54 protein-coding genes and 1 other RNA gene (2 of these 55 running past the window's edge) are annotated in these 56,347 nt (G+C 60.1%); 34 read left to right on the top strand and 21 right to left on the bottom strand.

Annotation, left to right across the window (positions count from 1 at the left end; all coding sequences use genetic code 11):
- From D7I37_RS01415 to D7I37_RS01395, 5 genes are all read right to left on the bottom strand, one after another.
- Positions 1-489: the 5' portion of an efflux RND transporter permease subunit gene (locus tag D7I37_RS01415; protein ID WP_129543191.1), read on the bottom strand. 2,622 nt of this gene lie to the left of the window's left edge; 489 of the gene's 3,111 nt are visible here — the first part of the coding sequence; it begins with the start codon at positions 487-489; its stop codon lies beyond the left edge, outside the window.
- A gap of 13 nt (positions 490-502) precedes the next feature.
- Positions 503-1,675: an efflux RND transporter periplasmic adaptor subunit gene (locus tag D7I37_RS01410; RefSeq protein WP_129543190.1), complete on the bottom strand. Its 1,173-nt coding sequence runs from the start codon at positions 1,673-1,675 to the stop codon at positions 503-505.
- A gap of 238 nt (positions 1,676-1,913) precedes the next feature.
- On the bottom strand, positions 1,914-2,594 hold the full coding sequence (locus tag D7I37_RS01405; RefSeq protein ID WP_061800216.1) for a helix-turn-helix domain-containing protein: 681 nt from the start codon (positions 2,592-2,594) through the stop codon (positions 1,914-1,916).
- Positions 2,595-2,734: 140 nt separating this feature from the next.
- Positions 2,735-3,118: a Spy/CpxP family protein refolding chaperone gene (locus D7I37_RS01400; protein ID WP_231922091.1), complete on the bottom strand. Its 384-nt coding sequence runs from the start codon at positions 3,116-3,118 to the stop codon at positions 2,735-2,737.
- A gap of 208 nt (positions 3,119-3,326) precedes the next feature.
- A complete protein-coding gene (locus tag D7I37_RS01395; RefSeq protein WP_061800218.1) occupies positions 3,327-4,190 on the bottom strand; it encodes an aldo/keto reductase family oxidoreductase in 864 nt (287 codons plus the stop codon).
- A 114-nt stretch (positions 4,191-4,304) separates the two neighbouring features.
- On the opposite strand from D7I37_RS01395, the gene D7I37_RS01390 reads away from it, so the two are divergent.
- Complete coding sequence (locus D7I37_RS01390) at positions 4,305-5,216, top strand: LysR family transcriptional regulator (RefSeq protein WP_061800220.1); 912 nt, start codon at positions 4,305-4,307, stop codon at positions 5,214-5,216.
- On the opposite strand, the gene D7I37_RS01385 is transcribed toward D7I37_RS01390, so the two are convergent.
- Entirely contained in the window at positions 5,213-6,148 is a 936-nt protein-coding gene (locus tag D7I37_RS01385) for a LysR family transcriptional regulator (RefSeq protein WP_129543189.1), read from the bottom strand. The two genes, D7I37_RS01390 and D7I37_RS01385, sit on opposite strands and share 4 nt — an antisense overlap.
- A gap of 138 nt (positions 6,149-6,286) precedes the next feature.
- Between D7I37_RS01385 and D7I37_RS01380 the strand changes: the two genes are divergently transcribed.
- From D7I37_RS01380 to D7I37_RS01370, 3 genes are read left to right on the top strand one after another with little or no spacing between them, the layout of a single operon-like run.
- Positions 6,287-6,946, top strand: a complete 660-nt coding sequence (locus D7I37_RS01380; protein ID WP_061800222.1) for a DUF3313 domain-containing protein — start codon at positions 6,287-6,289, stop codon at positions 6,944-6,946.
- Positions 6,947-6,980: 34 nt separating this feature from the next.
- Positions 6,981-7,319 carry a DUF3302 domain-containing protein gene (locus D7I37_RS01375; protein ID WP_061800224.1) on the top strand — a complete coding sequence of 113 codons (339 nt, stop codon included), beginning with the start codon at positions 6,981-6,983 and terminating at the stop codon, positions 7,317-7,319.
- Between the two features lie 9 nt (positions 7,320-7,328).
- Positions 7,329-8,465: an HlyD family secretion protein gene (locus tag D7I37_RS01370; protein ID WP_095098901.1), complete on the top strand. Its 1,137-nt coding sequence runs from the start codon at positions 7,329-7,331 to the stop codon at positions 8,463-8,465.
- 118 nt (positions 8,466-8,583) lie between these two features.
- Here D7I37_RS01370 and ssrA read toward each other — a convergent pair.
- Both ssrA and smpB read right to left on the bottom strand, forming a co-directional pair.
- Positions 8,584-8,946, bottom strand: a transfer-messenger RNA (tmRNA) gene (gene ssrA, locus D7I37_RS01365).
- A 49-nt stretch (positions 8,947-8,995) separates the two neighbouring features.
- A complete protein-coding gene (gene smpB, locus D7I37_RS01360) occupies positions 8,996-9,478 on the bottom strand; it encodes an SsrA-binding protein SmpB (protein WP_061796396.1) in 483 nt (160 codons plus the stop codon).
- A gap of 161 nt (positions 9,479-9,639) precedes the next feature.
- Between smpB and D7I37_RS01355 the strand changes: the two genes are divergently transcribed.
- Positions 9,640-10,074 (top strand): type II toxin-antitoxin system RatA family toxin, encoded by a 435-nt coding sequence (locus D7I37_RS01355; RefSeq protein ID WP_061796397.1) that lies wholly within the window; start codon positions 9,640-9,642, stop codon positions 10,072-10,074.
- Positions 10,067-10,351 (top strand): RnfH family protein, encoded by a 285-nt coding sequence (locus D7I37_RS01350; RefSeq protein WP_061796398.1) that lies wholly within the window; start codon positions 10,067-10,069, stop codon positions 10,349-10,351. Before D7I37_RS01355 ends, D7I37_RS01350 begins: the two co-directional genes overlap by 8 nt.
- A gap of 114 nt (positions 10,352-10,465) precedes the next feature.
- On the opposite strand, the gene bamE is transcribed toward D7I37_RS01350, so the two are convergent.
- The 3 genes from bamE to nadK all read right to left on the bottom strand — a co-directional run bounded on the left by bamE (position 10,466) and on the right by nadK (position 13,747).
- Positions 10,466-10,804, bottom strand: coding sequence for an outer membrane protein assembly factor BamE (gene bamE / locus D7I37_RS01345; protein WP_004929101.1), 339 nt, complete (start codon positions 10,802-10,804; stop codon positions 10,466-10,468).
- Between the two features lie 316 nt (positions 10,805-11,120).
- On the bottom strand, positions 11,121-12,782 hold the full coding sequence (recN, locus tag D7I37_RS01340; protein ID WP_165283075.1) for a DNA repair protein RecN: 1,662 nt from the start codon (positions 12,780-12,782) through the stop codon (positions 11,121-11,123).
- 86 nt (positions 12,783-12,868) lie between these two features.
- Positions 12,869-13,747, bottom strand: a complete 879-nt coding sequence (gene nadK, locus D7I37_RS01335) for an NAD(+) kinase (RefSeq protein ID WP_061796401.1) — start codon at positions 13,745-13,747, stop codon at positions 12,869-12,871.
- A 124-nt stretch (positions 13,748-13,871) separates the two neighbouring features.
- Between nadK and grpE the strand changes: the two genes are divergently transcribed.
- Positions 13,872-14,456, top strand: coding sequence for a nucleotide exchange factor GrpE (gene grpE / locus D7I37_RS01330; protein ID WP_061796402.1), 585 nt, complete (start codon positions 13,872-13,874; stop codon positions 14,454-14,456).
- 56 nt (positions 14,457-14,512) lie between these two features.
- Here the strand turns inward: grpE and ung are convergent, their stop codons facing one another.
- A complete protein-coding gene (gene ung / locus D7I37_RS01325; RefSeq protein ID WP_129543187.1) occupies positions 14,513-15,196 on the bottom strand; it encodes a uracil-DNA glycosylase in 684 nt (227 codons plus the stop codon).
- 345 nt (positions 15,197-15,541) lie between these two features.
- Between ung and grcA the strand changes: the two genes are divergently transcribed.
- The 3 genes from grcA to D7I37_RS01310 all read left to right on the top strand — a co-directional run bounded on the left by grcA (position 15,542) and on the right by D7I37_RS01310 (position 17,819).
- Positions 15,542-15,925, top strand: coding sequence for an autonomous glycyl radical cofactor GrcA (gene grcA / locus D7I37_RS01320; RefSeq protein WP_095098890.1), 384 nt, complete (start codon positions 15,542-15,544; stop codon positions 15,923-15,925).
- A 186-nt stretch (positions 15,926-16,111) separates the two neighbouring features.
- A complete protein-coding gene (locus tag D7I37_RS01315; RefSeq protein WP_061796407.1) occupies positions 16,112-17,074 on the top strand; it encodes a DUF2974 domain-containing protein in 963 nt (320 codons plus the stop codon).
- Positions 17,067-17,819, top strand: coding sequence for an ankyrin repeat domain-containing protein (locus D7I37_RS01310; protein WP_129543186.1), 753 nt, complete (start codon positions 17,067-17,069; stop codon positions 17,817-17,819). The genes D7I37_RS01315 and D7I37_RS01310 overlap by 8 nt, the downstream gene beginning before the upstream one ends.
- A 57-nt stretch (positions 17,820-17,876) precedes the next feature.
- On the opposite strand, the gene D7I37_RS01305 is transcribed toward D7I37_RS01310, so the two are convergent.
- Together D7I37_RS01305 and srmB are read right to left on the bottom strand one after the other, a co-directional pair.
- Positions 17,877-19,234, bottom strand: a protein-coding gene (locus D7I37_RS01305; RefSeq protein WP_129543185.1) for an IS3 family transposase whose coding sequence is annotated in 2 segments (ribosomal slippage) — positions 17,877-18,772 and positions 18,772-19,234 — 1,359 coding nt in all. Because the reading frame shifts where the segments join, the coding sequence is not laid out codon by codon here.
- An 82-nt stretch (positions 19,235-19,316) separates the two neighbouring features.
- A complete protein-coding gene (gene srmB, locus D7I37_RS01300; protein ID WP_061796409.1) occupies positions 19,317-20,642 on the bottom strand; it encodes an ATP-dependent RNA helicase SrmB in 1,326 nt (441 codons plus the stop codon).
- Positions 20,643-20,741: 99 nt separating this feature from the next.
- Between srmB and D7I37_RS01295 the strand changes: the two genes are divergently transcribed.
- Entirely contained in the window at positions 20,742-21,521 is a 780-nt protein-coding gene (locus D7I37_RS01295; protein WP_095098885.1) for a tRNA1(Val) (adenine(37)-N6)-methyltransferase, read from the top strand.
- A 39-nt stretch (positions 21,522-21,560) separates the two neighbouring features.
- Here D7I37_RS01295 and nadB read toward each other — a convergent pair whose 3' ends face one another.
- Positions 21,561-23,162 carry an L-aspartate oxidase gene (nadB, locus tag D7I37_RS01290; protein WP_174524348.1) on the bottom strand — a complete coding sequence of 534 codons (1,602 nt, stop codon included), beginning with the start codon at positions 23,160-23,162 and terminating at the stop codon, positions 21,561-21,563.
- A gap of 214 nt (positions 23,163-23,376) precedes the next feature.
- Between nadB and rpoE the strand changes: the two genes are divergently transcribed.
- The 4 genes from rpoE to rseC are packed head-to-tail and all read left to right on the top strand — an operon-like array spanning position 23,377 to position 26,068.
- Positions 23,377-23,952 (top strand): RNA polymerase sigma factor RpoE, encoded by a 576-nt coding sequence (gene rpoE / locus D7I37_RS01285; protein ID WP_004929136.1) that lies wholly within the window; start codon positions 23,377-23,379, stop codon positions 23,950-23,952.
- A gap of 30 nt (positions 23,953-23,982) precedes the next feature.
- On the top strand, positions 23,983-24,636 hold the full coding sequence (rseA, locus tag D7I37_RS01280; protein ID WP_061796413.1) for an anti-sigma-E factor RseA: 654 nt from the start codon (positions 23,983-23,985) through the stop codon (positions 24,634-24,636).
- Positions 24,636-25,592: a sigma-E factor regulatory protein RseB gene (gene rseB, locus D7I37_RS01275; protein WP_129543184.1), complete on the top strand. Its 957-nt coding sequence runs from the start codon at positions 24,636-24,638 to the stop codon at positions 25,590-25,592. Before rseA ends, rseB begins: the two co-directional genes overlap by 1 nt.
- Positions 25,592-26,068, top strand: coding sequence for a SoxR-reducing system protein RseC (gene rseC / locus D7I37_RS01270; RefSeq protein WP_061796416.1), 477 nt, complete (start codon positions 25,592-25,594; stop codon positions 26,066-26,068). Before rseB ends, rseC begins: the two co-directional genes overlap by 1 nt.
- On the opposite strand, the gene D7I37_RS01265 is transcribed toward rseC, so the two are convergent.
- On the bottom strand, positions 26,065-26,904 hold the full coding sequence (locus D7I37_RS01265; protein WP_061796417.1) for a hypothetical protein: 840 nt from the start codon (positions 26,902-26,904) through the stop codon (positions 26,065-26,067). The two genes, rseC and D7I37_RS01265, sit on opposite strands and share 4 nt — an antisense overlap.
- A 540-nt stretch (positions 26,905-27,444) precedes the next feature.
- Between D7I37_RS01265 and lepA the strand changes: the two genes are divergently transcribed.
- The 7 genes from lepA to acpS all read left to right on the top strand — a co-directional run bounded on the left by lepA (position 27,445) and on the right by acpS (position 34,072).
- The gene (lepA, locus tag D7I37_RS01260) at positions 27,445-29,244 is read left to right on the top strand and encodes a translation elongation factor 4 (RefSeq protein WP_061796419.1); all 1,800 of its coding nucleotides are present in this window, start codon (positions 27,445-27,447) and stop codon (positions 29,242-29,244) included.
- A 32-nt stretch (positions 29,245-29,276) separates the two neighbouring features.
- Positions 29,277-30,254 carry a signal peptidase I gene (lepB, locus tag D7I37_RS01255; protein ID WP_061796420.1) on the top strand — a complete coding sequence of 326 codons (978 nt, stop codon included), beginning with the start codon at positions 29,277-29,279 and terminating at the stop codon, positions 30,252-30,254.
- Between the two features lie 309 nt (positions 30,255-30,563).
- Entirely contained in the window at positions 30,564-31,244 is a 681-nt protein-coding gene (gene rnc, locus D7I37_RS01250; RefSeq protein WP_061796421.1) for a ribonuclease III, read from the top strand.
- Complete coding sequence (era, locus tag D7I37_RS01245; RefSeq protein ID WP_061796422.1) at positions 31,241-32,149, top strand: GTPase Era; 909 nt, start codon at positions 31,241-31,243, stop codon at positions 32,147-32,149. Before rnc ends, era begins: the two co-directional genes overlap by 4 nt.
- A gap of 8 nt (positions 32,150-32,157) precedes the next feature.
- Entirely contained in the window at positions 32,158-32,889 is a 732-nt protein-coding gene (recO, locus tag D7I37_RS01240; RefSeq protein ID WP_061796424.1) for a DNA repair protein RecO, read from the top strand.
- Positions 32,890-32,960: 71 nt separating this feature from the next.
- Positions 32,961-33,692 (top strand): pyridoxine 5'-phosphate synthase, encoded by a 732-nt coding sequence (pdxJ, locus tag D7I37_RS01235; RefSeq protein ID WP_061796425.1) that lies wholly within the window; start codon positions 32,961-32,963, stop codon positions 33,690-33,692.
- Complete coding sequence (gene acpS, locus D7I37_RS01230; protein WP_061796426.1) at positions 33,692-34,072, top strand: holo-ACP synthase; 381 nt, start codon at positions 33,692-33,694, stop codon at positions 34,070-34,072. Before pdxJ ends, acpS begins: the two co-directional genes overlap by 1 nt.
- A gap of 45 nt (positions 34,073-34,117) precedes the next feature.
- On the opposite strand, the gene D7I37_RS01225 is transcribed toward acpS, so the two are convergent.
- From D7I37_RS01225 to D7I37_RS01215, 3 genes are all read right to left on the bottom strand, one after another.
- Positions 34,118-34,378 (bottom strand): YfhL family 4Fe-4S dicluster ferredoxin, encoded by a 261-nt coding sequence (locus tag D7I37_RS01225; RefSeq protein WP_061796521.1) that lies wholly within the window; start codon positions 34,376-34,378, stop codon positions 34,118-34,120.
- A 739-nt stretch (positions 34,379-35,117) separates the two neighbouring features.
- The gene (locus D7I37_RS01220) at positions 35,118-35,360 is read right to left on the bottom strand and encodes a DinI family protein (protein ID WP_061796427.1); all 243 of its coding nucleotides are present in this window, start codon (positions 35,358-35,360) and stop codon (positions 35,118-35,120) included.
- 172 nt (positions 35,361-35,532) lie between these two features.
- Positions 35,533-36,381 carry a MurR/RpiR family transcriptional regulator gene (locus D7I37_RS01215; RefSeq protein ID WP_095098882.1) on the bottom strand — a complete coding sequence of 283 codons (849 nt, stop codon included), beginning with the start codon at positions 36,379-36,381 and terminating at the stop codon, positions 35,533-35,535.
- Positions 36,382-36,548: 167 nt separating this feature from the next.
- On the opposite strand from D7I37_RS01215, the gene murQ reads away from it, so the two are divergent.
- The 3 genes from murQ to yfhb are packed head-to-tail and all read left to right on the top strand — an operon-like array spanning position 36,549 to position 39,486.
- Positions 36,549-37,442: an N-acetylmuramic acid 6-phosphate etherase gene (murQ, locus tag D7I37_RS01210; RefSeq protein ID WP_061796430.1), complete on the top strand. Its 894-nt coding sequence runs from the start codon at positions 36,549-36,551 to the stop codon at positions 37,440-37,442.
- A 19-nt stretch (positions 37,443-37,461) separates the two neighbouring features.
- Positions 37,462-38,826 (top strand): PTS transporter subunit EIIC, encoded by a 1,365-nt coding sequence (locus D7I37_RS01205; RefSeq protein WP_061796431.1) that lies wholly within the window; start codon positions 37,462-37,464, stop codon positions 38,824-38,826.
- A 3-nt stretch (positions 38,827-38,829) separates the two neighbouring features.
- Positions 38,830-39,486, top strand: coding sequence for a phosphatidylglycerophosphatase C (gene yfhb / locus D7I37_RS01200; RefSeq protein WP_061796432.1), 657 nt, complete (start codon positions 38,830-38,832; stop codon positions 39,484-39,486).
- A gap of 31 nt (positions 39,487-39,517) precedes the next feature.
- Here the strand turns inward: yfhb and D7I37_RS01195 are convergent, their stop codons facing one another.
- Positions 39,518-40,570: a DUF2157 domain-containing protein gene (locus D7I37_RS01195; RefSeq protein WP_129543183.1), complete on the bottom strand. Its 1,053-nt coding sequence runs from the start codon at positions 40,568-40,570 to the stop codon at positions 39,518-39,520.
- Between the two features lie 110 nt (positions 40,571-40,680).
- Here D7I37_RS01195 and tadA point away from each other — a divergent pair, with 110 nt between their 5' ends.
- Positions 40,681-41,187, top strand: coding sequence for a tRNA adenosine(34) deaminase TadA (gene tadA, locus D7I37_RS01190; protein WP_061796434.1), 507 nt, complete (start codon positions 40,681-40,683; stop codon positions 41,185-41,187).
- Here tadA and mltF read toward each other — a convergent pair whose 3' ends face one another.
- Positions 41,188-42,648 carry a membrane-bound lytic murein transglycosylase MltF gene (gene mltF / locus D7I37_RS01185; RefSeq protein ID WP_129543182.1) on the bottom strand — a complete coding sequence of 487 codons (1,461 nt, stop codon included), beginning with the start codon at positions 42,646-42,648 and terminating at the stop codon, positions 41,188-41,190. It lies immediately after the preceding gene.
- Positions 42,649-42,926: 278 nt separating this feature from the next.
- On the opposite strand from mltF, the gene purL reads away from it, so the two are divergent.
- The 8 genes from purL to D7I37_RS01145 form a co-directional block, all read left to right on the top strand.
- On the top strand, positions 42,927-46,817 hold the full coding sequence (purL, locus tag D7I37_RS01180; protein ID WP_129543181.1) for a phosphoribosylformylglycinamidine synthase: 3,891 nt from the start codon (positions 42,927-42,929) through the stop codon (positions 46,815-46,817).
- A gap of 925 nt (positions 46,818-47,742) precedes the next feature.
- Positions 47,743-49,179, top strand: a complete 1,437-nt coding sequence (locus D7I37_RS01175) for a HAMP domain-containing sensor histidine kinase (RefSeq protein ID WP_129543180.1) — start codon at positions 47,743-47,745, stop codon at positions 49,177-49,179.
- 3 nt (positions 49,180-49,182) lie between these two features.
- Positions 49,183-50,055, top strand: coding sequence for a two-component system QseEF-associated lipoprotein QseG (qseG, locus tag D7I37_RS01170; protein WP_073970266.1), 873 nt, complete (start codon positions 49,183-49,185; stop codon positions 50,053-50,055).
- Positions 50,052-51,389, top strand: a complete 1,338-nt coding sequence (gene glrR / locus D7I37_RS01165) for a two-component system response regulator GlrR (protein WP_129543179.1) — start codon at positions 50,052-50,054, stop codon at positions 51,387-51,389. The genes qseG and glrR overlap by 4 nt, the downstream gene beginning before the upstream one ends.
- Positions 51,390-51,519: 130 nt before the next feature.
- Complete coding sequence (locus D7I37_RS01160; RefSeq protein ID WP_061796443.1) at positions 51,520-53,142, top strand: NAD+ synthase; 1,623 nt, start codon at positions 51,520-51,522, stop codon at positions 53,140-53,142.
- Positions 53,143-53,152: 10 nt separating this feature from the next.
- The gene (gene glnB / locus D7I37_RS01155) at positions 53,153-53,491 is read left to right on the top strand and encodes a nitrogen regulatory protein P-II (RefSeq protein WP_004847623.1); all 339 of its coding nucleotides are present in this window, start codon (positions 53,153-53,155) and stop codon (positions 53,489-53,491) included.
- Positions 53,492-53,782: 291 nt separating this feature from the next.
- Positions 53,783-55,693: an FAD/NAD(P)-binding protein gene (locus tag D7I37_RS01150; RefSeq protein WP_061796455.1), complete on the top strand. Its 1,911-nt coding sequence runs from the start codon at positions 53,783-53,785 to the stop codon at positions 55,691-55,693.
- On the top strand, positions 55,690-56,347 hold the 5' portion of the coding sequence (locus tag D7I37_RS01145) for a cytochrome c (protein WP_129543178.1). It continues 524 nt past the right edge of the window; 658 of the gene's 1,182 nt are visible here — the first part of the coding sequence; the start codon lies at positions 55,690-55,692; its stop codon lies beyond the right edge, outside the window. The genes D7I37_RS01150 and D7I37_RS01145 overlap by 4 nt, the downstream gene beginning before the upstream one ends.

Below are 56,347 nucleotides of genomic sequence, written 5' to 3'. Positions count from 1 at the left end.
CTTGATATTGGCGACCGTATAGTCCGCCAAATCCGCCTGCGTCATGGCGCCGCTGTCGGAGGTGAAGGCGGCCACCATCAGGAAGCTGCTGGAGGCCTTCTGCACGTTGATGCCCTGGTTCTGCACCGCCTGCGGCAGCAGCGGCATCGCCAGCTGCAGTTTGTTTTGCACCTGCACCTGGGCGATGTCCGGATCGGTGCCGGTCGCGAAGGTGAGGGTGACGGTGGCGTTGCCGGCGGCGTCGCTGTTGGATGACATGTACATCAGGCCGTCCAGGCCGTTCATGTTCTGTTCAATCACCTGGGTGACCGTGTCCTGTACCGTCCTGGCGTCGGCCCCCGGATAGCTGGCGCTGATGCTGACCGCCGGCGGCGCGATGGTGGGGTACTGGGCGATCGGCAGTTTGATGATGGCCAAGGCGCCGGCCATCATGACGATGATGGCGACCACCCAGGCGAATATCGGCCGATTGATAAAGAAATCAGACATGCTTCAGCGCCCCTTAACCGTGATAGACGTCGGACAGGGCTTCGGCGGTGGCCGGAGTCTCTTCCGTCGGCCGTACCTTCATCCCCGGTTTCAGGCGCATCAGGCCGCTGACGATCACCCGGTCGCCGGCCTTCAGCCCCGAGGTTACCCGCCATTTGTCGCCAATCGCCTGAGCGGCGGTCACCCGGCGCAGCTGCGCCCGATCGTGGGCGTCGGCGATCAGCGCCGTCGCTTCGCCGCGCGGGTTGCGGGTGATGCCTTGCTGCGGCACCAGCAGCGCGTTTTGCTGCACGCCCTGATCAATCTCGGCGCGAACATACATGCCGGGCAGCAGGATGTGCTGCGGATTGGGGATGATGGCGCGCAGGGTGATGGAGCCGGTGGTTTGATCGACGGTGACATCGGAGAATTCCAGCGTGCCGACCGGCCGATAGGGTTGGCCGTTGCCCAGGATCAGGCTGACCGGTACGTTACCGGCGCGATGGGTGATGGCGCCGGAGGCGATGGCCTGCTTCAGCTTGAGAAAGTCGTCGCTCGACTGGGTGACGTCGACATACATCGGATCCAGCTGCTGCACCGTGGCCAGCGCGCTGCCCTGGCCGGCGTCGACCAGCGCCCCTTCGGTAACGCTCGACTTGCCGATGCGCCCGGCAATCGGCGCCAGCACCCGGGTGTAGCGCAGGTTGATGCGGGCGCTTTCCAGCGCGGCGCGGGCGGCGGCAACCTCGGCCTCGGCCTGCCTGGCCTTGGCCACGCGGGTATCGAACTCTTGCGGACTGACGTAATTTTTCGCCCGCAGCGGCCGTTCGCGCTGCACCGTCAGGCGAGCGATGTCGCTGTTGGCCAGCGCCTTCTGCAGCTCGCCCTGCGCGCTGTCGCAGGCAGCCTGATAGGTGGTGGGGTCAATCTGGTACAGCGACTGCCCGGCCTGAACGTCGCTGCCTTCGACAAACTGACGTTTGAGGATGATGCCGCTCACCTGCGGTCGCACTTCCGCGGTACGGTAGGCGCTGGTGCGCCCCGGCAGCTCGGTTTTGACCGCCAGCGGCTGCGGCCGCAGGGTCACCACGCCAACCGGGTGCGGCCGAACCTGCGCGCTGGAGGTGGATGGGTCCTTGCAGCCGGTAAGCAACAGACCGCCGCACAGCAGCAGGCTGCCGGTTAAGCATAGTGGTTTTCTTTTCATGGTTATCCCGTTGGCCAAACAATATCGCAAGGCAGTCTGGCGGCTGATTAATTGCAGAAAGGTATTGCGGTGTATTTTACGGAATAATCAGCGCGGGAAGAGTCCGAATTCGGACCGAATAACGGTAGGTTTTAAATTCAATGCATTTATTATGGTCGGCGTGTGTGTGAACACGAATAAAGCAAGAAAGACCATATCAGTAGTGTCCGTTGCCGCTGGCGAAACCAGCGGCATTTTTTTAATATCTTTGCGGCAGGTTGAATACTTGCGTGAGATGTCCTTTCTCCATGGCGATATAACCGCCGGTCTTCAAGTCGCTAAGGCATTTTAATATGGTGCTGCGTGCCAGCGTGGTGCGCTCCTGAATATAACGCAGCGCCGAATATTGGCTGCGGGTGCTGGCCGGCGCATTCATCAACTCCAACAGCTTGCCGCGGATGGCGTCATAGGCATGGTTATTCAACAGGTGCAGGTCGCGCAGGCTGGCGAAATGCAGCTGATAGGCCAAAATGCGCGCGACGTCGGCCCACAGCCTCGGCTGCTCGTTGAGCTTTTGCAGCACTTTGGCGCCGGCCACGGCGTGGATCTCGCAGTCTTTGTCCAGATGCAGGTAGGTTTTCCCCACCGGATGCAGCAGCTCGGCCAGGCCGATGATGTGCGGCGCGTAGATGGTGGTCATCAGCAGATCGTCCGACTGGCGATGCAGATGAACCGCGCCGCGCAACAGCAGGTAAACCTGCGGATTTTTGCCGCTGAACTGGCGTGAGCGCCGGGCGGTGATCGCGCTGGCCTCCGGCTGCAGCGCCGCCATCAAGTCGGCGATGATGTCGTGGGGCTTGTGCGGCAGAATTTTTTGCAACGCGTCGTTGAAGTGGTCGTTAGCCTGGCCATTGCCGGTTGCTTGCGGATTGTCTGTCACCTCGATTCCCCATTAATCAGCGCGTTAGCCCGCCAGTTTATGCGTATTGCACCGGCTGAGTATAGAGGATTGGCGACGGATTGCGTGGAGCGGCCGCGCCGCCGAGGGTGCGGCGGCGCGGCCGGGCGGCGGGGATGGGGTTATTTGATTATTTTCTGCAGTTTGCCTTTTTGATCTGGCGTCAGGGTTTGCATCACGTCAAACAAGTAGCGGTAGCGGATATAGTCGGCCTGCTGCTGGTAAATGCCCATTTCTGCAATGCGCTTTTTTACCGTCGGTTCATCCCACTGCCCCGACTTCAGCACTTTCAGGATCGCGCCGCGGTCGTCTTTATCGGTTTTGATGCTGTCCAGCTGCAGCTGGGCCTTGTCGCGAATAACGTGAATTTCCTGGCGCTGCGTTTGGCTCAAATCAAGAACGCCGGCCAGGCGACTGGCGCTCTGCAGACCTTCGGCGGCGAAAACCGAGCTGGCGGAAAATAAACACATGCCGGCGATCAGCACTTTTATTCTATTTCTCATCATGCACTCCTTATATTTGTCTCAAGCCAATATTACGCATGGTTTAAAGCCGAGTGCACGGATGAAAATGTCCAAAATTGGACGGCTGGCCGCTTTGCATTGCCTTTTTATGGTGCTAGGAGACGGAGAAAATAAGTTTTTCACCGGCCGGCGGTCATTCGCCGAATATTAACGGCGAGCAATGTTCCGCTGCAGTTTCCTATATGCGTAATCAGACAAGGGCGTCCAGCGCCCGGCCGATATCTTCCGTCCAGGGGAGCGTCGGCACCGCCAGATTTTCCCGCAAATGAGCCACGGAAGAGGTGCCGGGGATCAGCAAAATATTCGGCGAGCGGTGATACAGCCAGGCCAATGCGGTTTGCAGCGGCGTGGCGCCCAGGCGCAGGGCGATCGCGGACAGCGCCTGGGATTGAATCGGGCTGAAGCCGCCGAGCGGGAAGAACGGCACGTAGGCGATCCCGGCGCGGGCCAGATCGTCGATCAGATCGTCGTCGCCGCGATTGATCAGGTTGTAGTGGTTCTGCACGCAAACGATGCGGCACATTGCACGCGCCTCGGCGACCTGGGCCGGGGTCGCATTGCTCAGGCCGATATGCCGCACCCATCCTTGTCGCTGCAATTCCACGAGCGGCGCCAGCAGAGCCTCTATCGAGCCTTCCGCCGGGCGGTGCGTATCAAACATGATCCTGAGGTTTACCACGTCCAGCCTTTCGAGGCCGAGATTGCGCAGGTTGTCATGCACCGCGCCGGTCAGCTCCGCGGCGGAGAACGCCGGCAGCCATGAGGCGTCGCTTCCCCGACGGGCGCCGATTTTGGTGACCAGGGTCAGATCTTCGGGGTAAGGCGCCAGCGCCTGACGGATCAGCCGGTTGGTGATGTGCGGGCCATAGAAGTCGCTGGTGTCGATATGGTTGACGCCGGAGGCGACGGCCTCCCGCAGCACCGTCAGCGCCGCCTGCCGATCCTTTGGCGGCCCGAATACGCCCGGCCCGGCCAGCTGCATGGCGCCGTAGCCGAGCCGCTTGACGTTTCGGCCGCCGAGGTTGAATGTGGGATGCGTAGAGTGATTGGACATAGCCTGTTTCCTTTGAAGGTCGTGAACGGGTCAACTGCACGGGCCTATGATAGGCGCGGCTTTCGGTGGCGATAAGCCGCGTGACGCTGGACGGGTTGTACGGGGTGACGGACAATGAATACTGATTTAGAGGATCTGCACGCCTTTCTGGCCGTGGCGCGCGCAGGGGGATTCCGCGAAGGCGCCAGAACCCTGGGGCGCAGCGCTTCCGGCGTGAGCGATGCCATCCGGCGCCTGGAGAAACAGCTTGGCGTTCGGCTGTTTAACCGCACTACGCGCAGCGTGACGCCGACCGCCGCCGGCTATAGCCTGCTGGAGCGGCTGGGGCCGGCGCTGGATGAGGTGCGAAGCGCGCTCGACGTGGTGAACGGTTTTCGCGACAAGCCCGCCGGCACGCTGAGGCTGAACGTGCCGGTGAGCGTCGCGCGCCTGGCGCTGCCCGCGCTGATACCGGCATTTCTCGCCGCCTACCCGGATATCAAACTGGAAATACAGACCGAAGAAAGCTTCGTCGACGTATTGGCAGCCGGCTGCGACGCCGGCATTCGTTATGAAGAACGCCTGGAAAAGGACATGATTGCGGTGCCCATCGGGCCCAGAGTGCAGCGCTTTGCCGCGGCGGCATCGCCGGCTTATCTCGCCCGGTGCGGGCGACCCGCCCATCCCCAGGAGCTGCTTACCCACGCCTGCCTGCTGGGCCGTTTCCCCAGCGGAAAAATTTATCCCTGGGAATTCGAAAGGCGGGGCGAGACGCTGGAAATATATCCCGATGGGCCGTTAATGGTGCAGGCCGGCGGCGCGACCGATCTGGCCGTTGCGGCGGCGATAGCCGGCGTCGGCATTATCTATTTGTTCGAAGACTGGTTAGCGCCCAGCCTGGCCAGCGGCGAACTGGAGCCGGTGCTCGAAGCCTGGTGGCCGCAATTTTCCGGCCCGTTTCTCTACTATTCCGATCGACGCTTTATCCCCTCGCCGCTGCGGGCGTTCATCGATTTCATCCGGCAGGCGCCGAAGGCCACGGCTTAAACCAGCCGATGCGCATGCAATTTGATGTTGGCCATGATGCTGTCCATCATCACCTGGACCCGATGAGGCAGCACGCCGCGCTGAGGATAAATGAGGTAGGCCTGCATATCGATGCAGCGTTCGCGCTCAATGCATGGCAGCAGCGAGCCGGACTCCAGCGCTGACGCGACCGAATAATAGGGCGCGTAGACAATCCCCAGCCCCTGCTTGGCCAGCTCGATGGCCGGCAATATATTGTCGCAGATGCTGGTTCCGGTGACCGCCATTTGCATCTGCTGCCCCTGCCGATCGTAGCAACTCCAGGTGTTGCGGCTGCCCCCCAGCATGCGCAGGGTAATGCAGCGATGCCGGTGCAGCTCCTCCGGTTCCGCCAGCGGGGTGCGGGCGATGTAATCCGGTGAGGCGAACAGCCCGACGCGAAAGCGGGTAAAGGGTCTGGCGATCAGGCTTTCGTTTTGCGGCTGGAAGAAGCTGATCAGCAGATCGCAGTCAGTGTCGAAAACCGCGCCATATTTTTTCTCTCGTTCGTCCGGATTGCGGGTAAGCAAATCGACGGTCAGCTCGGGCGCCTGATGCAGCAGCGGCGGCAGCAGATAACGCGCCAGGAATGAGTGGATGCCGATTGGCGCGCCGAGGGTGACCATGCCGTTCAGGCTGCGCTTGTAGGTGCCCGACATGTCCAGCAGGTCGCTATGCTCATCCAACAGCAGGGCGGCGCGGCGCAAAAACTGCGTGCCAAATTCGGTCAATGCCAACGCGCGCGGGCTGCGGATGAAGAGCTCCAGCCCGAGTCGCCGCTCCAGCGCGGTGAGGGCGCGCGACACGTTCGACTGCGGCATATCCAGCAGCTGCGCCGCCTTACTGACGCTGGCCGTTTCGGCGATCGCGCGCACTATCCTGAGCTCTTCGATGCGGAAGTCTTTTGGTTTCATCACGGCAGACAATATGGTTTTACATATCAAAAATGATATACCTGTTTGATATAATTGTCATATGACTTATCCCTGCCTGATGGGTATTATTTCGGCTGATTATTTGATATCAACTGCAAAATAAAGAGAAATAATTCAATGAAAGTGACAAGGGCAGCCGTTTTACCTGCGATGTTGCTGCTGGCGTCGTGCTCGTCTGCGGTAACCGAAAAAGAAAAATACGCCAAATTTCTTAATAACTACCAGGATATTACCAAAGGCGAATCCGCATCAGGCAGAGACGTATTGTATTGGAAAGATCCGAAGGCGGATTTTACGCGTTATCAATATCTGGTCTACCAGCCGATGATCTATTTCCCGCGGCCACAACCGAGCGAAATGGTGAGCCAGCGCGCACTTGATAATATCCTCAGCTATACCAATCGGCAGTTCAAACAGGCGATGGGCTCCCATTTCACCCTGGTGGATATGCCGCGCGAGAACACGCTGATTTTCCGCGGGGCGATCACGGCGATCGATACGCATAAAAAGGGGCTGCAGGTTTACGAAGTGCTGCCGATTACCCTGCTGATCGCCGCAACCCAGAGCGTGACCGGGCACCGCACCATGGAAAGCGCGGTGTATATGGAAGGGGAGTTTATCGATGCTTCAACCCATCAGCCGGTGATCAAGGTGGTGAGAAAGGCGTCCGGCGAAAACCTCAATAATGAGAAAACGCAGCTGACAGTGGGCGATGTGAAAAACGCCATCGATATTATTGCCAGCGATATAAAGCAATATAATACGCACCAGGCATAATGCAGCTGCCTGCGACTAATAACCAGGGTTTTACATGTTTCTTAATTACTTCGCCTTAGGCGTGTTGATTGCCGTATTTTTGATTTTATTTTACGGCGTTATCATTATCCACGATATTCCTTACCTGTTAGCCAAAAAACGCCGGCATCCTCATCAGGATGCCATTCATGTCGCCGGCTGGGTCAGCCTGTTTACGCTGCATGCCATTTGGCCGCTGCTGTGGATCTGGGCCACGTTATACCGGCCCGATCGCGGGTGGGGCATGGCGGAGCAAGCCGCCGAACCCGCCGCGCTGCAGGCGCGTATCGAGCAACTCGAAGCCGAACTGCAGCGGAAATCTGCAACCGCCGCCATGACGCCAAATATAGGTTGAGAAAAGGGTATGGATTTATTAATTATTCTCAGCTACGTTGCGCTGACCTACGGCATATTCAAACTGTTTCGCATCCCGGTTAATAAATGGACGGTGCCCACCGCGGTGCTGGGGGGGATTTTTATTGTCGGGGCTCTGATTCTGGCAATGAATTACAACCATCCTTATACCGATCGGGCGCAGAAGATTGCGATTTCCGTCCCCATCGTGCCCCAGGTATCGGGAGTGATTGTCGAGGTAACGGATAAAACCAATGTGTTACTGCGCCAGGGGGAGCTGCTGTTTCGTCTCGACGATACTCGCTACCGAGCCAGGCTGAATAAACTGCAGGCGGATCTTGCCGGCGCAGAGGCGGACGTACGCGCGCGGCAGGCGACGCTGGATGAGTCCGCGGCTAATGTGCAGCGGGTGAACGCCGAATATCAACGCGCGAGCAAAGATTACCAGCGCTATGCGAAAGGTGCGGCGATGGCGGTGAATCCTTTCTCGGAGCAGGATGTCAGCCATGCGCATCAGCAATATTTGGCGCAGTCCGCCGCGCTGCAGGCCGCCAGGGCGCAGCATCAACAGGCGCAGGAACGGCTTTCCGGCCATTACAACGGCGAAGACGCCCACATCGCCAGCCTGAAATCGCAGATCGCCGAGGCCGGCTACAACCTGGAACAAACCCTGGTGCGCGCGCCGAGCGACGGTTATGTCACCCAGGTGCTGGCGCGGCCTGGCACCACGGCGGTTCGCCTGCCTTTCAAGCCGGTGATGATTTTTATTCCTCAGCAGAAACGCCAGGTTGTGGCGGCGTTTCGTCAAAACTCGATCCTGCGCTTGGCGCAGGGTGACCAAGCTGAAGTGGTGTTCAACGGCCTGCCGGGGCAGGTTTATACCGGCGCGGTAACGCGGGTGCTGCCGGTAGTGCCCGGCGGCAGCTATCAGGCCAGCGGCGCATTGCAGGGGCTGAATACCGGTGCGGCTCAGGAGGGGGTTTATGCCGTGATCGATCTGGCGCCGAACCCGGAGCTGGATCGGCTGCCCGACGGCGTTACCGCACAAACGGCGGTATACACCGAGCACTTCGAACACCTCTCCATCATGCGCAAAGTGCTGCTGCGCATGACCAGCTGGCTGCATTATCTGTATTTGGATCACTGACGCCGTGCGGCCCGGGAGCACCGGGGCAGAAACCGCAGACACAAAAAAGCCCGCAACCGAAGTTGCGGGCTTTTTCGCTATTATCGCCGGATCTATCTGGTATCACCGGTGACCTATTTGGTGGAGCTGGGGGATTTGAACCCCCGTCCGAAATTACTACACCGTCGGCACTACATGCTTAGTCCAATCTTTACATTCGCCGGTCAGCTGCGGATGGACACGCCACTAACAAACTAGCCTGATTGGATTTAACGCTTCAGCCCCAGGCAGGACATCCACGCGATCTCTTTTGGGTTTGACCTCTCTTGATCCCCGTCCTAAGAGCGGAGGCTAGGGAGAGAGGGCTCTTAGCAGGGTATTAAGCTGCTAGGGCGTAGTTTTCGTCGTTTGCGACTATTTTTTTGCGGCTTTTTACGAGGCCAACCGCCCCTCGGCATGCTCCTAGGGCTTCGCAAATCCCGTCGAATCCAGAATCAGCCCCAAGTAACTTTGTGCAGTATACCAGAAGATTACCTCGTTAAGCCAGAGGCTTATCGGTTGGCGTGCTTCATGATACGGGCTTTCGCCGTCTGCCATTCACGATCTTTGATGTCATCGCGCTTATCGTGTTCTTTCTTACCCTTGGCCACGCCGATTTTTACCTTGCTCCAGGCATTTTTCCAATACATGGACAGGGCGACAACGGTATAGCCTTCGCGGTTGACGCGGCCGAGCAGCGTGTCCAGCTCGCGCCTTTTCAGCAGCAGTTTGCGGGTACGTGTCGGATCGCACACCACGTGCGTCGAGGCTACGTTAAGCGGGCTGATGGTGGCGCCAAACAGATAGGCTTCGCCATCACGGAACGTCACGTAGCTGTCGCTGAGGTTGGCTTTGCCGGCACGCAGCGATTTTACTTCCCACCCTTGCAGCGACAGGCCCGCCTCGAACTCTTCCTCGATGGAGTATTCGAAACGCGCGCGCTTGTTTTGAGCAATGGTGGCGGAACCGGGTTTGTGTGCTTTTTTCTTTGTCATAGTGCGTTCATTATACTGGATGCGTCAGCGAAAGAAATCCTTTCCCGTTCAGCACCTGCGCAATTTTCCGCATTTTTGATCTATCCGCTGCGTAGCAGATTTTTTGTTTGCCGATAGATAAATGGTATTATCTGTACGTTTTGTGTCTTACAGGAAATGATATGCCCCAGATCAGTAGGTCTGCGTTAGTGCCGTTCAGCGCCGAGCAGATGTATCAGTTGGTTAACGATGTTCATTCTTACCCCGATTTTCTGCCTGGTTGTACCGGCAGCCGGGTGATTAACGCGTCCAACAACGAAATGACCGCCGCGGTAGACGTCGCCAAGGCCGGTATCAGCAAAACCTTTACCACGCGCAACACGCTGCTGGATAACCAGAGCATCAACATGCAGCTGGTTGACGGCCCGTTCCGCAAGCTGATGGGCGGCTGGCAGTTTACGCCGCTGAGCGAAGAAGCCTGCAAGGTTGAGCTGCATCTGGATTTTGAGTTCACCAATAAATTGATTGAGCTGGCGTTCGGCAAGGTATTCAAAGAGCTGGCGGGCAACATGGTGCAGGCTTTCACCCAACGGGCGAAAGAGGTTTACAGTGTCTGAGATCCAGGTCGAGGTGGTGTACGCCTTGCCGGAACGCCAATATCTGCGCAAGGTCAAACTGCCGGAAGGCAGCAGCGTTGAGCAGGCTATTCAGGCCTCCGGCTTGCTGGAGCTGCGTCAGGATATCGATCTGCAAAGCAACAAGCTGGGGATCTACAGCCGTCCGGCCAAGCTGGGCGACCTGTTGAACGATGGCGATCGAGTGGAGATATATCGCCCGCTGATCGCCGACCCTAAAGAGCTGCGCCGCCAACGTGCGGAGAAGGCAAAAAAATAAGGCGCATTCAGCGCCTTATTTTTTATCAGAATTTTATCTTCCGAGTTGCAGCCTGTGACTGTCATGAAGAACCTGATTCGTCCCTCAGGGGCCGGACGATAGTTCCTGCGCCGATTACTTGGTCAGCGCCGGCTTGTTCTGAATATCGGTCAACACGCCCGCGCTGTCGAAGGTCAACGTCAGGGTTTGCTGAGTAATATCTTCATGGCCAGGTTGCTGGCGGAACACATAGAACCACGTCTGAGTACCGAACGGATCCTGCAGCATTGGAGTACCCAATGTATAAGCGACCTGTTGCTGGGTCATACCTTTTTGAATTTTCGCCACGTCGGTCGACGTCAGGTAGTTCCCCTGATTGATGTCAGGCCGATAAACCACCTTCTCAAAAGTAGAACAGCCTGCAGTCAGCATCACAAGAACCACAGCGGCAGCAGTCAGCGTTTTACAGCGCATAGTAATCACATTCCTTTAGGGCATAGGATGCCGATGATAATAGACCTTGCAGCCGTTGGAAACCTTTATACCCTTCATCTTTCAAGTTGTAGCGGCGTTGGCTTCTCTCGCTCACCCCCGTCACTTAGTTGACTAAGCTCCAGAGGATTCTCTCGATTGCCGCCTTGCTACAGCTTGAAATCTATTGGGTAGACCCTTCATCTTTCAAGTTGTAGCGGCGTTGGCTTCTCTCTGCCGCCGCGTTGGCGCACCTTGAAATCTATCGGGTAAACAGCGCCAAAGTCAGACCTCAGGAAAGTGAAAAAGTTGAGCTTTTTTATGCGGCAAGCAGTTCTTTTGCGTTTGCCAGGGTGTTTCGGGTGACTTCGCTGCCGCCGAGCAGGCGCGCCAATTCTTGCAAGCGGGCGCGTTTATCCAGCGGCGCCATCTGCGTTTCGGTTTCGGTGCCGTCGGTTTGCTTGCTGACAAACAGATGCTGGTGCCCGCAGCCCGCCACCTGCGGCAGGTGCGTCACGCACATCACCTGGGTCGATTCGCCAAGCTGGCGCAGCAGGCGGCCGACAATCGCCGCGGTGGGCCCGCTGATGCCCACGTCCACCTCGTCGAAAATCAGCGCCGGCGTTTCCATCTTGCGGGCGGTGATCACCTGAATGGCCAGCGCGATGCGCGACAGCTCACCGCCGGACGCCACCTTCGCCAGCGGTTGCAGCGGCTGACCCGGGTTGGTGGATACGCAGAACTCGGTGCGGCTGGCGCCTTCGGCGCTCAGGTGCTGCGGTTCGAAGCGTACGTCGATGTTGAACTTGCCGTACGGCATGGACAGCGCCTGCATGCTGTCGGTGATAAGCAGGGTCAGCTCGGCCGCGTACTGCCGGCGCTTCTGATGCAGCCGTTCCGCCAGCGTCAGCGCCTGCTGGTGGTGCAAGGCGACCGCTTCGCTCAGGTGCTCGTGATCGCTTTCCTGCTGCGACAGCAGCTGCTGCTCATCCAGCAATTGCCGGTGCAGCTGCGGCAGCTCTTCCGGCGCCACCTGGTGCTTGCGCGCCAGGTTGATCTGGCGCGACAGGCGCTGTTCCAGCTCCTGCAGGCGGTTGGGATCCAAATCCATGCGATCGGCGTAGTGGCGCAGCTCGTCGCTGGCTTCGCTGATCTGAATGGAGGCTTCTTCCAGCATCTCCAGCAGGCCGTTCAGTTTGTCGTCCATGCCGATCAGCTCAATCAGCAGGTGCTTGGCGCTGTAGAGTTGGCTGAGCATGTTGTGTTCTTCGTCGTCGGCCAGCAGCTGCAGGGTTTGCTGGCTGAGGGTCAGCAGCTGGCCGCTGTTGGCCTGGCGCTTGTATTCGGCGTCGATTTGCTCGAACTCTCCGGCCTGCGGCGCAAATTCGTTCAGCTCTTTGAGCTGATACTGCAGCAGCTGCTTGCGCGCTTCACGTTCGACGGACTGCTGCTGATGGTGCGCCAGCTCGCGGCAGCTCTGGTGCCAGCGGTGGTAGGCCTGGCGCATCTCCGCCTGCAGAGCGGGTACGTCGGCATAGGCGTCGAGCAGCGTTTTCTGGTGCTCCGGCTTGAGCAACAGCTGGTGGGCGTGTTGACCGTGGATCTGGATCAGGCGCTGGCCCAGCTCGCGCAGCTGCGACAGGGGCACCGAGGTGCCGTTGATAAAGCCGCGGGAGCGGCCGTCGGCGTTGATCACGCGGCGCAGCAGGCATTCGCTGCCGTCGTCGAGCTGGTTGTGCTCCAGCCACTCGCGGGCGGACGGGGTGTCCGCCAGCGAGAAGCGGGCGCAGATGTCGGCGCGGGAGGCCCCCAGGCGCACCACGTTGCCGTCGGCGCGGTTGCCGAGGCACAGCCCCAACGCGTCGATGGCGATGGATTTGCCGGCACCGGTTTCACCGGTAATCGCCGTCATACCCGGTTGAAAATCTATTTCCAACTCACGAACGATAGCAAAATTGCTGATGGTCAATTGCGCCAGCATGGGAACCTTCCTGTGCATAAACACATAACTGTAGTTTCATACAGTATAAACTGGTTTTATATACAGTAAAGTGGCTGACGCGCTTTTTAGAACAATTTTTTTGACCAGCCCAGCTTGGTGCTTAACGTATTGAAATAGCTGTAGTCCTTCGGGTGAATAAGATTCAGGTGGAAATCACTGCGGCGTATCAATACTTCTTCGCCTTCCTGGATCGGCAGTGCGATCTGGCTGTCGCAGCTGATCTCCAGATCGCTGCCGATATGCGAAAACTTCAGCCGGATGGTGCTGTCGCCGTTGATCACCAGCGGGCGGGCGGAAAGGGTATGCGGGAACATCGGCACCAGCGCGATGGCTTCCAGCGACGGGGTGAGGATCGGCCCGCCGGCGGAGAGCGAATAGGCGGTGGAGCCGGTCGGGGTGGCGATAATCAGGCCGTCGGAGCGCTGGGAGAAGGCGAAGCGATCGTCGATATACACTTCGAATTCGATCATGTGCGCCACTTTGCCGGGGTGCAGCACCACTTCGTTGATGGCGGTGCTGATGCGGCATTGCTGGTGTTCTTTGTGCACGATGGTTTCCAGCAGGAAGCGCTGCTCATCGATGTATTCGCCTTCCAGCACGTCCGCCAGCTGCTGCAGCGCGTTGTCGGGATCGAGGTCGGTAAGGAAGCCGAGGTTGCCGCGGTTCACCCCGATTACCTTGATGTCGTAACGCGCCAGCACGCGCGCGGCGCCGAGCATGTTGCCGTCGCCGCCGACCACCACCGCCAGGTCGGCCCGCTGGCCGATGTCCGCCAGGCTGCCGGTCACGGCGTCTTTCAGCCCCAGATCCTGGGCGATTTGTCGCTCAATCATCACCGAATAGCCGCGGGCGACCAACCAGTGAAACAGCATCTCGTGCGTTGCCAGCGCTGAAGGGTGACGCGGGTGGCCAACAATGCCGATACAGGCGAATTTTTTATTCATTGTTGTGATTTTCCTCACCGGGGCCAGTTTATGCCCCACATTGTGACCGGTTGACTTGAAACCCCGGTTTTGATCCCCATAATAAGCCAAGTTGCGAGATTAATGCTAAAACGCGGAGATATTCATGAGTAGTAAAGAACAGAAGACGCCAAACGAGCAAGTCTCGGAAGAAATGGAACAGCAGGCCCAGCACGGAGAAGTGCTGCCGGAAGCGGCGGAGGGCGTCGATCTGCGTGATGAGCGCATTGCCGAGCTGGAAGCTCAACTGGCTGAAGCTCAGCAACATGAACGCGACAGCCTGCTGCGCGCCAAGGCGGAGATGGAAAACGTCCGTCGCCGCACCGAGCTGGATATCGAGAAAGCGCACAAGTTCGCGCTGGAAAAATTCTCCGGCGATCTGCTGCCGGTGCTCGACAACCTGGAGCGCGCGCTGGAGCTGGCCGATAAGAACAACCCTGAGCTGGCGGCGATGATCGAAGGCATCGAGCTGACGCTGAAGTCCCTGCAGGACGTGGTGCGCAAGTATGGCATCGAGATCGTCGGCGACGTCAACGTGCCGTTCAACCCGGACGTGCACCAGGCGATGAGCCTGATGGAATCCGCCGATCACCAACCGAACCACGTAATGATGGTGATGCAGAAAGGCTATACGCTGAATGGCCGCCTGCTGCGCCCGGCGATGGTCGCGGTTTCCAAAGCCAAGGCTTAATCGCCCCGGCAGCATCGTAAAGAAAGGCACCTCAGGGTGCCTTTTTTGCGTCTGTGTTATTCCTGCGGCAGCTGCGGCAGCCAGTCGATCGGCTTCAGCCCCTGCTGTTCCAGCAGCTGATTGGCCTGGGAGAAATGGCGGCAGCCGAGGAAGCCGCGGTGCGCGGACAGCGGCGAAGGGTGCGGCGCTTTCAGCACGTGATGGCGCTGGCGGTCGATAAAGTTGCCTTTCTTCTGCGCATGCGAGCCCCACAGCAGGAACACTACGCCTTCGCGGTTCTCATTCAGCGCGGCGATCACTTTATCGGTGAAGGTTTCCCAGCCCAGGTTGGCGTGCGAATGCGCGCGGCCGCCTTCGACGGTCAGCACCGTATTGAGCAGCAGCACGCCCTGTTCGGCCCAGTTTTGCAGGCAGCCGTGGTTTGGGCGCTCAAAGCCGGGAATGTCGGTCGCCAGCTCTTTGTACATGTTCACCAGCGAAGGCGGCGCCGGCACGCCGGGGCGCACCGAGAAAGACAGGCCGTGGGCCTGATTGGGGCCGTGATAAGGATCCTGACCGAGGATCACCACCTTGACGTCCGCCAGCTCGGTGAAACGGAAGGCGTTGAACACGTCTTTCTGCGGTGGATAAATGGTCTTGCCGGCCTGGCGTTCAGCGGCAACAAAGGCGAGCGTTTCAACAAAATAGGGCTGCTCTTTTTCTTTGCCGATAACGTCATGCCAGGTGAGGGAGGTGGACATAAACGCTCTCCTTTGTTTTCGTTAGCAATTCATCGGGCATAGCTTACCGTTTCGCTCCGCGCAGCGAAACCCGCTTTTGACGTTGTCGCCGTGCGCGATATGCAATTATTTTTGAAAATTTACAAAAATAATTGCTGCAGCCCTGCAGGGGAAAATTGATATAAAACAGAAATTTGCCCCGGCCATCATCATGCCTGCCTCGAAAAAATTGATTTTAATCAAAGAATTGACCCGGTCAGGCTGGTATACAGAACAACAAGACAACAATGGTTTTACCAAATGGCCGAAACCAGAATTGGGTTTTCTCACGAAGTGGAATTTTCGCCCTTGTACGGAGGCAACAAAATGATTACCGGTATTCAAATTACCCAAGCGAAGGACCAGGCGCTGGTGAATTCTTTCTGGCTGCTGGATGACGAAAAAGCGGAGGCCCGTTGCGTTTGCGCCAAGGCGAACTATGCGGAAGATCAGGTGGTGCCGGTGAGCGAACTGGGCCAGATAGAATACCGCGAAGTGCCGCTGGAAATGCAGCCGACGGTACGCGTGGAAGGCGGCCAGCACCTGAACGTCAACGTGCTGCGTCGCGAAACGCTGGAAGATGCGGTGAAGCATCCGGAAAAATACCCGCAGCTGACCATTCGCGTGTCCGGCTATGCGGTGCGTTTCAATTCGCTGACGCCAGAGCAGCAGCGTGACGTTATCGCCCGTACCTTTACCGAAAGCCTGTAAGCGGCGGCGCAGTCAATCAGGGGAGCTTCGGCTCCCTTTTTCGTGGCCGACGATTGAAAATCGAACCCGGATCACATTCCGCGCAAAGATAATCCCCCGCATTACAGAACTCCTCCGACCTGCCGATAGCTACAGCAGCATCCATTTGGTTGCTGAGTAGATCAAGTCTATCGACAAGGAGTCGGCATGAGTATGTCTTTAAGCTTTACCTCGGCGGTATCCCCGGCGGCAATGCCGCCTGCAGCAGCGCGTACGCAGCCCGAAGCGGCAAGGCCCGCACCGGCCGTTGAAACGCCAGGGGAACAAGCGCCGGCGGCCACGCTTTCACAGAACAGCCTGAACGCACGCAACCTGTTCGATTCGCTGGTCGGCGATATCTCGGCGGCCGCCGCCCCGGCGGCCAGCCAGGGCGTGAGCCGCGGGCAGCAATCGCAGCCGGGGGATTACACCCTGGCGCTGCTGGCGAAGGACGTTTATTCCCCGAACGGCCAGGGCGCGGCCGGGTTCAGCCGTTTGAGCGACAACGCGTTGCTTGGCGCGGGTATCGATCCGGCCAGCCTGCACGATGCGGCCTCGGGCTTCCAGGCCGGTATCTACAGCGATGACCAACAGTATGTGCTGGCCTTCGCCGGCACCAACGACTGGCGCGACTGGCTGAGCAACGTGCGCCAGGCGACCGGTTATGACGATGTGCAGTACAATCAGGCGGTGGCGGTGGCCAAAAGCGCCAAGGCGGCGTTTGGCGATGCGCTGGCGATCGCCGGCCACTCGCTTGGCGGTGGCCTGGCGGCCACGGCGGCGCTGGCGACCGGCAGCGTGGCGGTGACGTTTAATGCCGCGGGCGTATCCGATTACACGCTGAACCGGCTGGGCATCGATCCCGCCGCCGCCAAGCGGGATGCGGAAGCGGGCGGCATCCGCCGCTACAGCGAACAATATGACATGCTGACCGGCACCCAGGAATCGACCTCGCTGATCCCGGACGCCATCGGCCACAACATCACGCTGGCCAACGGTGATACCCTGAGCGGCATCGACGACTGGCGGCCGAGCAAGCATGTGGATCGCAGCCTGACGGCGCACGGTATCGACAAGGTCATCAGTTCGATGGCGGAGCAAAAACCGTGGGAGGCGCAGGCCAATGCCTGAGCGGCGACGCCTGCGCCAGGGGCTGGCGGCCGCTCTGCTGGCGCTGATCGCGGTCGCCGGTTTGCTGATGATGGCTAAGGAGCAACAGATGAAACAGGAAGTATCGCCGTTCGACGGCCGAATCAATCAGGCACTGGCCCAGGCGGTGGCGCGGGGCGACGTAGCGGAGATTGTCGCGCAGGCCACGCAGGCGAGTTTGCGCGAGCGGGGCGACCGCCAGGTCACGCTGCTGCAATGGGCGATGCTGTCGCAGCGGCCGCAGAGCCTGCAGGCGCTGCTTGAGCTCGGGGCCGATGCCGGCGCCGGGCTGGACGGCAACGGCGCGTTGCACACCGCCGCCGCGCTGCGGGATGCGCAATGCCTGCGGATGCTGCTGGCTGCCGGGGTGCCGGTGAATGCGCGCAATGCCGTCACCGGCGCTACGCCGTTGGCGGCGGCGGTGCTGGCCGGGCGCGAAGAGCAGATGCGCTTGCTGTTGGCGGCGGGGGCGGACGCCACCCTGAGCGATCGGTTGGGCGATACGCCATTGCATCTGGCGGCGAAAATCAATGCGCCGCGTCTGGCGTTGATGCTGTTGCAGGCCGGGGCGGACGCCCGCGCGCGCAACCGGCAGGGGATGACCTTCCAGTTTTATTTCTCGCAGACGCCGGCGCATCTGCAGAATGAAGAGCTGAAGGCGGGCTACCGCGAGCTGGACGCCTGGCTGAAGGGGCAGCGCCTGGCGACGCGCTACGCGCAGCGGTAAGCGGCCATAAGAAAACCGCCTGAAATGAACTGACCCCATAAAGTTGGACGGTTTATATTAGGCGGCTATCTGAGCCTGGGTTCGGTACTCTACCGGACTCAGGCCTTTTAATTTCTGTTTTATTCTTTCGTGATTGTAATAGTCGATATATTCGTCAATAGCTACGCGTAATTCACTGATACTTTTATGCTCTTCCAGATACAGGCATTCCACCTTCAGCGTGCCAAAGAAGCTTTCCATCACCGCATTGTCATAGCAGTTTCCTTTGCGGGACATGCTCTGTTTCAACCCTGCGTCCCTGAGCCGTTTCTGATAGTGCCCCATCTGATACTGCCAGCCCTGATCTGAATGCAGCAGCGGATGTTCACCTTCACTCAGCACTGACTGTGCCTTAGTCAGCATATCGTCCACCATCGATAGATGCGGACGAGCTTCCATCTGATACGCGACGATCTCACCGTTGTACAGGTCAAGAACCGGTGATAAATAGAGTTTTTCACCGTTAATTTTAAATTCAGTAACGTCAGTTACCCACTTCTGGTTCGGTTTGTCCGCGCTGAACTGGCGGTTCAGAACATTGCCTGCGGCTTTGCCATAATGACCTTTGTAGGAGGTATATTTCTTCCTTCTGATACAGGATGTTAACGCCAACTGCTGCATCAGCCTTTGAACCGTTTTATGATTCAGCTGACTTCCTTCCCGGCGAACGGCAAGCGTTATCCTGCGGTATCCATACCGTCCTTTATGCTTATGAAATAGCGTCAAAATCTGACGCTTATCGTCGGCGTATTTGTCTTCCTTTTTGCCGCTCGTCATCTGCCAGTAAAAAGTACTTCTGGCTAATCCGGCAGCTTTCAGTAAGCGAGCCAGAGGAAACAGCAGCCTTAACTCATTCACGACCTGCGTTTTATCTCGCGCTTTGGTGTGTTCTTTTCCCTGAGTAAGGCCTGCAGCTTTTTTAAATAGGCCACCTCAACGCGTAGCTGCTCAAGTTCTTCACGTTCGTCCGAGCTAAGCGAGTCTTTGGAAGGGAGTACTGACTTATTTCCAGAGATTTCCGGCATCGTTTTTTTCCTGCGACGATTGTCTGTGAGGGCTTCTATACCGCCTTCATCATACAGTCGTTTCCACTGACAAACCGAGGAAAAAGCAGGGATAGTGAACTTTGCACAGGCTTCGCGAACAGACATCTGGCGTTCACGCATATGCAGGATAACGGACTCTTTGAAAGCAGGAGAATAGATGAAATGTCGGGTAATCAGTCCGGCTTCACCATGAAGTTTCCAGGCAACAGACCACTTACGAACGGCGCTGTGGTCGATACCAAAGCGCTTTGCCGTCGCCTTCTGCCCTTCCAGCCCGGAAAGATAGTGCTGCACGACCTGAAGCTTAAAGCTAAGAGAATATTTGCTCATAAAAAACTGCACCTTACTCAGTTGGGTGTCCAACTTTTGGGGTGCAGTTCAGAAAAGGCGGTTTTCTTCATGCGGGCCGGGGTTATTCCGCGCCGTTGCCTTCCGGTTTGGCCTTGGCTTGCCGACGTTTGCCGACGTTTTTGGCATCGCGATGACGCACTTTCACCTTGGCTTTTTCCTTGTTCTTCACCTTGTCTTCCGCGCGCTTGGCCAGCACCTTCTTCGAAGGCTTGCCGTTGCTCTTCTCGCTCGGTACCTTGGTTTTCGGCCGCAGCTCGTCGATCACCCGCGGCTTCAGCGGTTCGTTCAGGTAACGGCCCACTTTGCCCAGCAGCAGGTGGTCGTGCGCCTCAACCAGCGAGATGGCGGTGCCTTTGCGCCCGGCGCGGCCGGTACGGCCAATGCGGTGCAGGTAGGTGTCCGCGGTGCGCGGCATGTCGAAGTTGAATACGTGGGTGATATCGAGGATATCCAGACCGCGGGCGGCGACGTCGGTGGCGACCAGCACGTTGACCCGGCCGTCCATCATGCGTTTAACCGCTTCGTTGCGCTTGGCCTGCACCATTTCGCCTTCGAGATAGCAGGTATTGATGCCCGCTTCGCGCAGCCAGGTGGCCAGCTCATGCACGCGCTCGCGCTTGCGCACGAAGATCACCGATTTCTGCACGTCCGGCTGTTTCAGCAGGTGCACCAGCAGGGCGGTTTTGTGCTGCACGTCGTCGGCGCGGTAGTACCACTGCAGGATTTTCTTGCGTTCGCGGCGCGACGGATCGGCTTCCACTTCCACCGGCTCTTTCAGAATGCGCTCGGCGAATTCGCGGATCGCTTCGCCTTCCAGCGTGGCGGAGAACAACAGCGTCTGGTTGCGCCAGCGGGTTTCGGCGGAGATGGTTTCGATGTCCTGCGCGAAGCCCATGTCGAGCATGCGGTCGGCTTCGTCGAGGATCAGGGTCTCCACCGCGCGGCAGTCGAAGTTCTCTTCTTTAATGTATTGCAGCAGGCGACCGGTGGTGGCGACCACCACGTCCTGGTTTTCGCTGAACACTTCCGCGTGGTTCATATAAGCCACGCCGCCGGTGATGGTGGCGATATCCAACGAGGTATGAGCAGCCAATTCACGCGCCTGATCGGCCACCTGCATCGCCAGCTCACGCGTTGGGGTAAGGATCAGAACGCGCGGTGGGCCGGACTTCTTACGTGGGAAATCCAGCAGATGCTGCAAAACGGGCAGCAAGAATGCGGCGGTTTTGCCGGTGCCGGTCGGAGCCGAACCTAATACGTCGCGCCCGTCCATCGCCGGCGGGATAGCTTCGGCCTGAATAGCGGTGGGGCGATCGTAGCCTTTATCGCGCAGTGCGAGGATCAGGCGTTCATCGAGTTCGAGTTCGGAAAAATTGGTTGCTGTCATGGTCTACCTCTACTTGGGGCGCCGATTATAGACGGGTTGGCCGCGTTCTTCACCTATTTAAGCGGAAAGCATCTCTTTTCCCATAAATCAGATTGCCTTATGCTACGCCAGTTTTGTAGCCAGGTGGTCATTGTGAGCAATCAATCGAAAGCGAATTTTACCCCGCGTCGCGGCGGTTTTACCTTTAAACAATTCTTTGTCGCTCACGATCGTTGCGCCATGAAAGTGGGCACCGACGGCGTGCTGCTCGGCGCCTGGGCGCCGCTGGCGCAGGCGCGGCGCGTGCTGGATATCGGCAGCGGCAGCGGGCTGATCGCGCTGATGCTGGCGCAGCGTTCGGGCGACGCGGTGACCATCGACGCGGTGGAACTGGACGCCGCCGCCGCCGCCCAGGCGCGCGAAAACGTGGCGGCATCCCCGTGGCCGCAGCGCATTGAGGTGCATGCGCAGGATATCCATCATTATGCCGAACGGCACGCCGCTCAGTATGATCTGATCGTCAGCAACCCGCCTTATTTCGAACCGGCGGTGGCCTGCCGCGACCGGGCGCGCCACAATGCGCGCTATACCGAAACCCTGACTCACGACGCCCTGCTGGCCTGCGCCGCGCAGCTGATCGCGGCGCAGGGGACCTTCTGCGTGGTGCTGCCCTACGACATCGGCGCAGCGTTTGAACGCCAGGCGCATCAGAGCGGCTGGCACACCGCCGCCAGGCTGAACGTCAGCGATCGCGCCGACACTCCTTTGCACCGGGTGCTGCTGGCGTTGACGCGCCAACCGGCGCAGCTGCAGGAGCAGCGGTTGGCGATCAAACAGGCCGACGGCGGCTATACCCAGGGTTTCCGCCGGCTGATTACCGAGTTCTATCTGTTTCACTGATATAAAAAGGGCGCCTTGTCGGCGCCCGCGCTGCATTTATCAGGGTTGCAGGATAGTGGGCAGCGCCTGCGGCAGCAGATCCGGGTAGTCCAGCGTATAGTGCAGGCCGCGGCTCTCCTTGCGCGCCATGGCGCTGCGCACGATCAGCTCCGCCACCTGCACCAGGTTGCGCAGCTCCAGCAGGTTGTTGGAGATGCGGAAGTTGGCGTAATACTCGTCGATTTCCGCCTGCAGGGTGTTGATGCGCCGCAGCGCGCGCTCCAGCCGCTTGGTGGTGCGCACGATGCCGACGTAATCCCACATGAACAGCCGCAGCTCGTGCCAGTTGTGCTGGATCACCACCCGCTCGTCCGCATCGTCTACCCGGCTTTCATCCCAGTGCGGCAACGGCTTGGCCAACTGCACGAACGGCAGGCGCTTGACGATGTCCTCCGCCGCCGACCAGCCGTAGACCAGGCATTCCAGCAGCGAATTCGACGCCATGCGATTCGCGCCGTGCAGGCCGGTGTAGCTGACTTCGCCGATGGCGTACAGCCCGTCCAGGTCGGTGCGTCCGTGCTGATCGACCATCACGCCGCCGCAGGTGTAGTGCGCCGCCGGCACGATGGGGATCGGCTGCCGGGTAAGATCGAAGCCCAGCGTCAGCAGTTTTTCGTGGATCATCGGGAAGTGCTGGGTAATGAACTCGGCCGGCTTGTGGCTGATGTCCAGATACATGCAGTCGGCGCCGAGGCGTTTCATTTCGTGATCGATGGCGCGGGCGACGATATCGCGCGGGGCCAGTTCGCCGCGCGGATCGAAATCCGGCATGAAGCGGCTGCCGTCCGGCCGCAGCAGCCAGGCGCCTTCGCCGCGCAGCGCTTCGGTCAGCAGGAAGTTGCGCGCCTGCGGATGGAACAGGCAGGTCGGATGGAACTGGTTGAATTCGAGGTTGGCGACCCGGCAGCCGGCGCGCCAGGCCATGGCGATGCCGTCGCCGGAAGAGATGTCCGGGTTGGTGGTGTATTGATACACCTTGGCCGCGCCGCCGGTGGCCAGCACCACCGTTTTGGCGCGGTAGGTCTCCACCCGCTCCAGTTCGCGGTTCCAGACGTAGGCGCCGACCACCCTGCGGGTGCCCGGCAGGCCGACCTTGTTCGAGGTGATCAGATCGACCGCGTTGCGGCGTTCCATCACGCAAATATTGGGGTGGGCGCTTGCTTTCCCCACCAGCGTAGTCTCTACTTCCTTACCGGTGGCATCGGCGGCGTGCAGAATGCGGCGATGGCTGTGGCCGCCTTCTCGCGTCAGGTGATAATGCTGTTCGCCCTGGGCATTGACCTCGGTATCGAACAACACGCCCTGATCGATCAGCCACTGCACGCAATGGCGCGCGTTGCCGGCGATAAACTCAACGGCCTCCCGGTCGCACAGGCCGGCTCCGGCAATCAAAGTGTCATCAACGTGTGAGGCAATGCTGTCCGTTTCATCGAAAACCGCGGCGATCCCGCCTTGGGCGTAAAAGGTGGCGCCTTCGTTGAGCGGCCCCTTGCTGAGTACGGTAACCTTGCAATGCTGCGCCAGACGCAGGGCCAGTGACAGGCCCGCGGCGCCGCTGCCGACAATCAGTACATCGCTAACATGTTCAGATGATGGTTGCATAACGTATGATGTGTGCAGAAGAAGAGTGAAAATCATGTTAGCCTAATTGTCCGGGCAAAAGCCACGGATGGGACGACATCGACAGAAAAAACAATGGCGATATGGAACTTCAGGTTCCATATGAACTCCAAGCGAGTGCTTGCTCAGGAAAATAAAGTATGGCTGGCAGTACAATTTTACGCGTGGAGACAGATTTGGGGAGAATTTACCTCGGATGAGCGAGCAGTTAACGGATCAAGTTCTGGTAGAGCGGGTCCAAAAGGGCGATCAGAAATCGTTTAACTTACTGGTAGTTCGTTACCAGCATAAGGTTGCGAGCCTCGTTTCCCGCTATGTGCCGCAGGGCGACGTGCCCGATGTGGTGCAGGAGTCGTTTATCAAGGCCTATCGCGCACTGGAATCATTCCGTGGGGATAGCGCTTTTTATACCTGGTTGTATCGGATCGCCGTGAATACGGCAAAGAATTATTTGGTCGCTCAGGGGCGCCGCCCGCCATCCAGTGATGTGGATGCCAACGATGCGGAAAATTACGAAAGTGCGGGCGCGCTGAAAGAAATTTCGAACCCTGAGAACTTAATGTTGTCAGAAGAGCTGAGACAGATAGTTTTCCGTACCATTGAGTCTCTCCCAGAGGATCTTCGCATGGCGATTACCCTGCGGGAGTTGGATGGTCTAAGCTACGAAGAGATAGCTGCCATCATGGATTGCCCGGTCGGAACCGTACGCTCGCGTATTTTCCGCGCCCGGGAGGCTATCGATAATAAAGTTCAACCGCTGATCCAGCGTTAGCAATGGCGGGCACAGGAAGGGTACTTAAGCATGCAGAAAGAAAAGCTTTCCGCTCTGATGGATGGGGAATCGTTCGATAGCGAGCTGATGAGTTCGCTGTCACAAGATCGGACGCTTCAACAAAGCTGGCAGAGCTATCACCTGATACGTGACACACTACGGGGTGATATCGGACAAGTAATGCATCTCGATATCGCAGATCGTGTTGCCGCTGCACTTGAGAAAGAACCCGCACGCCTGGTTCCTTCTGCAGTTCCGGAGTCTCAGCCGCAACCTCACACCTGGCAGAAAATGCCGTTCTGGGACAAAGTGCGTCCCTGGGCGAGTCAGATTACCCAGATTGGCATGGCGGCCTGCGTTTCGCTGGCGGTGATCGTCGGCGTGCAGCATTACAATCAGCCGACCACGCAGCAGGGCGCAGCCGAATCGCCGGCGTTTATGACGCTGCCGATCATGGGGCAGGCCTCACCGGTCAGCCTGGGCGTGCCGGCCGACAGTTTCTCCACCGGCAGCGGCCAACAGCAGCAGGTGCAGGAACAGCGTAAGCGCATCAACGCGATGCTGCAGGATTACGAACTGCAGCGTCGTCTGCATTCAGATCAGCTGCAGCTTGAACAAAGCAACCCTCAACAGGCTGCGGTTCAGGTTCCCGGAACTCAGTCCTTAGGAATGCAACAGCAGTAATGAAGCAAATTTGGTTCTCCGTCTGTCTATTGACGGGCAGCCTGCTCTTCTCAAACATCGCCCCGGCGCAGCAGACTGCGTCCGGGGCGTTGTTGCAACAGATGAGCAGCGCCAGCCGTTCCCTCAGCTATGAACTCGCCTATATCAGCATCAGCAAGCAGGGCATCGAGTCGCTGCGCTATCGCCATGCGGTGATCGACAAACTGCCGCTCGGCCAGTTGCTGCATATGGATGGGCCGCGCCGCGAAGTGCTGCAGCGCGGCGGCGGGATCAGCTATTTCGAGCCCGGCCTCGAGCCTTTCACCCTGACCGGCGATCACATCGTCGACGCGCTGCCGGCGATCGTTTACGCTGATTTTGATCGTCTGGCCAAATACTACGATTTCATTTCCGCAGGCAGCACCCGCATTTCGGATCGCCCCTGCGAGGTGATCCGCGTGGTGGCGCGTGACGGTTCGCGCTACAGCTATATCGTCTGGATGGATGTCGACACCAAGCTGCCGCTGCGGGTGGATTTGCTCGATCGCGACGGCGAAACGCTGGAGCAGTACCGGGTGATTTCGTTTGTGGTGGGTGCGGACGTGCAGAACGTGATGCAGGGGTTGATCAAAGCCAATCTGCCGCCATTGTTGTCGCTTCCGGCGGCGGATAATGTCAAACTGAGCTGGAGCACCGGCTGGTTGCCCGCCGGGGTGGATGAAGTGGCGCGCAATCGCCGCAAGTTGCCTAACGTCTCGGTGCCGGTCGAATCGCGGCTCTACAGCGACGGCCTGTTCAGTTTCTCGGTCAACGTCAGCCCTGCGGGCAGCGGCGCCGGGCAACAGTACTACCGCCAGGGGCGGCGCACCATTCAAACCGAGGTGCGCAACGGCAACGAAATTACCATCGTTGGCGAACTGCCGCCGGCCACGGCCAAGCGCATCGCCGACAGCATTTCCTTCAAGGTGTCACCCTAATGATGAAAGAGTGGGCCACGGTGGTTTCGTGGCAACAGGGCGTAGCCTTGCTGCGCTGTGAACCTAAAGCCGGCTGCGGCAGCTGCAATGCGCGCTCCGGCTGCGGCGCGCGCGCGTTGAACGAGCTGGTGCCGGAAACCGAGCACCAACTGCAGGTGCGCATCGAACAGCCGCTTGAACCGGGGCAGCGTGTTGAGGTCGGCATCGCCGAAGGCAGCCTGCTGCGTTCCGCGATGTTGGTTTACCTGACGCCGCTGCTGGGAATGATGCTCGGCGGCAGCCTGCTGCAATACTGGCTGGGCACCGACGCCTCGGCGGCGCTTGGCGCGCTGCTGGGCGGCGGCGCGGCCTTTATGCTGGCGCGCAGCCTGGCCCATCGTCTGGGTGAGCAGGCCGATTACCAACCGATCGTGTTGCAGATTGGTTTGCCCCCGACCGCTCTGCGCGTGCAGGCGGAAAACTCCCCTCTGCTTTAAAACTGCTGCCGCGTCATCGCCGGGGTGTGATAGGCGGGGATGCGGTTGTAGATCATGTGCTCGAGCAGTGCGATGAACAGATCCGCGCTGAGCAGCGAATAATAGCCGATGGTAAACAGCGCATTGCCCTGGCCGTCCAGCAACCGGATGGTGCCGTGCTGCGGCTGGTTTTCCAGCGCCCGGATCCGCTCGATAGGTATGGCGCCCTGCGGCGTGCTCAGCAGGGTGGCGCTCAGGCGCAGCGTATCGGTGGGGGTGCCTTTACGATCGCCCAGCAGCAGCTGCCACAGCCAGCGGGCGCCGCAGCCCAGGCAGTTGAACGACAGCACGTCGCCCTGATAGAGCGCGTTTAGCGCCTGCGGCCCGCGCTGCTGGATCTGCTGATCGATGATCACATCGGCCAGCCGCCAGGAGTTGGCGACGTTGCTGAACACCGTACACCAGGGCTGGTCCGGCGAGGTGCGAAACGCCGTTACGTCAAACAGCCCGCCAAACCAGCGCCCGCCGCGAAAACGGTAAATATCGCCAATTTTCTCAAAGGGGATAAACCGCTCTTTATGACTGTGGTCATCGAACACCCGCACGCCGTGCTCATATAGACGATAGGTCAGCGTTGGCCGCAAATAGTGACGCAGCGCCAGTAGAGTACAGCCGAGTAAAATCGTGGCCGCGCCGGTTTGCAGCAAGGTCAGCACCGCGTTTTCGTCCATGTTGCTCAGCAGCGGCAGCAAAAGCAGCGCCGCGCCGGCGGTAAACAGCAGCGCCGCCGCTGCCAGAATGCCCCAGTTGACCTTAGAAAAATCGTGCCGGCTCAGCATTTGCCCTTTATCGATCATTACGCACCTTCCAATCAACGTACAGAGATATGCTGTGAACCCCGGTGGGCTGCCGATGTAGTGCCCTGAATAATATTTTGTCGCGGAGTTCACCTCCATTTCTATAGGGGGCCGGTGGCGGCGTATATGGGTTTTTTCCTAAAGCCCCGGAAGGAAAATGTAATTATAAGACCTTGATCTAAATATTATTTCGAAGCGATTTAGGAGAGGGTTTATTGCGTTATTCGGCATTATGTATTAGCGCCTTCGCCGTTGGCGAAGCGGCCGGGCGATTTCCCCCCTTCGCGCCGCCACCGCCGGCGGTTTCGGCTTTGCCGGGTTTTGTTAACATCTGCTTTCATAACCCCGGGCGCCCTGTAACACCAAACTGCGCATAATAGAATGCCTTCACTGCACCGATCGCTAGGTTTTCAGTGTTGTGGCATGTAGAATGCTGCGATTCAGGCGGAACACGGCCGAACCCATTCACTGTCGCTTTAGGTCCATGCGGGTTTCCATAGGCGAGTAATTCAGAAATACCAAGGCAGAAAAACTTTTATAATGAAGCATATACGAAATTTCTCCATTATTGCCCATATTGACCACGGTAAGTCGACGCTGTCCGACCGTATTATCCAAATCTGCGGCGGCTTGACTGAACGTGAAATGGCCGCGCAGGTGCTTGATTCAATGGATCTGGAGCGCGAGCGCGGCATTACCATCAAAGCGCAAAGCGTCACGCTGGATTACAAGGCGCCGGACGGCCAGACCTACCAGCTCAACTTTATCGACACCCCTGGCCACGTTGACTTCTCCTATGAAGTTTCGCGTTCGCTGGCGGCCTGCGAGGGCGCCTTGCTGGTGGTCGACGCCGGGCAGGGCGTGGAAGCCCAGACGCTGGCCAACTGTTACACCGCGCTGGACATGGATCTGGAAGTGGTGCCGGTGCTGAACAAGATTGACCTGCCGGCCGCCGATCCCGATCGCGCAGCGCAGGAAATCGAAGACATCGTCGGCATCGACGCCACCGATGCGGTGCGCTGCTCGGCCAAAACCGGCGTAGGCGTTCCCGAGGTGCTCGAGCGCCTGGTGCGCGACATCCCGCCGCCGGAAGGCGACCCGGAAGCGCCGCTGCAGGCGTTGATCATCGACTCCTGGTTCGACAATTACCTGGGCGTGGTTTCCCTGGTGCGCGTCAAAAACGGCACGCTGCGCAAGGGCGACAAGATCAAGGTGATGAGCACCGGTCAGACCTATAACGCCGATCGCCTGGGCATCTTCACGCCGAAACGCGTCGATCGCGACGCGCTGAACTGCGGCGAAGTGGGCTGGCTGGTGTGCGCGATTAAAGACATCCTCGGCGCGCCGGTGGGCGATACCCTGACGCTGGCGCGTCAGCCGGCGGAGAAGGCCCTGCCGGGCTTCAAAAAAGTGAAGCCGCAGGTTTACGCCGGCCTGTTCCCGATCAGTTCCGACGACTATGAAGGCTTCCGCGACGCGCTGGGCAAGCTGAGCCTCAACGACGCCTCCCTGTTCTATGAGCCGGAGAGTTCGACCGCGCTGGGCTTCGGCTTCCGCTGCGGCTTCCTCGGCCTGCTGCACATGGAGATCATTCAGGAGCGTCTGGAGCGTGAATACGATCTGGAGCTGATCACCACGGCGCCGACGGTCGTTTACGAAGTGGAAACCACCGGCAAAGAAACCATCTACGTCGACAGCCCGTCCAAGCTGCCGCCGCTGAACAACATTCAGGAACTGCGCGAGCCGATCGCCGAGTGTCACATGCTGATGCCGCAGGAATACCTGGGTAACGTCATCACCCTGTGCATCGAAAAACGCGGCGTGCAGACCAACATGGTCTATCACGGCAACCAGGTGGCGCTGACCTATGAAATTCCGATGGCGGAAGTGGTGCTCGACTTCTTCGACCGCCTGAAGTCCACCTCGCGCGGCTATGCGTCGCTGGATTACAACTTCAAGCGCTTCCAGACTTCGGACATGGTGCGCGTCGACGTGCTGATCAACAACGAGCGCGTGGATGCGCTGGCGCTGATCACCCACCGCGACAACGCGCAGTACCGCGGCCGCGAGCTGGTGGAGAAAATGAAAGAGCTGATCCCGCGCCAGCAGTTCGATATTGCGATTCAGGCGGCGATCGGCACGCACATCATCGCGCGCTCCACCGTGAAACAGCTGCGTAAGAACGTTCTGGCGAAGTGCTACGGCGGCGACGTCAGCCGTAAGAAAAAGCTGCTGCAGAAACAGAAAGACGGTAAGAAACGCATGAAGCAGGTGGGTAACGTCGAACTGCCGCAAGAGGCGTTCCTGGCCATCCTGCACGTCGGTAAAGACAGCAAGTAACAGCGATAAGTTCGCGTAACTAGGGAGTTTGCATGGCGAATATGTTTGCCCTGATCCTGGCATTGGCAACGCTGATAACCGGGATCATCTGGTGCTTCGAGCGCTTCAAATGGGCGCCGGCCCGCCGGGAGAAAATCGCGGCGGTCAATGCACAGACCGCGGGCGCTGTAGACGATAAAACGCTGGCGAAAGTGGCGAAGCAGCCGGGTTGGGTAGAAACCGGCGCCTCGGTTTTCCCGGTCTTGCTGCTGGTGTTTGTGGTGCGTTCGTTTATTTACGAACCCTTCCAGATCCCGTCCGGCTCAATGATGCCGACGCTGCTGATTGGCGATTTTATTCTGGTGGAGAAATATGCCTACGGCATTAAAGATCCCATTACCCAGACCACGCTGATTGAAACCGGTCATCCTAAGCGCGGCGATATTGCGGTATTTAAATATCCGCTGGATCCGAAGCTGGATTATATCAAGCGCGTAATTGGCCTGCCGGGCGACCGGGTGACTTACGATCCGGTGAACAAGCGCGTGACCGTGCAGCCGTCCTGCGACGGCAGCCAGTCTTGCGATAAAGCGCTGGCGGTGACGTATAACGATGCGCAGCCAAGCGACTTTGTGCAGCAGTTCAGCCGCAGCGGAGCGGGCGAGGCCAGCAACGGCTTCTACCCGATCCCGCTGAGCGACAACGTACCGCAGGGCGGCATCCGCCTGCGCGAGCGCCAGGAAACCCTGGGCAACGTCACGCACCGTATCCTGACCGTGCCGGGCACGCAGGATCAGGTGGGCGCTTACTACCAACAGCCGGGCAAACAGCTGGCGGAGTGGGTGGTGCCGGCCGGCCATTACTTCATGATGGGCGACAACCGCGATAACAGCGCCGACAGCCGTTATTGGGGCTTCGTGCCGGAGAAGAATCTGGTGGGTAAAGCCACGGCTATCTGGATGAGTTTTGAAAAGCAGGAAGGTGAATGGCCTACCGGCGTAAGATTCAGCCGGATCGGTGGAATTCATTAATAGCGCCTTTATACCCAATGGATTTCGCGCTTGCGGCGAGGCGGCAGCCGAGTGGAGCTCCGGCCGCCTGGATAACCCAGGCGGCCGGGGTGAAACGGCAAAGCCAACGCCGCCGCAACGTGAAAGAGGAAGGGTATATAAACGCAGCATTATGTTTCCACTCGTTGTAGAATACCTTCTCGAGCGATAAAAAGTTGGCTCCCTGTTGGGAGCCACTGCAAACGAAACAGCTTTGGATTGGCTTTCGGCGAAGCAGGCCTGTTCCGTATGCTGCAAGTTTTTGACGCATTCTTGATCTATTGGTAACTCATGAACCCCATCGTAATAAACAGGCTGCAGCGGAAGCTGGGCTACACTTTTCAACAGCAGGAGCTCTTACTGCAGGCTTTGACTCACCGCAGCGCCAGCAGTAAACACAATGAACGTCTTGAGTTTCTGGGTGACTCTATTCTTAGTTTTGTCATCGCCAATGCGCTCTATCATCGTTTTCCTCGCGTAGACGAGGGCGATATGAGCCGCATGCGCGCCACTCTGGTGCGCGGTAATACGCTGGCGGAGATGGCGCGCGAGTTTGATCTGGGCGAATGCCTGCGTCTCGGGCCGGGCGAGTTGAAAAGTGGTGGATTCCGCCGCGAGTCAATCCTGGCGGATACGGTGGAGGCATTGATTGGCGGCGTGTTCCTGGATAGCGATATTCAGACCGTCGAACGCCTGATTTTGGACTGGTATCGCAGCCGGTTGGACGAAATCAGCCCCGGTGATAAGCAGAAAGACCCGAAAACCCGCTTGCAGGAGTTTTTACAAGGTCGTCATCTGCCGTTGCCTTCTTATCTGGTGGTGCAGGTTCGCGGTGAAGCGCACGATCAGGAGTTTACCATCCACTGCCAGGTGAGCGGTTTGAACGAGCCCGTGGTGGGCACCGGTTCAAGCCGCCGTAAAGCCGAGCAGGCGGCAGCGGAACAAGCGCTGAAAAAGCTGGAGCTTGAATGAGCGAAGAAAAACAATACTGCGGTTTTATTGCGATAGTCGGTCGCCCCAACGTGGGCAAATCCACGTTGCTGAACCAGCTGCTGGGGCAAAAAGTCTCCATCACCTCGCGTAAACCGCAGACCACCCGTCACCGCATCATGGGGATCGACACCGAAGGGGCTTACCAGGCCATCTACGTCGACACCCCAGGGCTGCACATCGAAGAAAAACGCGCCATCAACCGTTTGATGAACCGCGCGGCCAGCAGCTCTATCGGCGACGTCGAGCTGGTTATCTTCGTGGTCGAAGGCACCAACTGGACCGCCGACGACGAAATGGTGGTCAATAAGCTGCGCAGCCTGAAATGCCCGGTGCTGCTGGCGATCAACAAGGTCGACAACGTTACCGACAAATCCAAGCTGCTGCCGCATATCGCATTCCTCAGCCAGCAGATGAACTTCCTCGACGTGGTGCCTATCTCCGCCGAGAAGGGGATGAACGTCGATACCATCGCCGGCATCGTGCGCAAACTGCTGCCGGAAGCGGAACACCACTTCCCGGACGATTACATTACCGACCGCTCCCAGCGCTTTATGGCGTCGGAAATCATCCGCGAGAAACTGATGCGTTTCCTGGGCGAAGAGCTGCCTTACTCGGTAACGGTCGAGATCGAGCAGTTTGTGCCGAACGAACGCGGCGGTTACAACGTGCACGGTCTGATCCTGGTCGAACGCGAAGGCCAGAAAAAAATGGTCATCGGCAATAAAGGCGCGAAGATCAAGACCATCGGCATCGAAGCCCGTCAGGACATGGAACAGATGTTTGAAGCCAAAGTGCATCTGGAACTGTGGGTGAAAGTGAAATCCGGCTGGGCGGACGACGAACGTGCGTTGCGCAGCCTGGGCTATGTCGACGATCTGAAGTAACAGATCCCATGGAAGGCTGGGAGCGCGCTTTCGTCCTGCATGGGCGACCGTACAGTGAGACCAGCCTGATGCTGGATCTGTTTACCGAAGGTCATGGGCGGGTGCGTTTGCTGGCAAAAGGCGCGCGCAGCCGCCGCTCCAATCTGAAGGGTTGCCTGCAGCCCTTTACCCCTCTGTTAGTGCGCTGGGGCGGCCGTGGCGAAGTGAAAACGCTGCGCAACGCCGAAGCGGTTTCCTTGGGCTTGCCTCTCAGCGGCATGATGCTGTACAGCGGCCTGTACGTGAATGAGCTGCTGTCGCGGGTGCTGGAGCAGGAAGCCAACTATTCGGTGCTGTTCTTCGATTATCTGCAATGCCTGCAGGCGCTGGCGGCGGAAGACAGTTCGCCGGAGCATGCGCTGCGCCAGTTCGAACTCGCATTGTTGCATCATCTGGGATACGGCCTCGACTTTCTGCACTGCGCCGGCAGCGGCCTGCCGGTGGATGACGGCATGACCTACCGCTACCGCGAAGAAAAAGGCTTCATCGCCAGCCTGGTGGTGGACCACTACAGCTTCACCGGCCGTGAGCTGCGCGCCCTGGCGGAACGCCAGTTCCCCGATGCCGACACGCTGCGCGCCGCCAAACGCTTCACCCGCATGGCGTTAAAACCCTATCTCGGCGGCAAGCCGCTGAAGAGCCGCGAACTGTTTCGGCAGTTTGTGCGCAAACGGCCGGATACGCCGGTCGACGACGCCTGACCTTTTCCTCTTTTGCCGCTCTGCGCCCGCGTGTAAACTGCTGACACTGAAAATCGTTTTTAGAGGTTGTGATGGCTGATTTGCTGCTGGGCGTCAATATCGATCATATCGCCACGTTACGTAACGCGCGCGGAACCCAATACCCGGATCCGGTTCAGGCGGCATTCATTGCCGAGCAGGCGGGGGCCGACGGCATTACCGTACACCTGCGCGAGGACCGCCGCCATATCACCGACCGCGACGTGCGCATTCTGCGCCAGACCATTCAGACGCGAATGAATCTGGAGATGGCGGTAACCGACGAAATGCTGGATATCGCCATCGGGCTGAAACCGCATTTTTGCTGCCTGGTGCCGGAAAAGCGTGAAGAGGTGACCACCGAGGGCGGCCTGGACGTCGCCGGCCAGCAGGAGAAAATGAGCGTGGCGGTTGAGCGCCTGGCGCAGGCGGGCATTTTGGTGTCGCTGTTTATCGACCCGGATCATCGCCAGATTGACGCGGCGGTGGCGGTTGGCGCGCCCTATATCGAAATTCACACCGGCGCCTACGCCGAGGCGCAGGGCGAGCTGGCGCAGAAAGCCGAGCTGCATCGCATCGCGGTGGCCGCGACCTATGCGGCGCAAAAAGGCCTGAAGGTCAATGCCGGCCACGGCCTGACCTACCATAACGTGCAGCCGATCGCTGCGCTGCCGGAAATGCACGAGCTGAATATCGGCCACGCGATTATCGGCCAGGCGGTGATGAGCGGGTTGCCGGCGGCGGTCGCCGACATGAAGCTGCTGATGCGGGAAGCGCGCCGTTAATGGCGGTGCTCGGCCTGGGTACCGACATCGTCGAGATGGCGCGTATCGAAGCGGTGGTGGATCGCAGTGGCGACCGTTTGGCGCGCCGCGTGCTGAGCGACGCCGAATGGGCGCTGTATCAGCAGCATCAGCAGCCGGTGCGCTTTCTCGCCAAGCGTTTTGCGGTCAAGGAAGCGGCCGCCAAAGCGTTCGGCACCGGCATTCGCAACGGCCTGGCGTTCAATCAGTTTGAAGTGTTCAACGACGGGCTGGGCAAGCCGAATATTCGCCTGCATGGCCGCGCCGCCGAACTGGCGCAGGAAATGGGGGTCAGCGCGATCCACGTTTCGCTGGCCGATGAGCGGCGCTATGCCTGCGCGACGGTGATTATCGAAAGCTGAAAAAGCGAAGGGCGCCCCAGGGCGCCCTTGTTGATCCTGCCGTGGTTACAGCCGATCGGCGTGGTGCAGCACCACGAATTTATCCCACAGCTGCTCGTTGGTTTCGCGCTGCTGCGGATCGATGATGATGGTATTGTCGATCGGGCAAACCTGCTGGCAGGTCGGCGTATCATAGTGGCCGACGCATTCGGTGCAGCGATCGGTATCGATCTGGTAAATATCATTCCCCATCGAAATCGCCTGGTTTGGGCATTCCGGCTCGCACATATCGCAGTTGATGCACCGCTTTGTTATTAGTAAAGCCATATCAATCACTTATATATTTAATTTATTAAAATCATGCGGTTATCAATATTTATTACCGCGCACTGTAACACAGAAGCAGAGTAACCCCAATAATGACGAGATTTTAGCAAGGCGGCGAAGGGGGCGTCCGGACAAAGGTTTGCCGAGGTACGGACATATTGCTCCTGCACAACGCAGATTGTTGTCGGGGTGGGGAATTTAAGGTTTCAGGGATCAAAGCGCGCGGTTTCTCATGCCTATCGGATGGGATACTTGCTCGGGAAATGATGCGTAAGCGACCCGCGGCTCCGGGCGCGGGGAAACCGGCTACTTCCGATACCAGTCCCATTCCGCATGCAGCCAAACGATCAGCATCACGCAACTGGAGATGAACATGACGTCAGGCCAGCGAGTGAAACCGGTAAAGATGGAGGCGGCTGAGACCAGCGCCGCAAATCGGATAAACATCCTGTTTATGTTCATAAGCTCCCTGATCTATTTATCTATACGAAAATTCTTATTGCTGCTATGTTAAGAAAAGGTGAATATTCTTTTTATTTAAGATTGGTAACGCAATGAATCTGCTGAGGATAGCATTAGCCCTGTTTGTCATCATCGGTCACATTTTTTTGCTATCCTACCACTAAACCCTGCTCTGGCTGTAGTCATAAGCTGCCATGCACGCATCCCATGGCGCGCCATAAACGGCGCTTTGCATGCCGTGTGGTGAAGCGAGCGAGCCGGGGTTTAGGCGCAGGATTCAGATATCGGTTACCAGCCACTGATCGGCTTCTTCGAACATTTCTTCCAGCAGCCGGTTTAGCTTCTCACGTTCGCTCTTGTTTGCATCGGTGTTCAGGCCGTTGGCTTGCATCGGCTTCACCTTTACGTCCGCATCGGGAAAAATCCGCCGTACCCGCTTGGTCAGTTCCGCCTTGATTATCTCTGCCGCATCAGGCAGGCCACTCACATTCCGCCGGTCAAAAATCAGTTCTACAAACATTCCTAATCTCCAATGAATATGTATGCATGTACAGTATTATCGGCTTGAATGGCGGTTTTGATCAAGCACTAAACCCGTGGCGTCGGTGGGCTCGCCGCAGGCGTGATTTATCAGCGCTGTCGATTTGAAATAATTGAATGCGGCAGTTGTCAGCTTTTTTGCATGCTGCGCTTCAGACCAGCTTCTTCATCAACTGTTCGCTGTGTTTGATGCGGTCGCGCGCGTGATCGAGATCGTGCTGGATCAGCGCCATGAACAGCAGGTCGGTGAGGGCGAACTGGGCGGTGCTGGAGGAAATGGCCGCGCTGCGGGTAGTCGGCTCTTCGGCGATGGTATACAGGCAGTGGTCGGCGCGCTGCTGCAGGCCGTTGGGCGAGAAGCTGGTCAGGGCCAGCACCTTGGCGCCGGCCAGGCGGGCTTCCTCCGCCGCCAGGTTGATTTCACGCCTTTCGCCGCTGAACGAGACGGCCAGCAGCAGATCGCGTTTGTCCAGCGCCTGCACCGCCGCCAGCTGAACGTGCATATCCGGCTCTGCCACCGCCATCACGCCGATTTTCAGCAGCTTATAGGAGAAGTCCTTGGCCACCAGGCCGGAGGCGCCGATGCCGACCAGCATCACCCGGCGCGCCTGGCGCAGCATATCCAGCGCCTGGTGCAGCCGATCTTCGCTGTTGATGTCCAGCGTGGCGCGCAGCGCCGCCTGTTTCTCTACCAGCAGCTTTTCGCCGACGGTTTTCAGCGCATCGCTGCTGAGGATCTGATTATGCACGGTGACCGCGGGCTCGGCCTGCGGCTGCGCCAGCGTTTCGCTCAGCGCCAGCTTCAGGGCCGGAAAGCCTTTGTAGCCCATCTTCTGGGCAAACTTCACCACGCTCGACTGGCTGATGCCGGCCAACTGCGCCAGTTTTTGCGAGCTGAGATGGCGCGCCTGCTCGGCGTTATGCAACAGAAAATCCGCCAGCTTACGGTCGTTTTGAGCCAGCGTCGGGTACATCTGGCGAATACGCAGAAGGGTACTCATTGATTATTCCCTGGAAACCAGCGCTCATTCTGCCACGGCGGTGGCGAAAACGCGCGATGAAAATTTTTGTGAGCTCGCCTTTAAAATAGCAAATAGTGCTCGCTTTGTTGAATTAAATATTCAAATAATGGTTTCATGTTGTGAATTAAAAATTCAAAGGTGAGAAAATGAACTTAGGCGCACTGGTATCCGAAACCCGCAACCCGGCCACCCTGGAATTAGACCGAATGTCGACGCTGGAGATGGTCCGCTGCTTCAACCAGGAAGACCGCAAGGTGCCGGAGGCGATCGAAAAGGTGCTGCCGGAAGTCGCCGCGGCGGTCGATCTGGCCGCCGCGGCATTGAAGGCCGGCGGGCGTTTGATCTATCTGGGGGCCGGCACCAGCGGCCGCCTCGGCGTGCTGGATGCGTCCGAGTGTCCGCCGACCTTCGGCGTGCCGCACGGCGTGGTGGTGGGCCTGATCGCCGGCGGCCCGGGTGCGCTGCTGAAAGCGGTGGAAGGGGCCGAGGATGACGAGGCGCTGGGCGCCGCCGATCTGCAGGCGCTGAACCTGACCGCCACCGACATGGTGGTGGGATTGGCGGCGTCCGGCCGCACGCCCTACGTGATCGGCGCGCTGCGCTATGCCCGCCAATTGGGGTGCCCGACGGCGGCGATCTCCTGCAACCCCGATTCGCCGATCGCCCATGAGGCGCAGGTGGCAATCTCGCCGGTAGTCGGCCCCGAAGCGCTGACCGGCTCGACGCGCCTGAAGTCCGGCACCGCGCAGAAGCTGGTGTTGAACATGCTGTCTACCGGCGCGATGGTCAGGCTGGGCAAGGTCTATCAGAACCTGATGGTGGACGTGAAGGCCACCAACGTGAAGCTGGTGGATCGCGCCTGCCGCATCGTGGTGGAAGCCACCGGCGCCGATCGCGGCCAGGCCGAGGCGGCGCTGGCGCAGACCGGTTTCGAGGTCAAGCCGGCGATCCTGATGATTCTGGCCGGCGTCAGCGCCGAAGAGGCGCAGCAGCGGCTGCAGCGGCACGACGGTTATTTGCGTGCGGCGTTAACGCGTTAATCCATATTTGGGGCGGGCGATGGACAAGACAACGGCACTGGCGACACAAATTGTAGCGGGCGTGGGCGGCGAGGGGAACATCCTCAAACTGGAAAATTGCATGACGCGGGTGCGCGTTGAGGTCAGCGACGAACGGCGTCTCGACCTGCCGGCGCTCAAACAGCTGCCCGGCGTGAAGGGCTATATCAAACAGGGCGAACAGCATCAGTTTATCGTCGGCCCGGGGGCCGCCGCCAAAGTGGTGGACGCCATGCGCGAGCTGTTCGACGGCGCCGCTCCGGCCGTTGCCGTAGGGGACATCGCCCGCACCAAGGCGCAGGCCAAGCAGAAGTATGCCGCGCCGATGAGCGGCGCGCTGAAAAAACTGGCCGACATTTTTATTCCGCTGATCCCGGCGTTTATCGCCTCGGGGCTGATCACCGGCATCATCAACCTGCTGAAACGGCCGGACATCGCCGGCGATCTGGCGCTGAACTACCCTAATTTGCTGGGGCTGCTGGCGATTTTCGGCAGCGCGGTGTTCGCCATCATGAATATTCTGGTCGGGGTCAATGCCGCGCGGGTGTTCGGCGGTTCCCAGGCGATGGGCGGCGTGATGGCCGGCATTCTCTCCAGCCCGGCGCTGGCGCAGATCAGCCTGTTCGGCGAGGCGCTGCAGCCAGGGCGCGGCGGGGTGATTGCGGTGCTGCTGGTGGTGGCGCTGATGTGCTGGGTGGAGAAACGCCTGCGCAGGCTGCTGCCGGAATCGATTGAACTGATCCTCAACCCGCTGCTGACTACGCTGGTGACCGCCTCGCTGGCGATCCTTATCCTGCAGCCGCTGGGCGGCTATATCTCCGACGCCATCGCCCACGGCGCCAATCTGGCGATCGACAAAGGCGGCCTGTGGGTGGGGGCGGTGCTGTCCGGGCTGTTCCTGCCGCTGGTGCTGTCCGGCCTGCATCAGGGGCTGGTGCCGATCCACGTCGAACTGGTGCAGGCGCATGGCGCCAACCCGCTGCTGCCGATCCTGGCGATGGCCGGGGTCGGCCAGGTGGGCGCGGCGCTGGCGGTGTTGATGAAAACCCGCAATGCGCGTTTGAAAAAGGTGATCAAGGGCGCGCTGCCGGTCGGCATTCTCGGCATCGGCGAACCGTTGATCTTCGGGGTGACGCTGCCCTTGGGCAAACCCTTTATCGCCGCCTGCCTCGGCGGCGCGGTGGGCGGCGCGTTGATCAGCTACTGGAAGGTGGCGACGGTCATTACCTTCGGCATTTCGGGTTTGCCTTTGGCGTTAACCATCGTCTCAGGTAAGGTGATGTTGTATCTGGCGGGTATGGTGATTACGATTATCGCCGGGTTCTTGTTCACCTGGATAATGGGATTCAACGATCCTGAGGAGTAGCGTTTGAGCGACAAGCAGAGCCAACAGGCAGAGGAAAGCCGCCGCGTGGTGTTCTTTGATTTGGACGGCACGCTGCATCAGGAAGATATGTTCGGCAGTTTCTTGCGCTTTTTACTGCGGCGCCTGCCGCTGAATTTATTGCTGGTGGTTCCTTTATTGCCGGTGGTCGGCCTGGCGATGCTGATCTTGGGGCGCGCGGCGCGCTGGCCGATGAGCCTGCTGCTGTGGTCGATCACCTTCGGCCGGCCCGAGGCGAAGCTCAAGGCGCTGGAGCAGCAGTTTGTCGGCTATTTTCGCCAGAAGGTGACGGCGTTTCCGGTGGTGCAGATGCGCCTGCGCCAGTATCTCGACGTGCACGACGCCCAGGTGTGGCTGATCACCGGCTCGCCGGAGCGGCTGGTGGCGCAGGTGTATCAGGATTCGCCGTTTCTGCCGCGGGTGCGGTTGGTCGGCAGCCGGATGGCGCGCCGCTACGGCGGCTGGGTGCTGGCCATGCGTTGCCTGGGGATCCAGAAGGTGGCCCAGCTGGAGCAGCGGCTCGGCGCGCCGCTGAAACTGTACAGCGGCTACAGCGACAGCAAGCAGGACAACCCGCTGCTGTTTTTCTGCGAACATCGCTGGCGGGTCAGCAAGCAGGGCGAGCTGCAGCAGCTGGAATAAAGCAAGGGCGGGCTATCCGCCCTTATTGCGGCTAACGGTCGTCGGTCACATCGTGCGGCCCGCGCCCCAGCTGCCAGATTTTCTCGGCGTAGCGCCCCAGCGCCCACAGGCTCAGGCCGAGCAGCACGAAGAAAATCGCCTTCGGCATGCTGTCCCAGAAGAATTCGAACAGCCGGGTATAGAGGTTGATGGCGAGGAAGGTCAGGCCGAACCCGCGCAGCATGGCGTCGTCGCGCTTCAGCCCCAGCCAGATGGCGGCCGCGGCGACCAGGCCGAACAGCAGGCTCCAGTGGAACAGCTCGATTTGCCGCACGCGGTACCAGCCGTCGAGATCGCCGTAGTTGCCGAAAATCGACAGCAGCCACAGGGCGATAAACAGATACAGCAGCCCCATCGCCAGCGAAACCCGGTCCAGAGCGCGGCGGGCCAGCGGCGGTTGCAGCAGCAGCGCGGCGGCGATCAGGATCGCGCCGAAGGCGATAAAGCGGATCGGGTAGCTCATGCCGAGCCAATAGGCCCCCCAACCGGACAGATAACCGGTTTCCGCTCCGAAGGCGTTGCCGAGCGACAGCAACGCAAACCCCCATACCAGCCCGGATCTGCCGAACCAGCCGATCAGGCCGTACAGCAGCGCGGCGAAGATCAGCAGCACGGAAACCCGGCCGCTGCCGTTATCCAGCCATACGCCCAACTGCCACAGGGCGCAGGCGGTGAGCAGTACGGCGATAAACAGCGCCGCCTCATTGCCGTAGCGTTTTTCCGGATGCCGGCGGCGGCGCAGCGCCCAGGCGTAGGCCAGCGCCGCCAGCGCCCCGGCAATCACCGTGCGCGCCGGCGCATCGAAGCGGAACAGTTCGCTTAACCAGGCGAGCAGGCCGCTGTCGGCGAACAGGCTGGCGATGGCGATGACCAGCGAAGCCAGCGCGGCGAGAAACGCATAGCGCGCCAGCCGCCGCCAGTCGAAAGGCTGGATTTCCACATGCTGCAGCAACTGCTGCTGCTGTTGCGGCGTCAGCGCGCCTTCCCCGACCCAGCCGTTCAGCGCTTTTCGCACCACGGCGGCGTTCTTTTTACTGAGCTTCATGTTTCCTGTCCCTGAATAGCAGCGGTTTGCGCCAGTATAGTCGAGTGGCTGCGACAAAAGAGGACTAGTGTGTATAATGCCCGCCGCAAAAGCGCACGAGGATTTATGCGATGACTGAATATAATGATGACTACTGGATGCGTCAGGCATTGCGGTTGGCCCTGCGCGCGCAGGAAGAGGGCGAGGTGCCGGTGGGTGCGCTGCTGGTGCTCGACAATCAGGTGATTGGCGAAGGCTGGAACCGGCCGATTGGCCGCCACGACCCAACCGCCCATGCGGAAATCATGGCGCTGCGCCAGGGCGGCGCGGTACTGCAAAACTACCGTTTGCTGAACGCCACGCTGTACGTCACGCTGGAGCCCTGCGTGATGTGCGCCGGCGCGATGGTGCACAGCCGCATCCGCCGACTGGTGTACGGCGCGGCCGACGAGAAAACCGGCGCGGCCGGCTCGCTGGTGGACATCCTGCGCCATCCGGGGATGAATCATCAGGTGGAGATCGTTTCGGGGGTGCTGGCGGACGAGTGCGCCGCAACGCTGAGCCACTTTTTCCGCCTGCGCCGCGCGCAAAAAAAGGCGCTGAAGCTGGCGCAACGCGTAGAGAATAAACCAGACTAATCAGTAGTTAAGCGCCAGTTCCGGCATCACCGCCGGATAGCCTTTCCCCCGCGCTTCCCGCTCGGCGGTTTCCTGCGCCGCCTTCCTCTCTTTTTCCTGCAGATAGCCGACCAGGCTGACCTGATAGCGGCGGATGTTTTCCACGTAGTTATAGGCTTCGCGTCCGCGCGCATAGCCGTAGGTCAGCTGCGGGTAGTAGCGTTTTTGGCTGAGCATCGGCAGGCGCTGTTTGACGTCCACCCAGCTGTCCGGGTTGCCCTTTTGCGTTTTGGTCAGCTTGCGGGCGTCCAGCATATGCCCCCAGCCCATGTTGTAGGCCGCCAGCGAGAACCAGATGCGTTCGTCTTCGGGCACGCTGTCCGGCACCTTGGCCATCAGCCGCTGCAGATAGAGCGCGCCGCCCTGGATGCTTTCTTCCGGATCGAGGCGGTCGTTGACGCCCAGGCCGTCGGCGGTGGCGCGGGTCAGCATCATCAGGCCGCGAACCCCGGTGGGGGAGGTGGCCTGCGGATTCCAGTGCGATTCCTGATAGGCGATGGCCGCCAGCAGCTTCCAGTCGATCTCGCTGGCGTATTTCTCGAACAGCGGGCGGAAGTTGGGCAGCACCGAATCGATGGCCGACAGGAAGGTTTTGGTGTCGACGTAGTCGAAGCTGCCGACGTGGCCGAGGTATTTCTCCTCCAGCCGCGCCAGGGTGCCGTCGTCCACCATCTGGCTGTAGAAATCCAGCATCGCCGCATACAGGCTGTCGTCGTTGCCGCGCTTCATATACCAGGTCACCGGCTCTTCGTCGGTGACGTCGAACGCCACCGCCAGCTGCGGATGGATGCGCTGCAGCAGGGCGATGGTCACCGAGTCGCCGAGGGTATAGTCCAGCTTGCCGTCGGCGACCTGTTCCAGCAGCTCTTTGGAGGTGAGATCGCTGGAGGCTTCCCAACTGAGAACCGGGTATTTATCCTGCTTGAGCTGTTTCAGCGCGCTGACGTGCGCGGAGCCGGAGGCCACCGCCAGCTTGCCTTTGATGTCGGCAAAGCTTTTTGGCCGCGGGGTGCCCAGGCGGTATACCAGCTGCTGGGAAACGGAATAGTAAGCCGGGCCGGTGCGCGCGCGGCTGAGGCGCTCTCGATTGTAGATCAGGCCGGCCGCCAGCAGATCGGCGTCGTTATCGTCCAGATCGTCAAACAGATCGTTGATATTCTGATGGGGGATCACCACCAGTTTCACCCCCAGGTAGTTGGCGAAGCGTTTCGCCAGCTCGTAGTCGAGCCCACCCGGCCCCTGTTTGGTGGTGAAATAGGTGAGCGGCGAGTTCAGGGTGCTGATTCGCAACTCTCCGCGGGATTTGATCTCTTCGAGCTGCCCTTGCTGACCACTGCGCCAGGCAATGTTGGGCCACAGGGCGAGCGCCAGAAGCAGGGTGACAACACCGATTAGAATGTAGTTTATTTTAAGGCGTTTCAAATAGTTATCCAGTGGTGGCACAGGCGCGCCGGCGATGACAACCCAGTTTTTTCTTATGGTTAAATCACCAGTGCCGGGGCATTTTGCGCAACAAAACGCCAGCGTGCAACTTTATTGACACGTTATGACAATTCGATGGCGCGGAAAGCTTTTATCAATAATAGCTACGCAAACGGTTTCGTCGGCGGCGCGGATTCTCTATAATGACGCGCGTTTTCCCCTGTTGCGCCCAATGAAGCGCTGAAGTCAGTCGCTTCGAAGACGAGAGAACTTTGATTATGGAAATACTGCGTGGTTCGCCCGCTTTGTCGGCTTTTCGCATTACCAAACTGCTGTCCCGCTGCCAGGACGCTCAACTTCCGGTCAGTGATATCTACGCCGAGTACGTCCACTTTGCCGATGTTAGCGCACCGCTAAGTGCCGAAGAACACGCCAAGCTTCAGCGCCTGCTCAAGTATGGCCCCTCTCTCGCCGAACACGCCCCCGAAGGCCGCCTGCTGTTGGTGACGCCGCGTCCGGGCACCATTTCACCCTGGTCCTCCAAAGCCAGCGACATCGCCCACAACTGCGGCCTGAAGCAGGTGGTGCGGCTCGAGCGCGGCCTGGCGTTTTACGTCAAGGCGCCGGTGCTGACCGAATCCCAGTGGCAACAGTTGGCCGCCTTGCTGCATGACCGCATGATGGAAACCGTCTTCGGCGAGCTGCAGCAGGCCGAACAGCTGTTCGCGCATCACCAACCGGCGCCGTATCAGGCGGTGGACGTGCTGGGTGAAGGGCGCGGCGCGCTGGAACAGGCCAACGTCAGGCTAGGTCTGGCGCTGGCGCAGGATGAAATCGACTATCTGCTGAATGCCTTTACCGGGCTGGGGCGCAACCCGACGGATATCGAACTTTATATGTTCGCGCAGGCCAACTCCGAGCACTGCCGCCACAAGATTTTCAACGCCGACTGGGTCATCGACGGCCAACAGCAGCCGAAGTCGCTGTTCAAAATGATCAAGAACACCTTCGAGCAGACGCCGGACTACGTGCTGTCGGCGTATAAGGACAACGCCGCGGTCATGGAAGGCTCGCCGGTCGGCCGCTTCTTCGCCGAGCCGGACAACGGCAAATATGATTACCATCAGGAAGACGCGCATATCCTGATGAAGGTGGAGACCCACAACCACCCGACGGCCATTTCCCCTTGGCCGGGCGCCGCGACCGGCTCCGGCGGCGAGATCCGCGACGAAGGCGCCACCGGCCGCGGCGCCAAGCCGAAGGCCGGCCTGGTGGGCTTCTCGGTATCCAACCTGCGCATTCCCGGCTTTGAACAGCCGTGGGAGCAGGATTTCGGCAAGCCGGATCGCATCGTCACCGCGCTGGACATCATGACCGAAGGCCCATTGGGCGGCGCGGCGTTCAACAACGAATTCGGCCGCCCGGCGCTGGTCGGCTACTTCCGCACCTATGAAGAGCAGGTCAACAGCCACAACGGCGTCGAACTGCGCGGCTATCACAAACCCATTATGCTGGCGGGCGGCATCGGCAACATTCGCGCCGACCACGTGCAGAAAGGCGAAATCACCGTCGGCGCCAAGCTGGTGGTGCTGGGCGGCCCGGCGATGAATATCGGCCTGGGCGGCGGCGCGGCGTCTTCGATGGCCTCCGGCCAGTCGGACGCCGATCTGGACTTCGCCTCGGTACAGCGCGACAACCCGGAAATGGAACGCCGCTGCCAGGAAGTGATCGACCGCTGCTGGCAGCTGGGCGAACAAAACCCGATCCTGTTCATTCACGACGTCGGCGCCGGCGGCCTGTCCAACGCCATGCCTGAGCTGGTGAGCGACGGCGGCCGCGGCGGCCGTTTCGAACTGCGCGACATCCTCAACGACGAGCCGGGCATGAGCCCGCTGGAAGTGTGGTGCAACGAGTCGCAGGAACGCTACGTGATGGCGATCGCCCCGGCGCAGATGGCGCAGTTTGACGAAATCTGCCGCCGCGAGCGCGCGCCTTATGCGGTGATCGGTGAAGCCACCGAAGAACGGCATTTGACGCTGAACGACAGCCACTTCGACAACCAACCGATCGATATGCCGCTGGACGTGCTGCTGGGCAAAACGCCGAAGATGACGCGCGACGTCACCAGCCTGCAGGCCCAGGGCCAGCCGGTGCAGCGGGAGGGCATCACCCTGGCCGATGCGGTTAAACGCGTGCTGCATCTGCCGGCGGTCGCGGAAAAAACCTTCCTGATCACCATCGGCGATCGTACGGTAACCGGCATGGTGGCGCGCGATCAGATGGTCGGCCCATGGCAGATCCCGGTGGCCGACTGCGCGGTGACTACCGCCAGCCTGGACAGCTACTACGGTGAAGCGATGTCGATCGGCGAACGCGCGCCGGTGGCGCTGCTGGACTTCGCCGCCTCTGGCCGCCTGGCGGTAGGGGAAGCCCTGACCAACCTGGCCGCCACCGAAATCGGCGAGCTGAAGCGCGTGAAGCTTTCCGCCAACTGGATGGCCGCCGCCGGCCACCCGGGCGAAGACGCCGGCCTGTACGCGGCGGTGAAAGCGGTGGGCGAAGAACTCTGCCCGGCGCTGGGCATCACCATCCCGGTGGGCAAAGACTCGATGTCGATGAAAACCCGCTGGCAGGAAGGCAACGAACAGCGCGAAATGACCTCGCCGCTGTCGCTGGTGATCACCGCCTTTGCCCGCGTGGAAGACGTGCGCCATACCGTGACGCCGCAGCTGCGCACCGACAAGGGCGATAGCGCGCTGCTGTTGATCGATCTGGGCAACGGCCACAACGCATTGGGCGCCACCGCGCTGGCGCAGGTTTACCGCCAGCTGGGCGACCGGCCGGCCGACGTGCGCAACGTCGGGCAGCTGGCGGGCTTCTTCAACGCCATGCAGCAGCTGGTGGCGGATCGCGCGCTGCTGGCCTACCACGACCGCTCCGACGGTGGCCTGCTGGTCACGCTGGCGGAGATGGCGTTTGCCGGCCATTGCGGCCTCGATGTTGATATCCGAGGCCTGGGCGACGACGCGCTGGCGGCGCTGTTCAATGAAGAGCTGGGCGCGGTGATCCAGGTTACCGCCGACCGGCTCGACGCGGTGCGGCAGGTGTTCGCCCGGCATGGCCTGAGCGACAACGTGCACCACATCGGCAGCGCCCAGGCCGGCGATCGCTTCGTGATTAGCCAGAACGGCAAGGCGCTGTACAGCGAGAGCCGCAATACGCTGCGCACCTGGTGGGCGGAAACCACCTGGCAGATGCAACGCCTGCGCGACAACCCGGAGTGCGCCGATCAGGAACATCGGGCCAAGCAGGATGAGCAGGATCCTGGCCTGAACGTGAAGCTGACCTTCGCGCCGCAGGAAGACATCGCCGCGCCTTATATCGCCACGGGCGCCCGTCCGAAAGTGGCGGTGCTGCGCGAGCAGGGGGTGAACTCCCACGTCGAGATGGCGGCGGCGTTCCACCGCGCCGGCTTCGACGCGCTGGACGTGCACATGAGCGACCTGCTGGAAGGGCGACGCGACCTGCAGGACTTCCATACCCTGGTGGCCTGCGGCGGCTTCTCCTACGGCGACGTGTTGGGCGCCGGCGAAGGCTGGGCGAAATCGATTCTGTTCAACGAACGGGTGCGCGACGAGTTCGAGTCCTTCTTCCATCGTCCGCAAACCCTGGCGTTGGGCGTGTGCAACGGTTGCCAGATGATGTCCAACCTGCGCGAGCTGATCCCGGGCGCCGAACACTGGCCGCGCTTCGTGCGCAACCTGTCGGACCGGTTTGAAGCCCGCTTCAGCCTGGTGGAAGTGGCGGCCAGTCCGTCGCTGTTCATGCAGGGCATGGCCGGTTCGCGCATGCCGATCGCCGTTTCCCACGGCGAAGGCCATGTCGAAGTGCGCGACGCGGCGCACCTGGCGGCGCTGGAAAGCAACGGCCTGGTGGCGCTGCGCTTCGTCAATAACGCCGGCCTGGTCACGGAAAGCTACCCGGCCAACCCGAACGGCTCGCCGAACGGCATTACCGCCGTCACCAGCGCCAGCGGCCGCGCGACGGTGATGATGCCGCATCCGGAGCGCGTATTCCGCACCGTCAGCAACTCCTGGCACCCGGAAGAGTGGGGCGAAGACAGCCCGTGGATGCGCATGTTCCGCAACGCCCGCAAGCAACTGGGCTAAGCGGCGGTAAAGGGCGGTGACTTGACAGGGCGCAAGAGATTGCGCCCTTTTTAATGCCCGTTCTCGGGCTGTCTGCTTTTTGCGACAGAGGCTGTTTTTCATGTCGCCAAAAGGAGACATATAACTCATTGATTTTATTGTGCGTTACCAGGTTTGACTTTAGTTGTCGGGTTTTGGAGACAGGGTGGCGTTTTTTTCAACGCCTGACGTCGGGGTATTTTTACTCGGTAACGTGGTTTGTGTTTTATTATTGTTTAAAATCAATTGGTTGATTTTTAAATTGCAAAGTTGGCACGCTGCGTGCATTATTATCTGCAGTTGCTCATTCACCTTTTTATGATGGCCCCGTATTTAGACGGATCAGTCGCCTCATAAGCCTCCGAATGATGCCAAAGAAATGGTGCCTATCGTCCAACCAAACCGATAACGGCTCGCGCAAGCGGCTTTATCAAGCATCGGGCGACACGTGGAGTGAGGCACCGCCTGTATCCAACTGTGATGAAAGGTTCATCAATCCCGGATACTTATGGATGCTATTCGTCCCGTTCGATGCCAGCCTTGGCGCTACATCACCCTGGGGACGAGATTCAAGGGCGTCCACTCTTTCTTGCGGTGGGGCAGTTTTGCCCCAACGTCAATTCCCGATATCGCGCTTACCTTGTGTTTATCCATGCTTGGTCATCGAGTCGATCACACGCAGACGCCCCCGAACAAAAATATCGACCCAGCCTTGGCGCGCAGCCTGATGGCCCGCCTCTCGCCGGCCGGCCCCCTGAACAATCCGCTTTCCCCTTTGACGACAGCACCGCGCCACGGCCGGTGCTTTTTTTTGGGCCTTTTCCCGCCGAGGGCCGGGATTATCCGCTGCCGGGCTTTTTTCTTACCGGCGACTCGGTTAGCATCGTGACAGACTAGAGAAAATGGGATGATTTCGTTGAAAAAATGGCGTTTATTCCCTCGCTCGCTGCGGCAACTGGTACTGATGGCGTTTCTGCTGGTGCTGTTGCCGCTGCTGGTGTTGGCGTATCAGGCCTATCAGAGCCTGGATCACCTCAGCGCGCAGGCGGCGGACATCAACCGCACCACGCTGGTGGATGCGCGCCGCAGCGAGGCGATGACCAGCGTGGCGCTGGAGATGGAGCGCAGCTATCGGCAGTACTGCGTGCTGGTCGATCCCACGCTGCAGCGGCTGTACCAGAATCAGCGCAAACAATATTCGCAGATGCTGGACGCCCACGCGCCCATTTTACCGGATGAACGCTATTATCAGACGCTGCGCGATCTGCTGACCCAGCTGGCGGCGATCAAATGCCAAAGCAGCGGGCCGGACAAGGACGCCTCGGCGCTGCTCGAGTCCTTCTCCCGCTCCAACGCCGAGATGGTGCAGGCCACGCGCGCCGTGGTGTTCTCGCGCGGTCAGCAGCTGCAGCAGGCCATCGCCGAACGCGGTCAGTTCTTTGGCTGGCAGGCGCTGCTGCTGTTCCTGGTCAGCGTGTTGCTGGTGGTGCTGTTCACCCGCATGATTATCGGCCCGGTAAAGGCGGTGGAGCGGATGATCAACCGGCTGGGGGAGGGGCGCGCGCTGGGCAATACCGCCTCGTTCAAGGGGCCGCGCGAACTGCGCTCGCTGGCGCAGCGCATCATCTGGCTGAGCGAACGGCTGGCGTGGCTGGAGTCGCAGCGCCATGAGTTTCTGCGCCATATCTCGCACGAGCTGAAGACGCCGCTGGCCAGCATGCGCGAAGGCACCGAATTGCTGGCCGACGAGGTGGCGGGGCCGCTGACTTCCGATCAAAAAGAAGTGGTGACCATTCTCGACCACAGCAGCCGTCATCTGCAGCAGCTGATCGAGCAACTGCTGGATTATAACCGCAAGCTGGCCGACGGCCCGTCCGAACACGAACACGTCGCGCTGCGGCAGATGGTCGAGATGGTGGTCGCCGCGCACAGTTTGCCGGCGCGGGCAAAAATGATCGGCACCGAGATCGCGCTGGATGCGGAAATCTGCTGGGCAGAGCCTACGCTATTAATGCGCGTGCTGGATAATCTCTACTCCAATGCGGTGCACTACGGCAAGGAATCCGGTAACATTTGGATCCGCAGCCGTCAGGTTGGGCAACGGGTGCAGATTGATGTCGCGAATACCGGCACGCCGATCCCCGAAGCCGAAAGAACCATGATTTTCGAGCCTTTTTTCCAGGGTAGTCACCAGCGAAAAGGGGCGGTAAAAGGAAGCGGGCTGGGGCTGAGCATCGCTCAGGACTGTATCCGCCGCATGCGCGGTGAACTGCAGCTGGTCACGGTCGCCGGTGCAGACGTCTGCTTCCGCATTGAATTGCCATTAACCGCCGAGAATGAATAAATAATGTACACATGGTCTAAACGCCTTCGTCTCTCACAGACCGAACGTTCACCGCGTGCCACGCAGAGAGCGCCGCTCGGCAAGCGCCCAATTTCCTTTTTGGGCACCGTTTTCTTTATGCCGTTTCTGCTGGCGGGCTGCGTCGATCGCGCCGTCAGCGGCGGCCTGAGCCAGCAGCAACAGGAAGCGATCCCGGACAGCAAAGTGGTGGATTACCGCATTGCGGCCTGCGATACCCTGTGGCAGCTGGACGAAAAGGACGCGCTGGACAACTCGCTGTACTGGCTGCGCGCCATGGACTGCGCCGATCGCATCGGCTCCACCCAGGCGCGCGCGCTGGCGAAAAACCTGCCGGGCGACAGCTGGTCCGGCATTTTCAAGCAAAGCATTCTGCTGGGCAGCGCCGAACCGACCTCCGGCGAACGCCGGCAAATTGTCGATCGCCTGAACAGTTATCGAATGGAGTTCCCCAGCTCGCTGCGGCCGCTGTTGCAGCTGTGGCGCCAGCAGCAGGCGCTGCAGATTGCCCTGTTCGACGAAAAAGCGCGCTACCAGCACCTGCAGGAGAGCGCCGACGGCCAGATCGATACGCTGCGCCAGGGGCAGATTCGCCTGCAGGCTCAGCTGCAAGACACCTCGCGCAAGCTGGAAAACCTGACCGATATCGAGCGTCAGCTCTCGTCGCGCAAGCAGCTGCAGGGTGAAATCCCGGAAGGCGGCGCGGCCCAGCAAAAAAATGACGCCGCAGGGAAAACCGGTGCGCCGGCCAGGGCCGCGGAACCGGAGCCGGTGCCGGAAAAGGGCACCGCTCTGCCGGTGGATCCGGAAGATACCTACACGCCACCCCCGGCTAACAAGGAGTCCCACGCGCGATGACAGCACGCAAACCGGCCAACCTGTTGTTGGTTGACGACGATCCCAGCCTGCTCAAGCTGCTGGGCATGCGCCTGACCAGCGAAGGTTTTCACGTCACCACGGCCGAAAGCGGCCAGGAAGCGCTGCGCCTGTTGGCGCGCGAACAGATTGATTTGGTGATAAGCGATTTGCGGATGGACGAGATGGACGGCATGGCGCTGTTTGCCGAGATCCAGAAGCATCAGCCGGGCATGCCGGTGATCATTCTCACCGCCCACGGTTCCATCCCGGATGCGGTGGCCGCCACGCAGCAGGGGGTGTTCAGCTTCCTGACCAAGCCGGTCGACCGCGATGCGCTGTATAAGGCGATTGAAGAAGCGCTGTCGCTGTCGGCGCCGGCCGGCGACGACAGCTGGCGCGAAGACATCGTCACCCGCAGCCCGCTGATGCTGCGCCTGCTGGAACAGGCGAAAATGGTGGCGCAGTCCGACGTCAGCGTACTGATCAACGGCCAGAGCGGCACCGGCAAAGAGGTGCTGGCGCAGGCCATTCACGGCGCCAGCCCGCGCGCCAAGAAAGCCTTTATCGCCATCAACTGCGGCGCCTTGCCGGAGCAACTGCTGGAATCGGAGCTGTTTGGCCATGCCAAGGGCGCCTTTACCGGGGCGGTCAGCAGCCGCGAGGGGTTGTTCCAGGCGGCGGCGGGCGGCACGCTGTTCCTCGATGAGATCGGCGACATGCCGCTGTCGCTGCAGGTGAAGCTGCTGCGGGTGCTGCAGGAGCGCAAGGTGCGCCCGCTGGGCAGTAACCGCGACCTCGACATCGACGTGCGCATTATCTCCGCCACCCACCGCGATCTGCCGAAGGCGATGGCGAAGAACGAATTCCGCGAAGATCTTTACTACCGTTTGAACGTGGTCAATCTGAAGATCCCGGCGTTGAATGAGCGCGCCGAAGATATTCCGCTGCTGGCCAACCATCTGCTGCGCGGATCCGCCCAGCGGCACAAGCCGTTTGTGCGCAGCTTCTCTTCCGACGCCATGAAGCGGCTGATGACCGCCAGCTGGCCGGGCAACGTGCGCCAGCTGGTCAACGTTATCGAACAGTGCGTGGCGCTGACTTCCGCGCCGGTGATCGGCGAGGCGCTGGTGGAGCAGGCGCTGGAAGGGGAAAATACCGCGCTGCCGACCTTCGTCGAGGCGCGCAACCAGTTTGAGTTGCACTATCTGCGCAAGCTGCTGCAGATCACCAAGGGTAACGTGACCCAGGCCGCGCGCATGGCGGGCCGCAACCGTACGGAGTTCTATAAATTGCTGTCGCGCCATGAATTGGACGCCAACGATTTTAAAGAATGATTTTCTTGCAGGCGTCGGCGCACGCAGGCGTCTCAACAAAACGGGCGGAATGATTTACACTCCGTTCACTTTGTTGTGGCATGGCCAAACCGTAGAGAACTATGGAACGTATTAAGCGGGATCCCAAACAATGAGCAGATCACTTTCCATCGCCCTGGCCCAGCTGAACCTGCTGGTCGGCGACATTGAAGGCAACACCGAACGCATGTTGCAAATCGTGCAAGAGCAGCAGAAGGCGGGAGCCGATCTGGTCATGTTCACCGAGCTGGCGCTGTCCGGTTATCCGCCGGAAGACCTGCTGTATCGCAACGATTTCTATCAGCGCTGCGATGTGCAGCTGCAGCGCCTGCAGCAGGCCTCCGGCGAGGTGGCGATCCTGGTCGGCCACCCGTGGCGCGAAGGCGACAAGCTGTACAACGCGCTGTCGCTGTTCGCCGAAGGCCGCCTGCTGACCCGTTACTTCAAGCAACAGCTGCCCAACTACGGCGTGTTCGATGAGAAACGCTACTTCCACGCCGGCGGCGAAACCTGCGTGGTGGACCTGAAAGGCTATCGCCTGGGCCTGCTGATCTGCGAAGACCTGTGGTTCCCTGAACCGATCGACGCCGCGAAAGCCGCCGGCGCCGAACTGATCCTGTCGATCAACGCCTCGCCGTACAACCGCGAGAAACCGTATATCCGTAAAACGCTGATGGCCGGCCACTGCCAGCGCACCCGGTTGCCGCTGGTGTACCTCAATCAGGTCGGCGGCCAGGACGAGCTGATTTTCGACGGCTGCTCCAAGGCGTTCGACGCGGCGGGCAACATGACGCATCGCCTGGCCGCCTTTGCCGAACAGGTGACCCTGCTCGAGTTCAACGAGCTGGAAGTGGTGCCGATGGCCGAACCGGCCGCCGAGCTGCCGCAGCTGGCGCAGGTGTATGAAGCGCTGGTGCTGGCGGTGCGCGACTACGTGACCAAAAACGGCTTTAAAGGCGCGGTGCTGGGCCTGTCCGGCGGCATCGACTCGGCGCTGACGCTGGCTATCGCCGTGGACGCCCTGGGCAAAGACAAGGTGCAGGCGCTGATGATGCCGTTCCGTTACACCGCGGACATCAGCATCGCCGACGCCAAAGAGGAAGCCGAAATCCTCGGCGTGGAATTCGACATCGTCTCCATCGAGCCGATGTTCGACGCCTTTATGGGCCAGCTGACGCCGATGTTCGCCGGCACCGAACGCGACACCACCGAAGAAAACCTGCAGGCGCGCTGCCGCGGCGTGGTATTGATGGCGCTGTCCAACAAGCGCCGCAGCATCGTGCTGACCACCGGCAACAAAAGCGAGATGGCCGTAGGCTACGCCACGCTGTATGGTGATATGGCCGGCGGCTTCGACGTGCTGAAAGACGTGCCGAAAACGCTGGTGTTCAAGCTGTCCGAATACCGCAATACCGTCTCCTACGTGATCCCGCAGCGGGTGATCGATCGCCCGCCGTCCGCCGAGCTGGCGCCGGATCAGGTCGATCAGGACAGCCTGCCGCCGTACGATATTCTGGACGCGATCCTCGAAGGCTACGTCGAGCGCGACAAATCGGTCGCCGATCTGGTGGCCGAAGGCTTCGACGAAGCCATCGTCCGCAAGGTGATCCGCCTGGTGGACATCAACGAATACAAGCGGCGTCAGGCCGCCGTCGGGCCGCGCATCACCGCCCGTAACTTCGGCAAAGACCGCCGCTACCCCATCACATCCGGTTTTGGCCGCAAAAATTGGTAAAGGAAAGAAGATGAAAAAGATCGACGCTATTATCAAACCGTTCAAACTGGATGACGTCCGCGAAGCGCTGGCCGAAGTGGGCATCACCGGCATGACGGTGACCGAAGTGAAAGGCTTCGGCCGCCAGAAGGGCCATACCGAGCTGTACCGCGGCGCCGAATACATGGTCGATTTTTTGCCTAAGGTGAAAATCGAGATCGTGGTGGCCGACGATATCGTCGATACCTGCGTGGAAACCATCATGCAGACGGCCCAAACCGGCAAGATCGGCGACGGCAAAATCTTCGTCTTCGACGTGGCGCGCGTGGTGCGGATCAGGACCGGCGAGCAGGACGAAGAAGCGATCTGATGCGATCCTCCACCGAGCACCGCCGGCTTGCGCTTGGTCGGTGCTCGGCCTCCTCGCGTACTGCGCGTACGCTCCGGGGCACTGCCGGCTTGTGAGCGGTGGCCCGACCCCTTTCACACCCCGCTAAAATCCCCCCAGCGCTTTATCACGCAGTCATTTTCACCATCGTCATTCTAAAAAAGCGAAGGCTATCGGGTATTGATTTTACTGTGTTTATCCGCAAAATAGCGCGCCTTCAGACCGGTTTGTCACCGGTCTGATTGATAATAAGGATTGATAAGGAAGCCAATTATGGGCATCACCAGACGCGATTTTCTTAATGGGGTAGCGATTACCATCGCCGCCGGGCTGACGCCGATGCAGATCCTGCGCGCGTCGCCGCAAACCGCCAATCAAACCCTGTACTATCCGCCGGCGCTGACCGGGCTGCGGGGCAACCATCCGGGCTCTTTCGAACATGCGCATCAGCTGGGGCGCGACGGCAAAGCGTTTGATTTCGGCGCGGTGCCCGCCGGCGAAGAGTTCGATCTGGTGGTGGTGGGCGCCGGCATCAGCGGGCTGGCCGCCGCCTGCTTCTGGCAGCAGATGAAGGGAACGCAGCAACGCATCCTGTTGATCGACAACCACGACGATTTCGGCGGCCACGCCAAGCGCAACGAATTCAGCGGCGAAAACGGCACCATTCTCGGCTACGGCGGCAGCGAGTCGCTGCAGTCGCCGCGCTCCAATTTCAGCCCGGTGGCGATGGGGCTGCTGCAGAAGCTGGGCGTGAGCATCGACAAGCTGGAACAGGCCTTCGACAAAACCTTCTACCCGGACCTGAACCTCAGCCGCGGCGTGTATTTCGATCGCAAAAACTTCGGCGTCGACAAGGTGGTGAGCGGCGATCCGGGCCGCATGGTGGCGGACGACATCCCGCACGATCGCCTGAACGGCCGCTCTTACGAGGCGTTTATCGGCGATTTTCCGCTGCCGGAAAGCGACCGCCAGGCGCTGATCGCGCTGCATACGCTGGATAAGGACTACCTGCCGGAGATGAGCCGGGAACAGAAGGTCGAGTGGCTCGACACCCACAGCTATACCCAGTTCCTGCGGGAGAAGGTCGGCCTGAGCGAGATGGCGATCCGCTATTTCCAGCAGACCACCAGCGATTTCCAGGCGGTGGGTATCGACGCCACCTCCTGCAGCGATGCGCGCATCTGCGATCTGCCCGGGCTGAACGGCATGAACCTGCCGCCGCTGGACGAAGAGTCGCAGGCCGATCTCGACGATCCTTACGTGTTCCACTTCCCGGACGGCAACGCCACGCTGGCGCGCCTGATGGTGCGCCATCTGATCCCGGCGGTGGCGCCGGGCGGCAAGGACATGAACGACATCGTGCTGGCGAAGTTCGATTACAGCCAGCTCGATCGCCCGGGATCGCCGGTGAAGCTGCGCCTGAACAGCACCGGCCTGCACGTGGCCAACGTCGGCGACCAGGCGGAGGTCAGCTATATGACCGGCGAGAAAATGACCAAGGTGCGCGCCGGGCAGGTGGTGATGGCCGGTTACAACATGATGATCCCGTATCTGGTGCCGGAAATGCCGCATGCGCAGCAGGAGGCGCTGAAACAGAACGTCAAGTCGCCGCTGGTGTACAGCAAGGTGGTGATCCGCAACTGGCAGCCGTTCATCAAGCTGGGGGTGCACGAGGTGTATTCACCGACCGCGCCGTATTGCCGGGTGAAGCTGGACTACCCGGTCAGCATGGGGGGGTACCAGCACCCGCGCGACCCGAATCAGCCGATCGGCCTGCACATGGTATATGTGCCGACGCTGCCGGGCAGCGGGCTGAGCCCGCGCGAGCAGTCGCGCAAGGGGCGCGCATTGCTGCTGGGCACGCCGTTCGAGGTGCATGAGCAGATGATCCGCGAACAGCTGCAGGGCATGCTGGGGTCGGCCGGTTTCGATCACCGGCGCGACATTGAGGCGATCACCGTCAACCGCTGGTCGCACGGCTATTCCTATTTCCTCAACGGACTGTTCGACGATGAGGATGAAGCGCAGAAAATTATCGAAGCGGCGCGGCAGCCGATCGGCAAGATCGCCATCGCCAACTCGGATGCCGACTGGAGCCCCTACGCCAACTCGGCGATCGATCAGGCGTGGCGCGCGGTTAACGAGCTGGCCTACGGCAAGGTCGCCGCCAGGGAGGGAGCATGAGCATGCGTTCGCTGTATCTGTTGAGCCTGCTGGCGGCCGGCGGTTCGGCCCAGGCGATGTCCGCCGGGGAATACGTGGCCAAAGCCGCTGACTGCTCCGCCTGCCACACCGCGCCGGGCGGCGCCGAGCTGGCGGGCGGCATGAGGTTCCCGACCCCGCTGGGGGATATTTACGCCACCAACATCACGCCGGATAAAGAGCACGGCATCGGCGGCTATTCGTTCGACGAGTTCGATCGCGCCATGCGCCAGGGCGTCGCCAAAGACGGCCACCGGCTGTACCCGGCGATGCCTTACACCTCGTACGCCAAAATGAGCGCGGAGGACATGCGCGCACTGTACCGTTACCTGATGAACGAAGTGCCGGCGCAGAGCGCCGCCAACCGCGCCAGCGACATCAGTTGGCCGCTGTCGATGCGCTGGCCGCTGGCGGTGTGGAACCGGTTGTTCCACGACGATCAGGTTTACCGGCCGGATCCGCAGCGGAGCGCCGAGTGGAACCGCGGCGCCTATCTGGTGCAGGGCGCGGGGCACTGCGGCAGCTGCCATACGCCGCGCGGCTGGGCCATGCAGGAGCGAGGGTTGGACGGTAAAGAACCGGCCTTCCTGAGCGGCGCCGAGCTGGACGGCTGGTACGCCTCGGATCTGCGCGGCA

Source organism: Serratia sp. 1D1416 (genome assembly GCF_003641105.1).
GTDB classification, from domain to species: domain Bacteria; phylum Pseudomonadota; class Gammaproteobacteria; order Enterobacterales; family Enterobacteriaceae; genus Serratia; species Serratia ficaria.
The sequence above is the reverse complement of the archived record's forward strand: the minus strand, read 5'-3'. Positions and strand labels throughout refer to the sequence as shown.

Coding starts and splice junctions, on each gene's coding strand:
- D7I37_RS01310 (WP_129543186.1), top strand. CDS start 17,067: ATGCCTGAGCGGCGACGCCTGCGCCAGGGGCTGGCGGCCGCTCTGCTG.
- glrR (WP_129543179.1), top strand. CDS start 50,052: ATGACAGCACGCAAACCGGCCAACCTGTTGTTGGTTGACGACGATCCC.
- D7I37_RS01400 (WP_231922091.1), bottom strand. CDS start 3,118: ATGATGAGAAATAGAATAAAAGTGCTGATCGCCGGCATGTGTTTATTT.
- D7I37_RS01385 (WP_129543189.1), bottom strand. CDS start 6,148: ATGAAACCAAAAGACTTCCGCATCGAAGAGCTCAGGATAGTGCGCGCG.
- D7I37_RS01150 (WP_061796455.1), top strand. CDS start 53,783: ATGGGCATCACCAGACGCGATTTTCTTAATGGGGTAGCGATTACCATC.
- D7I37_RS01220 (WP_061796427.1), bottom strand. CDS start 35,360: ATGTTTGTAGAACTGATTTTTGACCGGCGGAATGTGAGTGGCCTGCCT.
- rseC (WP_061796416.1), top strand. CDS start 25,592: ATGATGAAAGAGTGGGCCACGGTGGTTTCGTGGCAACAGGGCGTAGCC.
- qseG (WP_073970266.1), top strand. CDS start 49,183: ATGTACACATGGTCTAAACGCCTTCGTCTCTCACAGACCGAACGTTCA.
- recN (WP_165283075.1), bottom strand. CDS start 12,782: ATGCTGGCGCAATTGACCATCAGCAATTTTGCTATCGTTCGTGAGTTG.
- ung (WP_129543187.1), bottom strand. CDS start 15,196: ATGTCCACCTCCCTCACCTGGCATGACGTTATCGGCAAAGAAAAAGAG.
- D7I37_RS01175 (WP_129543180.1), top strand. CDS start 47,743: ATGATTTCGTTGAAAAAATGGCGTTTATTCCCTCGCTCGCTGCGGCAA.
- D7I37_RS01390 (WP_061800220.1), top strand. CDS start 4,305: ATGAATACTGATTTAGAGGATCTGCACGCCTTTCTGGCCGTGGCGCGC.
- D7I37_RS01265 (WP_061796417.1), bottom strand. CDS start 26,904: ATGATCGATAAAGGGCAAATGCTGAGCCGGCACGATTTTTCTAAGGTC.
- pdxJ (WP_061796425.1), top strand. CDS start 32,961: ATGGCTGATTTGCTGCTGGGCGTCAATATCGATCATATCGCCACGTTA.
- D7I37_RS01410 (WP_129543190.1), bottom strand. CDS start 1,675: ATGAAAAGAAAACCACTATGCTTAACCGGCAGCCTGCTGCTGTGCGGC.
- D7I37_RS01195 (WP_129543183.1), bottom strand. CDS start 40,570: ATGAAGCTCAGTAAAAAGAACGCCGCCGTGGTGCGAAAAGCGCTGAAC.
- srmB (WP_061796409.1), bottom strand. CDS start 20,642: ATGACAGCAACCAATTTTTCCGAACTCGAACTCGATGAACGCCTGATC.
- D7I37_RS01370 (WP_095098901.1), top strand. CDS start 7,329: ATGGATTTATTAATTATTCTCAGCTACGTTGCGCTGACCTACGGCATA.
- murQ (WP_061796430.1), top strand. CDS start 36,549: ATGAACTTAGGCGCACTGGTATCCGAAACCCGCAACCCGGCCACCCTG.
- rseA (WP_061796413.1), top strand. CDS start 23,983: ATGCAGAAAGAAAAGCTTTCCGCTCTGATGGATGGGGAATCGTTCGAT.
- grcA (WP_095098890.1), top strand. CDS start 15,542: ATGATTACCGGTATTCAAATTACCCAAGCGAAGGACCAGGCGCTGGTG.
- recO (WP_061796424.1), top strand. CDS start 32,158: ATGGAAGGCTGGGAGCGCGCTTTCGTCCTGCATGGGCGACCGTACAGT.
- D7I37_RS01395 (WP_061800218.1), bottom strand. CDS start 4,190: ATGTCCAATCACTCTACGCATCCCACATTCAACCTCGGCGGCCGAAAC.
- glnB (WP_004847623.1), top strand. CDS start 53,153: ATGAAAAAGATCGACGCTATTATCAAACCGTTCAAACTGGATGACGTC.
- D7I37_RS01375 (WP_061800224.1), top strand. CDS start 6,981: ATGTTTCTTAATTACTTCGCCTTAGGCGTGTTGATTGCCGTATTTTTG.
- nadB (WP_174524348.1), bottom strand. CDS start 23,162: ATGCAACCATCATCTGAACATGTTAGCGATGTACTGATTGTCGGCAGC.
- D7I37_RS01315 (WP_061796407.1), top strand. CDS start 16,112: ATGAGTATGTCTTTAAGCTTTACCTCGGCGGTATCCCCGGCGGCAATG.
- D7I37_RS01160 (WP_061796443.1), top strand. CDS start 51,520: ATGAGCAGATCACTTTCCATCGCCCTGGCCCAGCTGAACCTGCTGGTC.
- D7I37_RS01205 (WP_061796431.1), top strand. CDS start 37,462: ATGGACAAGACAACGGCACTGGCGACACAAATTGTAGCGGGCGTGGGC.
- tadA (WP_061796434.1), top strand. CDS start 40,681: ATGACTGAATATAATGATGACTACTGGATGCGTCAGGCATTGCGGTTG.
- acpS (WP_061796426.1), top strand. CDS start 33,692: ATGGCGGTGCTCGGCCTGGGTACCGACATCGTCGAGATGGCGCGTATC.
- rnc (WP_061796421.1), top strand. CDS start 30,564: ATGAACCCCATCGTAATAAACAGGCTGCAGCGGAAGCTGGGCTACACT.
- lepA (WP_061796419.1), top strand. CDS start 27,445: ATGAAGCATATACGAAATTTCTCCATTATTGCCCATATTGACCACGGT.
- D7I37_RS01355 (WP_061796397.1), top strand. CDS start 9,640: ATGCCCCAGATCAGTAGGTCTGCGTTAGTGCCGTTCAGCGCCGAGCAG.
- bamE (WP_004929101.1), bottom strand. CDS start 10,804: ATGCGCTGTAAAACGCTGACTGCTGCCGCTGTGGTTCTTGTGATGCTG.
- smpB (WP_061796396.1), bottom strand. CDS start 9,478: ATGACAAAGAAAAAAGCACACAAACCCGGTTCCGCCACCATTGCTCAA.
- D7I37_RS01215 (WP_095098882.1), bottom strand. CDS start 36,381: ATGAGTACCCTTCTGCGTATTCGCCAGATGTACCCGACGCTGGCTCAA.
- nadK (WP_061796401.1), bottom strand. CDS start 13,747: ATGAATAAAAAATTCGCCTGTATCGGCATTGTTGGCCACCCGCGTCAC.
- D7I37_RS01295 (WP_095098885.1), top strand. CDS start 20,742: ATGCTACGCCAGTTTTGTAGCCAGGTGGTCATTGTGAGCAATCAATCG.
- purL (WP_129543181.1), top strand. CDS start 42,927: ATGGAAATACTGCGTGGTTCGCCCGCTTTGTCGGCTTTTCGCATTACC.
- D7I37_RS01225 (WP_061796521.1), bottom strand. CDS start 34,378: ATGGCTTTACTAATAACAAAGCGGTGCATCAACTGCGATATGTGCGAG.
- grpE (WP_061796402.1), top strand. CDS start 13,872: ATGAGTAGTAAAGAACAGAAGACGCCAAACGAGCAAGTCTCGGAAGAA.
- era (WP_061796422.1), top strand. CDS start 31,241: ATGAGCGAAGAAAAACAATACTGCGGTTTTATTGCGATAGTCGGTCGC.
- rseB (WP_129543184.1), top strand. CDS start 24,636: ATGAAGCAAATTTGGTTCTCCGTCTGTCTATTGACGGGCAGCCTGCTC.
- D7I37_RS01380 (WP_061800222.1), top strand. CDS start 6,287: ATGAAAGTGACAAGGGCAGCCGTTTTACCTGCGATGTTGCTGCTGGCG.
- rpoE (WP_004929136.1), top strand. CDS start 23,377: ATGAGCGAGCAGTTAACGGATCAAGTTCTGGTAGAGCGGGTCCAAAAG.
- lepB (WP_061796420.1), top strand. CDS start 29,277: ATGGCGAATATGTTTGCCCTGATCCTGGCATTGGCAACGCTGATAACC.